Genomic DNA, 46,179 nt, shown 5'->3' with positions numbered 1-46,179 from the left:
AGCAAAGCGGCAGCGACAAATGTTTCCTGCGCGAAAGCAAAGCGGCAGCGACAAATGTTTCCTGCGCGAAAGCAAAGCGGCAGCGACAAATGTTTCCTGCGCGAAAGCAAAGCGGCAGCGACAAATGTTTTCTGCGCGAAAGCGAAGCGGCAGCGATAAAAGCGCACAACCGGAACGGAAATCAACCACTCGCTTGCCGAAGAGCCATACTTTTTTCAAAAACAAAAAATCAGTGAGGACCTATAATCCCCACTGATTTTTAATTTACAATGAATCGCTATTTGTTAATGTTAATGTTAGATCCACTAATTTACCTTGGCGATATACTTTCATCGTTAATTTATCACCAATTTTTTTGTCGTTATATAAATGTTTGCGTAAATCGATTGCTGTTTCGATTTTTTTGCCATCCATTTCAACAATAACATCGTATTGTTGAGCGCCTGCTTTTGAAGCTGGAGAGTTAGCCACAACATCTGTAATAACAACACCTGTTGTTAAGTCTTTTGGTAATTTTAACGTTTGCTGTTGGTAGAATGATGGAACATCCGTTAAATCTACTAATTGAATACCCATTGTTGGACGTTTCATTTCACCATTTTTCTCTAATTCCTCGATAATTGGAATTGCTGAGTTAATCGGAATTGAGAAGCCTAGCCCCTCAACAGAGGATTCCGCAATTTTCATAGAGTTAATACCAACTAGCTCACCAGCAAGATTAACAAGTGCACCACCACTATTACCTGGGTTGATGGCTGCGTCTGTTTGTAACACTTCTTGTTGCCAATCTATTGTGCCATCATTGTTGATGTCAACTGGTACAGAACGATCCTTACCAGAAACAACGCCTGTAGTAACAGAGCCATAGAATTCTAAGCCAAGTGGGTTACCGATCGCGATTACTGTTTCGCCTTGTTTTAATACATCTGAGTTACCAAATGTCGCTACTGTCTTAACATCTTTAGAGCTGATTGAAATAACAGCTAAGTCTGTCCAAACATCGTGACCAACTAATTGTGCTACTTCTTTCGTACCATCTGGCATTGTTACCTCTAACTGTTTTGCACCTTCAATAACATGGTTATTTGTCACGATAAAGGCTTTATTACCTTGAACTTTGTAAATAACACCTGAGCCGCTTCCAGCAGGCTTGTCTGATGTGGATTGTGGACTCCAGAATCCGCCGCTTGTCACTTCTTGAATATTCGTTATCCCTACAACAGCACCTGAAGCCTTATCTACTGCTTTCGTAACATCCGTTGTCACTTCTGTCGCAACTTGATTAATGGTTGTTTTACCTGTGTTACTTGTCGTTGTACCTGGCATTTGATTGACAAGTCCAGGCATCATGAGCCAAACGAGTAAAGCGCCTATGATGACACCGATAAGACCAGTGAAAAAATAACCACCCTTACCTCCGCCACCGCCTTTCTTTTTATGACGCTTATCTTGCATTTCTCTCTCCTCTCGTTCGAGTCGCTCCTGAAGAGGTGATTTCTGTATTTCATCATTTTTTAGTAAATCATTGCTTTTATCATCATCTTGAAAATAGCTCATTCTCCTCATCCTTTCCCTTATTAGTATTGGTTAGTTGTTACCCTAATATTACGATTCAAACATTAAAATTAGATGAAAAATAAATAAAATGGACATAAAAATGGCTGTTCAACACATTTTCTTTAAAATGTGATTGAACAGCCTCATTTTTTTATTGTATAAAGTCGATATTATTAACGAACGTTATTTGTAACTGACGCTTTGCTTTCGCTACAAATAACATCTGCTGAAAGAAGTTAAACCGTTACTAATTTCGTCGGCTCTTCTGCATCTGTATCAAATAAATTTAAATACTCTCCGACAATAATGCCGCAGGATTGCAAAGTTTGTGTGACACTCATGCGCGCAAGCTCTTTCATGTTATTATCCATACTTAAATGTGATAAATAAATATTCGTTGGTTTTTCAAATACTACCTCACTCATTGCTATTGCTGCATCCTCATTTGAAACGTGCCCTACATCACTTAAAATACGACGTTTTATAGACCATGGGTAGCGCCCCATTTGCAGCATATTCACATCGTGGTTACTTTCAAATACAAAGGAATCAGCACCTCGAATAATACCCTTCATACGGTCGCTGACATAGCCTGTATCCGTAATAACAACAAGCTTGCGCCCATTTTCATGGAAGCTATAGAACATTGGATCTGCTGCATCATGGGATACGGCAAAGGATTCAACAGCTAATGAACCAAAATGCTTTACAGTATCCATTTCAAATTCAAAACGTTGCTCTAAAGGTATTTCACCGACTAGCCCGTCCATCGCCTGCCACGTTTTGGCGTTGGCATAAATAGGTACATTATATTTTCGTGCTAATACACCTATTCCTTTAATATGATCACTATGCTCATGTGTAACAAAAATGCCACTTAGCTGTTTCATATTGCGGTCGATTTTTGTAAATAGTTGCTCCATCTTTTTGCCACTGAGACCAGCATCGACAATAAATGCATGATCATCATTCTCTACATAAATCGAATTCCCTGTACTACCACTTGCTAAAACACTAAATTGCATCATTCAACTCCCCAGTCTTCCTCTTCGCCTTTTTTCTTGTCTCCTTGGATTTCAACAATTTTTCCATCAATAGCATCAACGAAGTACTCTTCTATTTCGCCGCCCGATAATTTCACTTGTACTTCCCAAGTTGGTATTAACACTTGCGTTTGCGTTAAATTACTAAATGTCGAGTAACCTAACTTCACTTGCGTAATACGAGATTCTGACTTTAATAGCCCTTTATTATAAAGAGTCTGGAAAATTTGAAGTGGTGGAATAACAGTTTCCTGTTGCTCCATCTCTTCGATATTGTCAATCATTGATTGCTCATACGTTACTACTTCATTATCTGTATTCCACCGTACTTTTAATAAGGCACTCTCATTGTAATAGAACATTCGATTATTTTTTTTCTGGAAGAAAATTGCGACTCGTTCCTCACGATCTACCTTCCATAATGCATAAGAATCTCCATCTTTAACGTTTGTATGGACAAATTCGGTAAAGCTTGAATCATCAATATTTCGTAATTTCACAGGATTGATAAAAGTAGCACGTACATGTGCATGTGTCTCATCTGTGAAACTTATTCGCTGATTGTCATCAGTAAAATCATCCGCATTTTTAAAAATGTGCACTTTGCCTGTAATATAAGTAGCAGATTCATTACTATTTGGCAGCGCTCCATACGTAATATTATCATCTTTTAAACGGGCTTCTATTGTTTTTTCACCTAGTATTTCCACGCTCTGCGCTTCATTATAGCGATTTAAATACATCGAATACAAGAAGATATCTAAAATTAAAAAAACGAATATGAAAATAGACTTTGTTCTATTCCAATCCATTTTTGACACCTCCTAATAGTTCAGGCGTCAGTTTCGTTGATATACCGTTACGAATAACAAACCAGCATGGCTCTAATGTCACTATTGTACTTTGATTATGAGTTAAATTGAAACCTACAACAACGTCATCTATATCTGATAAATCAACGTTATTAAGCTTTTGAATCTTTTCAATGATTTCCGACCCTGACGGAAGTTCTTTCCTCTCTTTTTCAGCTGAAATGTCTTTCTCAAAAGAAAAGTAAGGACGTTTGTAGCGGAAAATACGATTATCTCCCCAAACAGTTGTAATTCGGTTTATTGCCTGATCACTATAAACCGGTAATCCATGTAAATATAGCTGATAATCTAATTGGTTATTGGTTGTACTTGTTGATACATATCGATAATCAGATGTAAAACCTCCGTGTTCATTGATAAATTCAAAACTATCCGTCAAGAGCTTGGATGGCTCTATTCTTACACTACTTTCTGCAGCTGGATATACATAGGTCAATGATTTCAATTTCGAATCAATCATCATCCGTGACATTCCATCTTGATATTTTTCAGTAGTTGCACTTTCATCAGTGCGCAAGACATTGTTTAGATTTGTAAATAACACATTTTTAAATAATTCAGGTTTTTCTTCGACAAAATACGTATATTTTGCTGATTCAATTTTATCGTTAGCAATATATAGTGAGGTAAAGCCATCTCGCTCCACTTCTTTAAAAGTGCCGTATGTTTTCGCTGGCTCAATAATATTTCGTACAAATTGATTAGCATTTTCTAGACTTACATGTGAACGCATCAATAATTCATTATTGCTACTAATGAAAAACACCTGTAAATCTTTGTTATTATAATTACTCCAATCTATAATCATACGATTAAAGGTTGTTTCAGGTAGCTCCTTATCGGAAAACTGAAAAATTGAGTTAAAGGCAGAATAAGGAATCTCACCGGTAAAAAAGACAGTCATACAATTATTAGTACGAATCATCTCGTTTACAGAGTCGGCCGTAATGTTAGTGTTAACGGGCATTAAATCTAGGACATTCCATCCCTGAAATGCTTCCATAATATCTTCCATTACGCCATTAGAAACTGTACCCGTAAATTCCTTATCAAAACGGTAAATAGCTTTATATGGACGAATTACATCCTCCATTTTTTTTTGAGGTCCAACTAGGATTTCTTTTCCTTCAGTCTGCTCAATAAATTTATAATCTGGTGTGTATGTCCAAATTATAAAGGTTAAAACCACACTCAGCATAACGAGTAAGAATAAAACAACAGATTTAACTGGTTCTATATATTTCATTCCCACTCACCTGCCTCGTCAAAATCATCTAAATTAAGTGGTAATGTGAAGAAAACCGTTGTTCCATGTCCTTCCTCACTTTCAGCCCATATTTTACCGCCATGAGCTTCAATCATTTCCCTGGCAATAGCTAGCCCCAGACCTGTGCCTCCCATAGAACGAGCTCGAGCTCGATCTACTCGATAGAAACGATCAAAAATACGTCCTACATTTTCCTTTGGAATTCCCATTCCATCATCAGAAATCATAACTTTCAGCATATCTCCTTGTGCTGTAAAGCCAAAGCGAATATTACCTCCATCTGGTGAATACTTAATAGCATTGGAAATGATATTATCAATAACCTGTGTCACCTTATCCGTATCAATTTCTACATAATAGGATGCTTCGGGGAATAAACGTTCAAACATCACTTTGTCTGACTTAGACATTTCAAAGCGATCGATAATACGGTTAAAGAATGAATTGAATAGAACAATGTCTTTATTCAACTCATAATCTGAACTATCCATTCGTGATAACTGCAATAAGTCATTCACTAAGCGAATCATACGCTCTGTCTCTGTTTGTGTGACATTCAAAAATGTTGGAGCAATATTTTCATCTTTCCATGCACCATCTGCTAACGCTTCTAGATAACTACGCATCGTCGTTAATGGTGTCCGTAATTCATGTGACACATTTGATACAAACTCCCTACGATCCATCTCTATTTTTTCCTGCTCCGTAATATCGTGCAGTACGGTAATTAGACCATTAATAAAGCCCGTTTCTTTTTGAATAACAGAGAAATTCGCACGTAAAATATACGGTGCGTCAGCTGTACTGAAATTTAAATTCACCGCATCATTCATGTGAATTAAATCCTCAAAACTATATTCTTGGTCAATACCTAAGACAGATGCAATCGGACGACCTAATGTAATATCTCTTGAAATATGCAGCAGCTCTAGTGCGGGATCATTAATAAGAATAATGCGCCCTTTTCGATCTGTCGCAACAACACCATCCGTCATATTACTGAGGACTGAATCGAGCTTTCGCCGTTCTGCCTCTGTAGTAGATTGCGCCTCCTGCAAGCGATTGGTTAAATGATTAAAAGTAATAGCAAGCTGCCCTATCTCATCTGTACCATAAACCCGCACTTTTCGGGAATAGTTACCTTTTGCCATCGCTTGCGCCTGCTTACGCATATCTGCAATTGGCTGTGTAATTGTTCGTGCCACTAAGATTCCTAAAAAGATTGTAATCACCAAGGACACTGCTGTACCACCAAGGAAAATACGGTTAATGTCATTCACTTGTTCAAAAACAGATTCAATATTAGCTTCAATGTAGAGTACCCCAATAATTTCATCATCAGGACCTACGCCATCTCGAATTGGCGAAGCTAACACCCACACTCGATTCCTTGTTTTATTATCAAGTTTGATGTTTTCAAATAATGTTTCTGCAGAGATTGCACGGCGTACGAGGTCATTGTTCGAGCGCTGTCCAATCAAATTTTGATTGTCTACCTCAGATGTGGCTCGAATACGCTGTCTATTATCGATGATACGGATTTCTAAAATATCTCCATTAGAAACTTCCTTCAACCCCGTGGAAAACTCCATTACAATTTTTTTTAAGCTCTCTTCAAGAGTTGGCATACTTTCATCGCGTTCTTTTAACATTTCTTCACGAATGCTATATTGCATCAAATCAACACGTTGAAAAATGGATTCTCGGAAATTGGTTTTTAAATTTTGTTCTAATTCACGTGCAAAATAGATACCTATTATTTGCAAAGCAAGCAGGATTAATAAAATATAAATTAGTACTAACTTGACATGAATTGATTTAAAGAAGCTTACTTTCTGCATTCCTTTTTACTCCTGTTCAGGATTTCGTAAATAATAACCTACACCACGGCGTGTTACAATCCAAGCTGGATGACTAGGATTGTCCTCTATTTTTTCACGTAAACGACGAATAGTTACATCTACTGTTCGTACATCGCCGAAATAGTCATAGCCCCAAACAGTTTGTAGTAAATGTTCACGCGTCATGACTTGACCGATATGCTTACCTAAGTAATGTAATAGTTCAAACTCCCTATGCGTTAGTTCAATTGCTTCGTCACGCTTCAATACTAAGTAAGCATCTGGCTGAATAACAAGAGAGCCTACTACAATTTCATTGGATTCTTCTTCAGCCTCTTCGGCGGTAGGGGCTACTACCTGTAAGCGACGCATATTTGCTTTTACACGCGCAATAAGCTCACGTGTACTAAATGGCTTTGTTACATAATCATCTGCGCCCATTTCTAGTCCTAATACTTTATCAATCTCAGAGCCTTTTGCAGTTAGCATAATAATAGGGAAATCATATTTTTTTCGCACTTCTCTACAAACTTCCATTCCATCACGCTTAGGTAACATTATATCTAAAAGCATTAAATCTGGTTGCTCTTCCTCAACCTTTTCTAGTGCTTCATCTCCATCATAGGCACAAATAACTTTGTAGCCTTCTTTTATTAAATTGAACTGTAAAATATCTGCGATTGGTTTTTCATCGTCAACAACTAAAATTGTTTTGTCCATATTCTCTTCTCCCTTTCGCTATTTATCTATTATTAAACGTTGCGTATTTTTAAAGTTACTACTCTTAACTCTACCATGCTTTTAGCTTCTATGCATTATTCTAAATCATAAGACATTATACGATATTGTATCGAACTATATTTCGACAAATATTTCTCGGGAAATAAAATAGATTTATATACGAAGTATACAAAAAGACAGCCCTATTTTGGACTGTCTTCTATTCGAATTGATTAACGCCCTACATATGATAATGGATTTTCTAAAGAGCCATTTTTCTCAACTTCAAAGTGTAGATGTGTACCTGTTGAATTTCCAGTAGAGCCCATAATACCTATAACAGAACCTTTTTCTACCACTTGTCCTACTTCCACTTTAATTGAAGATAGGTGTCCGTAAAGCGTTGTATAGCCATTATTATGATTAATCACGATACGATTACCGTAGCTACCAGAAACACCAGCTGCGACAACAACACCATTATCTGAAGCTATAATATTATAATTACTAGGACGGGCAATATCAATACCACGATGGAATTCGCCCCAACGTTGACCCATCCCACTTGAAATATAGCCACCAACTGTTGGCCAAGTAAATTCACCTGTACCCCGCGAAGAAATCACCTTCGTACCAACTACTTCAATTTCCTCAACTGGTTGTTGTATGATTTCTTCTTTTAACGCTACTTTGGATGTACGAGTTCCATTTTCAGATGTTAATAAATAAGATGTTTCTTTTTTTCCATTAACACCTTGTTGTTTTATCACTTTTTCACCTTTATACATTGTCGGATCTTCTTCAATTATTTTCTTAAACGGAATTTTATCAGTAACTTTCTTCTCCTGCTTTACTTCAAGCGTTACAAATGGTTTAGCGACTGTAACGTTTAATGCTTGTCCTATTTGTAAAACTGTATCAACAGTGATACTAGGATTTAACGCTAATAGCTCAGCTGTAGTTAATCCATGTTTTTGGGCAACTGAGCCCAAAACATCACCTGTTTGGATTTTATAAGTTTCTCGCTCAAGAGAGCCTGTCATTACATATTTCACAGCTTCCTCAGGCGTTACAATAGTATTGGGTGCTACTTTTTGTGTCGCACCAGATACTTCCTGTTTAAAAGAAACATCTAAAAGTCGCGCTTCACCAGCCTGTAAAGGTGGAATACTCGTAGATTGCTTGTTAACATATAAACTATTTAGCTCTTGCTGCGAAACATATTGTAGCTTTAGCATACGAATAGTATCTTCATAGGCTTTTGCATCTTTCAAAGAAACTACAGGCTTATTATCTACAAATAATGTGAAAGCTGGAGATTGAATCACTAAAGATTGCTCAAATTTCTTCAAAATTTCCACGTCTTTAGTTTGATTACTAAATACTTTTTCTGGGATTATTTTAACAGAAGAACTAGCATCGATAGATAGCTCTTTGTATTGTTGACTTGCTTCTTTTTCCTTTGAAGAAATGATTTCTTCGATAGCTTTCTCATTAGAGACCGCACCTATATATTTATTTCCCACATAAACGTGATAAATTTTATTTAAATCTTCTTTATGATTTTCTTTTGCAAAACCTACATTTAACGTTAAACTTGTCATTAAAACTGTAATAATGGATACCTTTTTAATTGAAGAAAAATTGTCATTGAATCTATTGTTTTTCTCTTTTCTAAACCAAGACGAACTCATCAATAAAGCTCCTTCCAACTTTAACCTATTGTAGGATTAATTACCCACAAAGATTTTTTGCACCACTATAATGTACCATAAAGAAAATACGGTTAGACTTTTTTCATCTTTTTGTAATGTAAATGTATTATTTCTCTACTAATTGTTACATAATTCCTATTTTTGTAGTGTTTAAATAAACCCGTGTATTCTATTTATTTATTTTTACTATGATTTTAGACTTATTACTTTTTACTTTTGTAATATTCCGATAAAATAGAATAAGGATATACTAGTTGATTGGAGCGATTAATTTGAATGATTCACAAACCTCTGGAATAACCCCTAAAGAAAGAAAGCCTCACCGTAAGAATACTGTTCGTAAACTTATAACTAGGACCATTATGGTAGCTTTAGGTGCAGTCATTATGGCACTAGGGCTGGAGCTATTTTTAGTACCAAATCACATTATGGATGGTGGAATCGTAGGTGTTTCCATTATCACTTCTCATTTATTAAATTTACCACTTGGTATTTTCATCTTCATTTTAAACTTACCTTTTATCTTTTTAGGCTATAAACAAATCGGTAAAACTTTTGCACTTTCCACAGGACTCGGAATTACAGTACTCTCATTAACAACACTTTTCTTACATAACATACACCCGTTTACTCAAGATTTGCTATTGGCCACAGTTTTTGGAGGCATGATTTTAGGTATTGGTGTCGGCATCGTCATTCGTTATGGTGGTTCGTTAGATGGGACAGAAATTTTAGCTATTTTATTTAATAGAAAAACACCGTTCTCTGTTGGTGAAATTATTATGTTCTTCAATTTAATTATCTTTACGGTAGCAGGATTCGTATTCACATGGGAACAAGCAATGTACTCTATCCTGGCATACTATATTGCTTATAAAATGATTGACATCGTTATTCAAGGAATGGAGGAATCAAAATCTGTTTATATCATCAGTGACGAAATTGATGAAATCGGACAGACCATTATGGACCGACTTGGTCGAGGTGTAACATTCCTTCATGGTGAGGGGGCTTATACCGGTAACGATAAAAAAGTTATTTTTACTGTCATTACTCGATTAGAGGAATCGAAGCTTAAATCGATCGTCGCTGAAATTGATGATCATGCATTCCTAGCAATTGGTAATATTGCAGAGGTTAAAGGCGGTCGCTTCAAGAAGAGAGATATTCACTAATGACAAAAGGGTCGTACCGTATATGGCACGACCTTTTAATGTTGTAACATCTATCAAATAAAGTATGGCTCTTCGGCAAAACGAGTGGTTGATCTCCGTTCCGACTGAGCGCTTTTATCGCTGTCGTACAGAGCAAAGCTTCCTGGCGCGTCCGATGAGCCGCTTGGGCCGACACGATGTTGGTCACGAAGGCGTTATCACAGGACCTGATGCTCTTAGCCTTCGTTCCTTTATTGCTGATCCCCAAGGAGTCGCTCAGTCTCCACTCCAATCAACCACTTCACTTAGCATTGTATCTCCTAGCATAGTTTCACTCTAATTTATAGTGATAATATAGGAAAACATAGCGTTCATAACAGATGTCCTTTGCAAAGCGTAGCTACACAAATGTAAAAATCGCTACAACTTATAGACAATATTCCCCTGAACATTTTGTTTTCAATACTATAAAAAAGGACGTACCGTTTATGGCACGTCCTTTTTAATTACAATTATTATGCTTCCCAAACGTCCACTAAAACGTTCGTTTGTTCACGTGCAGGACCAACAGAGAAAGTAGCGATTTCAATACCAGTTAATTCACTTACGCGTTCTACATAGCGTCGTGCATTCTCAGGTAGCTCTTCTAATGTTTTGCAGCCTGTAACATCTTCTGACCAGCCTGGAAGCTCTTCATAAATTGGTTCACATTGTTCAATAATATGAAGATTTGCTGGATACTCAGTAATAGTTTGATCTTTATATTTATACGCTGTACAAATTTTAACTGTTTCTAAACCAGATAAAACATCGATTGAGTTAAGCGCAAGATGCGTAATACCACTTACTCGGCGTGAGTGGCGCACAACTACCGTATCAAACCAACCTACACGACGTGGGCGGCCAGTTGTTGTACCGTATTCACGACCAACTTCACGAATTTGTTGACCTATTTCATCAAATAATTCAGTTGGGAACGGTCCATCGCCAACACGAGAAGTATAGGCTTTAGATACACCAATAACATTTGAAACTCGTGAAGGACCAATACCAGCACCAATCGCTACACCGCCGGCAACAGGATTTGATGATGTTACAAATGGATACGTACCTTGATCGACATCAAGTAAAATACCTTGTGCTCCTTCAAATAACACTTTGCCGCCTTCATCTAATACATCATTTAAGATTTTCGACGTGTCTGTTACATATTTTGCGATTTCTTGTCCATAGCTGTAATATTCCTCGAAAATTTCTTCGAATGTTACGCCTTCAACTTCGTAAAATTTCTCAAATAATTTATTCTTAATTACTAAATTTTGACGTAGTTTTTCTTCAAATACATCCTTGTCTAGTAAATCAGCCATACGGATACCGATACGTGCTACTTTATCCTGATAACATGGTCCAATCCCTTTACAAGTTGTACCAATTTTATTATCGCCACGGCTTTCCTCATCAGCGATATCTTGCTTTATATGATATGGTAAAATAACATGCGCACGATTAGAAATTCGTAAATTATCTGTATCAACGCCACGCTCTTGTAAGCCTCTAAGCTCAGTAACTAATGACTTTGGATTAACAACCAAACCATTTCCGATTACTGAAGTTTTTTCTTTATAGAAAATACCTGATGGAATTAAATGTAACTTATAAGTTTCACCATCAAATTTAATAGTATGTCCTGCATTATCACCGCCTGCAAAACGAGCGATTGCATCGGCTTTTTGTGAAAGGAAATCCGTAATTTTACCTTTTCCTTCGTCTCCCCACTGTGTTCCTACAACTACAACTGATGTCATAGTCAGCACCTCCGTTAGATACTATTTGTATCTCAATTTTTAAGCCGTTAATTATTGTAACAATGATAGAAACGCCTAGTCAACAAAAATACTTAAAAACACGAACATAAAATCAAAAAATATGATTCAACGTTCGTGTTTAATAACAGAATGATATGAATATTATCTAACATTCAGATTAATTCCGTCTCGGCATAATCGCAAACATTGAATTCCTCTTTTTCAATCAGTGTTTGGCCAAACATTAAAAGAACTATATTTGCATTTATCTCATTACCATAACGAGGTTGATTTCCGTTCCGCTGGGCGCTATCCTGGAGTCGCCCAGCCGGAACGGAAATCAACTTATATACATGACAGACGTTTTAACAAATGTCATCTCCAACTATTGGTGATGAGCCAAATAAATAATTAATCACGTGGCGGTGGTGGCGGCATTTGCGACCAATCCACATTAATGAATTTATTGAATTCTTTTTTAAACGCAAGTGTAACTGTACCCGTTGGACCGTTACGCTGTTTAGCAATAATAATTTCAATCATATTTTTACTCTCAGATTCTTTATCGTAATAATCATCACGATATAAGAAGGCAACAATATCAGCATCTTGCTCAATACTTCCCGATTCACGTAAGTCACTCATCATTGGTCGTTTATCTTGACGTTGCTCAACGCCACGAGATAGCTGTGATAATGCAATAACTGGAACCTTTAACTCACGTGCTAAGCCTTTTAATGAACGTGAAATCTCAGATACCTCTTGCTGACGGTTCTCACCTGGCTTACCACTACCTTGAATGAGCTGTAAATAATCAATCAAAATCATACCGAGGCCATGCTCCTGTGCTAAACGTCGACATTTTGCTCGAATTTCATTGATACGTACACCTGGTGTATCATCAATAAAAATTCCGGAATTCGATAAACTCCCCATTGCCATAGTTAGTTTACCCCAATCTTCCGTTGTTAAAGCACCTGTACGTAAAACTTGTGCATCTATATTTCCCTCTGCACAAAGCATACGCATAACTAGTTGCTCAGCACCCATCTCTAATGAGAAGATCGCAACATTTTCACGTGCTTGAACGGCAACACTTTGTGCGACATTCAATGCAAAGGCTGTTTTCCCTACAGAAGGACGTGCTGCTACAATAATTAAATCGTTGCGCTGGAAGCCAGCTGTTATATTGTCTAAGTCACGGAAGCCTGTCGGAATACCTGTAACATCACCTTTTTGTGATTGAAGCTTTTCGATGTTATCAAAGGTTTCCACCAATACGTCTTTAACATGCTTAAAATCACCCGCATTTTTACGATTGGCTACCTCCATCATTTTCTTCTCTGCTTCACCTAGTAATGCCTCTACCTCATCCTCACGTGTATAGCCATCTTCTACTATTTTAGTAGCTACACGAATTAAACGACGTAATAGAGCCTTTTCTTCGACAATTTTCGCATAGTGTGCGACGTTAGCAGCCGTAGGGACAGCATTGGCGAGCTCTAGTAAATACGATAGCCCGCCAACATCCTCAATTTCTTTTTTAGCTGATAATTCTTCAGTAACTGTTACAACATCTATCGCTTTTCCTTGATCACTTAAACGTAGCATCGTTTCGAAAATTGTCTTATGTGCATTATGATAAAAATCATCTGCTAGCAAAATTTCAGATGCAGTGATTAACGATTGAGGATCGAGGAAAATTGCACCGATAACCGATTGCTCCGCTTCCCGGTTATGCGGTGGAACGCGATCCATCATCGGTTCGTTCATGGATCGTCGCCCCTTATTCTTCCGTTACATGAACTTTTAATGTTGCAGATACTTCATGGTGTAGTTTTACAGGTACATTTGTAAAGCCTAGTGCACGAATTCCATCACTTAAAGTCATTTTACGTTTATCAATTTTTATGCCATGCGTTTTTTGAAGTGCATCGGCAACTTGCTTTGAAGATACTGAACCAAATAGGCGACCACCTTCACCTGATTTTGCTTTTAACTCTACTGTTAAAGCTTCTAATTTTTCTTTTAATGCTTTCGCTTCAGCCAATTCTGCTGCTGCATTTTTAGCTTCTAATTTCTTTTGACCATCTAATTGACTTAATGCTTGTGCATTTGCTTCAGCAGCATAACCATTTTTAATCAAGAAGTTTTGTGCATAGCCATCAGCTACATTTTTTATTTCTCCTTTTTTCCCTTTTCCTTTAACATCTTTTAAAAATACTACTTTCATGATTCAGAACTCCCTTCGAGTACCTCATTTATGGCCTCTTCTAAATATTTTTTTACTCCAGCAATGGAATTTGATTCGACTTGGCAAGCTGCATTAGTTAAATGCCCGCCGCCGCCTAGCTTCTCCATAACAAGCTGCACGTTTACTTCGCCAAGTGATCTTGCACTTATGCCGATTTTGCCATCTGAACGATGCGCAATGACAAAGGAAGCACCAACATCCTTCATTGTTAGTAAAATGTCTGCTGTTTGCGCAATTAGCACAGAATCATACACTTTCGCTTCCTCACCTACAGCAATAGCAATACCTGGTTTCACGAACTTAACAGTTTGCACTATTTTAGAACGTTCAATATACGTATCTACATCTTCTTTTAATAATCTCTGTACTAGCACTGTATCGGCACCATTTGTCCGTAAATAAGAAGCCGCTTCAAACGTACGGGCTCCTGTACGTAATGTAAAACTCTTCGTATCGACAATAATTCCTGCCAGCAATGCAGTAGCCTCTAGCATATTAATCTTCGCACGTTTTGGTTGATACTCGAGTAACTCTGTCACAAGCTCAGCAGTGGACGATGCATATGGCTCCATATAAACAAGCGTTGGATTTTCTATAAAATCCTCACTTCGACGATGGTGATCGATTACCACAACTTTTTCTGCCAACCTCAATAGGTGTGAATCGATGACTAAATCCGGTTTATGCGTATCGACAATTACGAGCAATGATTTTTCTGTCATTTTTGCCGCAGCTTCCTCTGGTGTTAGGAAATGTTCATAGAAATCCGATTTACTCTCAATTTCATTCATTAAACGTGTTACACTTCCGTTTAATTCTTCAAAATTTACGATCACATAGCCCTTCACATCATTCATTTGTGCCATTTTACGTACACCAACAGAGGCACCAATAGAGTCCATATCAGGGTTTTTATGTCCCATAACAAATACTTGGTCACTATCCTGAATTAAATCACGTAGTGCATGGGAAATAACACGTGCTCTAACGCGTGTACGTTTCTCAACAGGATTAGTTTTCCCGCCATAGAATTTTAACTTCCCTGAAGGTTGCTTGATAGCAACCTGATCACCACCACGGCCTAAAACAAGATCTAAACTTGATTGTGCTAGTTCACCAAGCTCTACTAATGAAGATGAACCTGCGCCAACCCCAATACTTAATGTTAATGACATATTTTTTTGCGCTGTTTTTTCTCGAATTGTATCTAAAATAGCGAATTTTTTCTTTTCAAGTTCCATTAAAATAGATTCGTTTAATACAGCTAAAAAACGATCGGATGATATTCGCTTCACAAATATCCCTTGCTCTGCCGCCCAATCATTAACAATTGATGTCACCATCGTATTCGTTAAACTACGTGGCTGATCATCCATTGCTTGCGTAATTTCGTCATAGTTATCAACAAATAAAATTGCAATAACTGTACGATCTGCAAAGTATTGTTTTTCAATAGCTATCTGCTCAGTGATATCAAAGAAATATAATAAATTCTCTTCTTTTTTATAATAAACTCGATACTTACGATCACGGAGAGTTATCGTTTCTTCGTTTGTCTCCTCGGTCTTCATCAGCACGTAAATGTCGTCAGATATATTAACGATCCCTTCACCCACTAAATTCTCCATATTTAAAACGCCTTGCATATATGGATTCGACCATTCTATTTCATATTGATCGTTGACAAGTAATATCCCAATTGGCATTTCAAGTAATGCCTCTTCCCCTACTTTTTTCATGCGGAAAGAGATGGATTCAATATGCCTTTCTGTTTCATCAAAGGTAATCTTTTCTACCTTCCACGTATAGGCCATTAATATAACAAAACCTACTCCATAACCAATACCTATCCCGACATTCCAAATACATAGAAGCACGAACGTCACAATGCCAAAAATGGAAAGAACAAAAAGCGGATAGCGGATTGGTCGTTTTCTAAAAGTCCCCATTACATCAGCCCCTTATTCTTTAGTTTTCCCTTTCACAAGTGAACGTACGTCGAAACCTAAATCTACAATGCCTATCAATATCATAAAGGATAATAGTGGTAAGGCTAACAAAGTAGCAATCCATTTGACACCATTGGGCATTCCCTTTGTAGAAATAAAGTAATGTAAAAAGGAAATCCCTTGCAGAATTAATAACATCCATAAAATATAAGAAACATTTAAAACAATAATACCTAATGTAGATCCAGATTCTGGACGCATAAATAAATTAACGCATATAACAATCATGTAATACCATAAAATAGATCGTGGTAGACGCATGTTTTGGAACGGTGCAAATTTTGGTACGTCTAAACCAAGACGTTTTAATACAGGTAAATTTAACGTTATGATAATAAATGCTGTCATAAATGCAGAGATTGTTACTGTTGCAGGTATTGTCAGCTCAATTGTTTTTAACATAGCCTCAATTATCTCTGGCTGAAACATTACTTGACCTGTCACAGTTTTTGCAAGTTCATTTGATTGCTCATAATTTTCGCGTAAAAGCTCTGTGCTCATGCTAATTATATTGATACCAGCAAATTGAACATAGGCTACATAGACACTTGCCATTGACAGAAGAACAGCAACTCCAGATGACATGAATAGGTAAAGTTTGCTCTTCTTTAGATTAATTGCACTTCCTATTACGACACCAAGTAATGCCAAAATAAAGGCAAATGGTAACATAGTTATCCCACTCGTTAAAGTGGTTAAGATACAGCCTACTACTGCTACGAGTATTGATGAGGAACGCTTGTAATTTGCGCTATACCAAGCAATCGGTAGTGGAGCAAACATTAGACCTACTATAAAAATGAATGGTACATATGCAGAAATCAGCATTAGAATCGTAAAGATTGCGACCATCATTGAGCCTTGTACAAGCGCCTTTGTTTGATTATTCGGCATTGAAAACCTTCCTTTTTTCAGTCAAACTTACTGACCTTTATTGTACCATTTTTTCGGGTTAGTGAACAAAAAACGCTAAGAACAACTGTATGCTTTGTCATTAATTTTGTAGAACCAATGACTAAAGCGTAAAACACATAGCTATATAGGAGATTTTTTACCGAAAAAGCATAACAAATTCATTCATTGATATAGATTCTTATATATATTGAACTACAAAAAACGAGCAGCTTACGACAGTTATTCATACATAAAAAAAAGCTTTTAATCGAAATGATTATAAGCCGTTTTGTTTTTAAAAATGTTACTTAGTCGATTGTTCTTCTCATTCATACGTTTCAGAAATACGATAGCATTTTGTTTCTCAATCTCTAACATTTTATTTTTTCTTTATTCATGTCACTTAAAAGTGTAATAAATTCTTATACTAATGGCAAATGGTAATATATAGAGCGGGATTATTATTCTGCTAATGTATGCCCATTTTTAACTGATTGTAGCGTAGGGCTACTCGACTCCCGCGGAAAGCCAGACAGACGAGACCCTGCACGGAGCAAATGTTTTCTGTGCGAAAGCGTAGCGGCAGCAACAAATGTTTTCTGTGCGAAAGCGTAGCGGCAGCAACAAATGTTTTCTGTGCGAAAGCGTAGCGGCAGCAACAAATGCTTTCTGTGCGAAAGCGTAGCGGCAGCAACAAATGTTTTCTGTGCGAAAGTGTAGCGGCAGCAACAAATGTTTTCTGTGCGAAAGTGTAGCGGCAGCAACAAATGTTTTCTGTGCGAAAGCGTAGCGGCAGCAACAAAAGCTTTCTGTGCGAAAGCGTAGCGGCAGCAACAAAAGCTTTCTGTGCGAAAGCGTAGCGGCAGCAACAAAGCGAGTAGCCCGTAGCGGAAATCCGAGCCTTCTAAATTAATTAGTATGGATAAAAATGATTAATCAACGTACCTGATTTTTCAAATAAAAAAAGCACAAACAAAGCGATTAAACCTTGTTGTGCTTCTTTTATTTATATCTTATTTGTCTTCTGCTACGAATGGAAGTAATCCCATGATACGAGAAACTTTGATAGCTGAAGTTAATTTACGTTGGTACTTAGCGCTAGTGCCAGTTACGCGACGTGGTAAGATTTTACCGCGCTCAGAGATGAATTTTTTTAATAAATCTACATCTTTATAGTCGATATTCGTAATGTTATTAGCAGTGAAGTAGCAAACTTTACGGCGTTTGCGGCCTCCGCGACGTGGTGCCATAGTGTGTCTCCTCCTTATCATTTTTTATTTTAGAAGTATTAGAACGGTAAATCATCCTCAGATACTTCTATCGGTCCTTTGCTATTAGCAAATGGATCCTCATCTACACGTGTATAATTCGGCTGATTCACAGGTGGTTGATTTTGCTGATAAGCATCGCCGCCAAATGAACCCTGTCCTGGCATAGCACCACCAAACTGTTGTTGTGGTTGACCACCGCCATATGACGGTTGGTTATTACCGTAAGTCTGTCCACCGTATTGAGGAGATGCAGGAGCACCGCCACCATTACGAGGTTCTAAAAACTGTACGCTATCTGCCACTACATCTGTTGTGTATACTCGTTTACCATCTTGTCCTTCATAACTGCCTGTTTGAATGCGGCCTTCCACTCCAATTAAACTTCCTTTTCGCATGAAGTTCGCAAGGTTTTCAGCCTGTTTGCGCCAAGCAACACAGCTAATGAAATCAGCTTCGCGATCACCTTGTTGGTTTGAGAATGTTCGATTCACAGCAACTGTAAATCTTGTAGACGCAATACCATTAGGCGTATAGCGTAGCTCAGGATCTTTTGTTAGTCTTCCAACTAATACGACACGGTTTATCATCAGAAATGCAACCTCCTTTTCAGCATTTTGTTAAAAATAAATAATTACGCTTCTTGGCGAACCGCAATGTGACGAATGATATCTTCGCTGATGTTAGCAAGACGTGTGTATTCGTTAATTGCTTCTGAAGTAGCGTTTACTTTCACGATTTGGTAGAAACCTTCGCGGAAGTCTTGAATTTCATAAGCTAAGCGGCGTTTGCCCCACTCTTTTGATTCGATGACTTCTGCACCGTTAGAAGTTAAGATTTCGTTGAAACGTTCAACTAAAGCTTTCTTCGCTTCGTCTTCAATGTTCGGACGTACGATGTACATTAATTCGTATTTTCTCATCTGTTTACACCTCCTTATGGACTTAGGCTCTCCTGTACACAGGGAGCAAGGAGTAAGTAATAATATTACTCACATCAATGAATTGTAACATATAGACGCATGTCTTTCAAGTCGCAAACAAACAATTCTTTCTATATAATGAACTTAATTCATGAATGAAAGGAGGATCTTTCATGCTACCAGATAAAGAACCAATCGTAATAGAGTTGGATATAAAAAAACTAATGATGGACAATATTGTTATCACAAGTGGTCTTGTCATATTATTTGTAGCTATACAATATATTTGCTTAAAAGACTTTGATTTTTCATTTTGGAATATGATAATTGGATCCATTCTTTTTGTCATTCTGTATATTGTTTTCATCGTCTTACATGAAGCCTTTCATCTAATTGGTTTTATGGTCTTCGGAGGCGTGCCCTTTAAATCGTTAAAATATGGCCTGAATTTAGAACTTGGCATAGCGTACGCAACAACCGATCAACCGTTACCGAATCATGCAATGAAAAAAGCTTTATTACTTCCATTCTGGACAACCGGTGTCCTCCCGACAATTGCTGGTTTCTACTTTAACAGTACTGTTTTAGTATTAGTGGGGGCTTTTTTAATAGCTGGTGCTGTAGGTGATTTTTCCATGTATAAAGAATTGCGCAAATATCCCAAAAATGCGTTAATAAAGGATGATCCTCATTTACCTAAGCTTTATGTATATATGCCTGATGAAAAAAGATAACTTTGAGGAAAGTTATCTTACAAATAGAATCTGCTTGGATCCAAGCAGATTCTATTTTTGACACAAATTTATGGCGTTAAAAAACCATGCTGAGCAGCTGTATATAAATTTCTCCAAATGCGATTAATCGAAGATGTCTCTGTAATTGCATCCATACCAAGTCTACGTATTAAACTATTGGCAATATCTACACAAGCCGCTGCAATGTCTTTACTCATCCGAGAAAATTGTTGTAGTTCTTCATCAGCCAACTCATGACCTTCTTTATGTTTTTGCCAGTATTTATTCAACATTAAATAAAATTGCTCTTCAAGCTGTCTAAAGTTCTTCTGTTGCTGCATCAATAAAAATTGTATGGCACCCATACGTTCAGTACGGCTTGGGTCATGGTTTCTATCCTTTACTAAAATAGCTGTCTCTTCTAAGAAATTTTCTGTTATCCCAAGACAAACACTTAAAAAAGAAGCTTCCGCAAATGCGCCAAACGGAAAACTATGTACTGCACTTTCATACTTGTTTTTAATTGTGCCCAATTGGAACGTTTCCTCTTGTGGCACCCAAACATTTTGCACACGAATCGTATGACTAGCTGTCGCTTTTAAGCCCATTGCTCGCCAATCGTTAAGAACCTCTACTTGATCAACATTCACTGAGCAACTAATGATTTCATCTGTTCTAATACCCTCATTCTCAACAAAACAATTCATCGTAAAAGTTGTAGCATAGTCTGCTCCACTACAATACTTCCATTGACCTGTTACACGATAGCCCCCATCTATTTTTACTGCTGTGCCTGTAGGATAGCCACTGCCTGCGATAACTGCATTTCTTTGTGAAAATATTTTTTCACAAACTTCTTTGTTTAATGTTGGAATAAACGCATTACCCCCTGTCCCTATTGTGACAAGCCAGCCAAAGTTACCATCAAGTACAGACATCTGTTGGAATACTTTAATACCTTCTAGTAAATCTAAATCTTTACCGCCTAATTCCTTGGCTGTGAATAGCTTAAACAATTGATGCTCATAAATAAGCTCTAATATATCTTCTGGTAATCTACCTAGCTGCTCAATTTCTAAACCACGATCTTTTATTTGTAATATGTTCATACTAACCTCCGGATTGAAAATTCAGATAAGTACATATACAAAAAAGGCAATCCATAAAAAGATTGCCTTTTTTCGTATTTTACACATTAAAACGGAATAACATAATATCGCCGTCTTGCACAACATACTCTTTACCTTCAAGACGTACTTTACCAGCTTCTTTAGCAGCAGGTTGAGATCCAGCTTCAACTAAATCATCGAAAGCAACTGTTTCTGCACGAATAAATCCACGTTCAAAGTCTGTATGAATGACTCCAGCACATTGTGGTGCCTTCATGCCTTTACGGAACGTCCATGCACGTACTTCTTGTACCCCAGCAGTGAAATAAGTTGCTAGCCCTAGTAAATCATATGAAGTACGGATTAATTGGTCTAAACCAGATTCTTTAATGCCTAGTTCTTCTAAGAACATTGCTTTTTCTTCATCATCAAGCTCAGAAATTTCTTCCTCAATTTTTGCACAAATTGTGATAACTTGAGCTCCTTCAGTAGCTGCATACTCACGTACCTTTTGCACATATTCGTTATTATCTGCGTCAGCAACTTCATCTTCTGAAACGTTCGCCACATAAAGCATAGGTTTAATTGTTAAAAGATGAAGTCCTTTAATAACCTTTAGCTCGTCTTCTGAAAGCTCTGCAGCACGTGCTGGTCGTCCGTTTTCTAATTGTTCTTTAACTTTTACAAGAATTGGTTCTTCAATCATTGCTTCTTTGTCTTTTTGCTTTGCCATTTTGCCAACACGTTGTAATCGCTTATCAACAGATTCTAAATCAGCAAGTGCAAGCTCTAAATTAATGACCTCAATATCGTCAATTGGATCTACTCCACCTGATACGTGAGTAATATTTTCATCAACAAAACAACGTACAACTTGGCAAATTGCATCTACTTCACGAATATGAGCAAGGAATTTGTTCCCTAACCCTTCACCCTTTGAAGCGCCTTTTACGATCCCAGCAATATCTGTGAACTCAAATGCTGTTGGTACTGTTTTTTTAGGTGTTACTAATTCTGTTAATTTATCTAAACGTGCATCTGGTACTTCAACAATACCGACGTTTGGATCGATTGTTGCGAATGGATAGTTTGCAGCCAATGCGCCCGCTTTTGTAATTGCGTTAAATAATGTTGATTTTCCAACGTTAGGTAAACCAACGATTCCAGCTGTTAATGCCATGAATGGACACAACCTTTCTATGATCTGTTCAAATTTGCTCCCGTACTAACGGATACTGTGAGGTTACAGAATGCCTCACAGATTAATCACTGTATAACCCTATCTATTATATTGATTCACTCATAAAAAGTCTAATACACATCGAAGCTAGTCTTCACTAGCCGAAATTAAAACCTTTTTCATTTTTTTCTCGAATTCGCGGCGTGGAATCATGACACTATGCTGACAGCCTTCGCATTTAATACGTACATCTGCCCCCATACGAATAATTTTCCACTTATTTGTGCCACATGGATGCTGCTTTTTCATTTCAACAATATCATTTAGACCAAATTTTTTCGCTTCCATATCATTCACTCCCCCCCTCATTCTTTCCATTAATACCATACAACATCATTTTCGGATGAGCCATTGGTATATTATTTTCCTCAAAGAGTCTTGTAACATCACGACGAATTGCACGCGCCACTCCATATTGTTGTTGTGCCAATGTTTCTGCGACTATACGAATAGTTACCTCTGTACCCTTAACACTTTGTACACCTAAAAAGACTGGTACTGCTACAAGCTCTTTATGAATATCTGGTAGAGTTTTTAAATATTTTTTAATAATAGCTTCTGCCCTTTCAAAATCTGCATCAGTCATCATTTGTAAATCTATAAAAATTTTAGAGTTATTTATAGAGTAATTTACAACCTCACCAATTGAACCATTTGGAATAATAAACTGCTCTCCTGTAGAACCATTAATCTTTGTCGTACGTAAACCGATTTCTACAACAGTTCCTTCTGCTGCATTTATTTTTATATAATCTCCAACGCCAAATTGATCTTCAAAAATAATAAAGAATCCAGTAATGACATCCTTCACTAAGCTCTGTGCACCGAAACCAACGGCTAAACCGACAATCCCTGCTCCCGCCAATAACCCTGCTATCTTAATGTGTAAGATAGAAAGAATAGCAATGATTGCTGAAAAATAAACGACATAGGAGATGACACTTTGTAATAATCTTGAAATTGTTTTTTGTCGGCGTTCTGAGTGGTTTAAAGGTGAACTCATTCGCATTAAAAACACTTTTTTAATAAATTTTTTACCAAATCGTACAGCTAGCCACGATGCTATCAAAATAATCGTAATCTTAATTGAAGCATTTATTACTTCTTGCCACAACTCCTCTGACGTCATCTTGTCCCAATAGTACTTTAATACCTTTTCGTTAAAGTAATCCATTAATACCACCTCTTGAATAACTTGCTAAATATTTGCGTATACTGCATAAAAATCGAGCACTTCTTACAAATAAAAAGGAAAGTGAGTTTTTTTATGAATACTATACCAAAATTGTTACTCCCTTATTCTCTTCATCATGAAAGTAAAAATACCGTTTGGCAGTTAAGTACATTATTTTTAGAACATATACCCTTTCATCATGAACGCCTTATTTTCTGTTGTATTGGAAGTGACCGTTGTACAGGTGATACACTCGGGCCGTTAACAGGTAGCTTCCTAAAAAAGTCTGTTAGTTTTCCATATGAAATTGTAGGCTCTTTAGATAATCCTTTGCATGCCCTTAATTTAGACACTACTATGCAACAGCTACACAATCATACTATAAAACCTTTCATTATTGCGATTGATGCATGTCTTGGAAGTGAACAAAATGTTGGACATATTTCTGTACAGAGTGGACCTATTTTTCCGGGAAAAGCTGTAAAAAAACAATTACCTCCAATCGGTGACATTTCCATTAAAGGAATAGTCAATGTTGGAGGCTTTATGGAAATGCTTGTTTTACAAAATACAAGACTTCATATTTCCTATGCGATGGCTGAAAAACTTTCAAGAGCTCTATTGCTCGCTGCACATCGTTACTCACTGAAAAATAGAGAAAATAGCAACCACAATACCGACAACGATGATACCTGGCAACAAGTTAGCAGCCTTGATCTTAGTTAAGCCTGCTATATTTAAACCAATGGCAAAAATCATAACACCGCCTACAGCAGTCATTTCATGAATAAACATTTGTAGTGCAGCATCTGGTATAAAAGAGCTGATAACACCTGCAAAAAGTGCAATTAATCCTTGATAGACGAATACAGGTAATGCAGATAATAGCACTCCCATACCTAATGTAGATGTTAATATGATCGATATAAATCCATCGATTAATCCTTTCGTAATCAGTACATTATGATCATTACGCAGACCACTATCAAGTGCACCAATTACGCCCATAGAACCAACTACAAATATTAAAGAGGCCGTTACAAAACCTTCCGCTATGCTAATTTGATTATTATCAGTACGATTTTTACTGAATAAAGCTTCTACCCATTGACCAATTCTATTCATTTGCTTATCTAAATCTAACCACTCACCAATTACTGCACCTACTACTAAACTTATCATTAAAATAATAAAATTATCACTCTCAAAGCCCATTTTAATCCCTAAAAGTGCTACTGCTAAACCAATGATCGATAAAACAGTAGACTTCATCGATTCAGGAATATTTTTGAAAATGCGCCCTACTAATGCACCTGCCATAATAAGCAGGGCGTTAATTAATGCCCCTAGTAATACCACGTCCCTACCTTCCTTCTCTCTAGAAAAATAGAGAGCGCCTTGTAGTTCGGCGCTCTGATTACGTTATTAATATTGCTCTTACTCTTCCTGTAAATTTAGTATTTCTAAAATGCGTTCTAAATCATCTTCAGAGTAAAATTCAATTTCAATTTTTCCTTTATTATTAGTTTTCCTAATTTGTACATTTGTACCAAAATGATCACGCAATTGTGATTCCTTAGCTGCAACAAAAATATCCTTTTTCTTTGGCTGAGTTGTTTCACGTGAAACTTCTTCATTTAAGTTGTGTACTAACATTTCAACTTGCCGCACATTTAAACCTTGTTTAATGACCTTATTTGCCACTTCAGATATTCTTCTTTTATTTTTCAAGCCAAGTAATGCTCGTCCTTGTCCCATCGATAGTGTTCCATCGTTCATAAACTCACGAACATCCTCTGGTAATGCGAGTAAACGAACATGGTTGGCAATATGTGGTCTACTCTTTCCTAATCGCCTGGATAGCTCCTCCTGTGTTAAATGTAAGTTTTCCATTAGGCTTTGATATGCCTCAGCCTCTTCAATAACTGTCAAATCTTCACGCTGCAGATTTTCTAAAATAGCTAGTTCCATCATTTGTGCATCTGATAACTCTTTTATAATAGCTGGAATAACCTCTAACCCTGCTAATTGAGTTGCTCTATAACGGCGTTCCCCAGCAACAATTTCATACTTACGTCCTTTTTTTCGTACAGCAATTGGTTGTAAAATACCATGTTCCTGTATAGAGTCAGCTAATTCTTGTAAAGCTTCTTCATCGAAGATTTTACGAGGCTGAAATGGGTTTGCGACGATAAGTTCTAATTGTATTTCTTCCACCTGCCCACTTTGTTCTAAAGACTCTCCAGGAAATAATGCACCAATGCCTCTTCCTAAACCTTTAGCCATTTTTAATCACTTCCCTCGCCATCTCTAAATACACTTCTGCACCTCTTGATTTTGCGTCATAAATGATAATTGGCTGCCCATGACTTGGAGCCTCACTTAATCGCACATTACGAGGAATTATAGTTTTGTATACTTTATCTTGGAAATATTTTTTTACTTCATCAATAACTTGTAAGCCTAGGTTTGTTCGTGCATCAAGCATCGTCAATAATACACCGTCAATGTATAATTGCTGATTTAAATGTTTTTGCACTAAACGGACAGTTGATAATAACTGACTTAACCCCTCTAATGCGTAATATTCGCATTGTACAGGAATAATAAGCGCATCCGAAGCAGTTAAAGCATTAATTGTTAGTAGCCCTAACGAAGGCGGACAATCAATAATAATATAATCATAGTCTTCTTTTACATCTTGAAGCGCATGCTTTAAACGTACTTCTCTGGAAATTGTCGAAACTAACTCAATTTCTGCTCCTGCTAGTGAAATGGTTGCTGGAACGATTGCTAAGTTTTCTACATTTGTTTGTTGAATGACATTTTCAACGTTTTCATCATCAATTAATACATCATAGATGCAGCCTTGAAGTTCTCCTTTATTAACGCCAAGTCCACTTGTTGTATTTCCTTGTGGATCAGTATCGATTAAGAGCACTTTCTTCCCTAAGTATGCTAGACAAGCGCTCAAATTGACCGATGTCGTTGTTTTTCCTACGCCACCCTTTTGATTGGCGATTGCTATAATTCTACCCATTTAAAAGCACCTGCTTTCATCTATCAAAGTTCACTTTGACAAATCATTTGTAAAATCACTGTTCAATACATCTATCTTACTTTCATTCTATCAAAAAAACAGAAAATAGTTGTATAAAATATTAAGAATATATGCAAAAAAGGAGACATCTCAGAAATATTACTGAGATGTCTCCTTTTTATAAAGATATAAAAGTGGCTTATGACCATCATGTGGGGGTTGATTTCCGTTCCGACCGAGCGCTTTCTTGGAGGCACCCAGTTTCCACTCCAATCAACTTATTTAAACAGCATGCGTTTGACCAAATGTCATCTTCAACATTTGGTAATGAGATATAAAAATTAATTAATTATTTTTTTAAAAATAACTTTACACCACGTACTAAGACTTTTTCTTTTTAGGTATCTTCACTGTAATTTGATAATATTCCTCTGTATCTTCTTCTTCAGTCTTAACTGTTATACCACTTTTTGTTACCATAGATAACGATTGTTTAATCGTATTTAAAGCAATACGTACGTCTTTACTAATAGCCTTACGTTTCGGCTTAACTTTTTTCGGCTCCGCTTCTTCTTGAACTTCTGCCTCTGGATGTAATAAAGAATAAATCCGCTCTTCTAACTGACGAACATTCCAATCATTTTCAATTGTTTGTTGTAAAACTTCTAGCTGTAGTGGCTGATCTTTAATTGCAATTAATGCACGTGCATGTCGTTCAGAGATTTCACGCTTCAAAATAGCTTGCTGCACTTCTTCAGGCAGCTTTAATAAACGTAATTTATTGGCTACCGTGGATTGTCCTTTTCCAAGTCGTTGGGCCAGTGCTTCTTGTGTCAGCTCATGAAGCTCTAATAATTTTTGATAGGCAACAGCTTCTTCAATAGCAGTTAACTCCTCACGCTGTAGGTTCTCAATTAATGCGATAGAGGCTGTTTCCTTATCAGTTAAATTTCTTATAATTGCCGGAACTTCTGTCCATTGTAGCTTTTTCATTGCTCGATAACGACGCTCACCAGCAATGATTTCATATTGATTTTCTGCTGTTCTACGTACAACAATTGGTTGAATTACACCATGCGTATGAATGGTTCTTGATAATTCTTCAATTTTTTCATCATCAAAAATAGTACGTGGCTGAAAACGGTTAGGCACAATTTGATCAATAGGCAGCTTTATAACCTCTTCTGCTGCATGAACCGTCTCTGCTTGTTCTACTTCATTTTTCACAATAGGCTCAGTTTTATTCCCGCCTCCAAAAAAACGTGAAAAAGGACTTTTCATCCAAGTGGCACCACCTTTAAGTAACTATCTTGCTCTGTGTCATTCTATTATTATTTATTATATTTCTTAAAATGTATATAGTTCATAGATGTCATTTGCGTGAACCATCCATAACTAGTATGTATGCTCAAAATAGAAAAAATATATTCTACTTTGAGAAGTTTCACATGAAACACTAATTATTGAATCGGTGATTTATTTGGTACACCTGGTTTACGCGGATATTTTTTTGGTGTTCCTTTTATTTTATCAAAGATATATAAAGTGCGGTCACTTTCTTCAACAGGTAGCAGGAAAGAAAATTCTTCTTTTAGCGCAGCTCCTAATGTAGCCAATGCTTTTTTTGCTTCTTTTAACTCTTCTGCACCAGCTGCTGCTTTTAAAGCAACAAAATAGCCACCTTGTTTTGCTAGTGGTACACATAATTCTGATAAGACCGATAATCGGGCTACTGCACGAGCCGTTACAACATCAAACTGCTCACGATATTTCGCATTTTGAGCAAATTCCTCTGCACGGGCATGTACAAAATGCATATTCTCTAATTGTAACTCATCACTTAAATGATTTAAAAATGTAATTCTTTTATTTAAAGAATCGACAATTGTTACATGTAAATGTGGGAAACAGATTTTAATTGGAATACTTGGGAAACCGGCACCTGCTCCAACATCACACACTGTCGTCACTTTTGAAAAATCAAAATAGAAAGAGGCACTAATGGAATCATAAAAGTGTTTTAAATAAACACCTTCTAAGTCGGTAATAGCCGTTAAGTTCATCTTTTCATTCCACTCAACAAGTAACTCAAAGTATTTTTTGAATTGAGCAATCTGTTTTTCAGAAAGTTCGATGCCCTTCTCCTTTAAAGCCTCTATAAATTGTTGTTCGTTCATGTAAAGTCTCCTTTTTCTATATGGCTTTACTATCCCTATATTGACTTGTAAGCATGTATTCGCTCGCTCCTAAAATCAACTATGTAAAAATAGCATAGCCATCAATTATGCCTCGGCATAATTGCGTCCGGAATCGGCTTTGTGCTTAGGCCTGCAGATGTTTTTTGTGCGAAAGCTTAGTGTTAACGTTGCGACAGCAAAAGGTTTTGTCTGTGCGAAAGCAAAGCGACATCAACAACATGAAGTTGGTCACTCAGTCATTGCCACAGGACGTGGCGTTCCTAGACTGACTTCTTCTATTTCAGTAGATGTTTGGACACCTGCTGAAAAGCGACTAAAAATAGGAAGCGGGCACATAGGTATGCCCGCCTCTTATTCACTTTACTGTCCTTAATTATTCGCCGCTGACGCGTGCAATTTTACCTTGCTCAATATAAACAAGTAATATTGAAATATCTGCTGGGTTTACACCAGAGATTCGCGATGCTTGTGCAATGGAAAGTGGTGTAACTTGTTTTAATTTTTGTCGAGCTTCTGTTGCTAGACCTGAAATAGCGTCATAATCAATATTTTCTGGGATTTTTTTATTCTCCATTTTATGAAGCTTTTCAACTTGTTGCAATGCTTTTTCAATATAACCTTCATATTTAAGTTGAATTTCAATTTGTTCCTTCACTTCATCCGAAAGCTCTATGTCTGCTGGAATTAACGAAGAAATTAAATCATAATGCATTTCTGTACGCTTTAATAAATCTGCTCCACGAATACCATCTTTTAGCTCACTGCCACCTACAGAGCGAATAGTAGCTTGTGTTGCTTCATTTGGTTTAATAATAACTTCACGAAGACGTGCAATTTCGTTATCAATCAGCTCTTTTTTCTCATTGAATTTTGCATATCTTTCCTCAGAAATCATTCCCATATTATAACCTAACTCTACTAAACGTAAATCAGCGTTATCATGACGAAGTAGTAAACGATATTCTGCACGAGATGTTAGTAAGCGATACGGTTCATTTGTTCCTTTTGTTACTAGATCATCAATTAATACGCCAATATAAGCATCTGAACGATTTAAGATTAATTCTTCTTTATCAAGCACGTTAGCAGCAGCGTTCATCCCAGCCATTAATCCTTGAGCAGCCGCTTCCTCGTAACCTGATGTTCCGTTGATTTGACCGGCAGTATACAAGCCTTTAATACGTTTTGTTTCTAAAGTTGGCCACAATTGTGTTGGCACGATTGCATCATACTCAATAGCATAGCCAGCACGCATCATTTCTGCCTTTTCTAAGCCTGGAATTGATTTTAGTAAACGTGTTTGTACATGCTCTGGTAAGCTAGTTGATAAGCCTTGTACATACACTTCACGTGTGTTGCGACCTTCTGGCTCTAAGAAAATTTGGTGGCGCGGTTTATCGTTAAATCGCACAACTTTGTCTTCAATAGAAGGGCAATAACGTGGACCAGTACCTTTAATCATCCCTGAGTACATCGGTGAAAGATGTAGGTTTGCCTCGATAATTTCATGTGTTTCTGGGCTTGTATAAGTCAGCCAGCAAGGCAGCTGATCCACGATGAATTCAGTTGTTTCAAAGCTGAATGCACGTGGAACATCATCCCCTGGTTGAATCTCTGTTTTATCATAATCAATTGTACGATTATTCACTCGTGGTGGAGTACCTGTTTTAAAACGCACAAGGTCAAAACCAAGCTCTTTTAAGTTATCAGCTAAACGAATTGACGGTTGTTGGTTATTAGGTCCACTTGAATACTTTACGTCACCAATAATGATTTCACCACGAAGGAATGTACCTGTTGTGATAACAACTGTTTTAGCGCGATATATAGCACCAATTTGTGTAATAACACCTTTTACTTCCCCGTCTTCAATTATTAGCTCTTCAACCATTCCTTGCTGAATTGTCAAGTTTTCAGTTTCCTCCAAGATGCGTTTCATTTCTTGTTGGTATAAAACTTTGTCCGCTTGTGCACGTAATGCACGCACAGCAGGACCTTTCCCTGTATTTAACATACGCATTTGAATATGCGTTTTATCAATAACTTTCCCCATGACGCCACCTAATGCGTCAATTTCTCGTACTACAATTCCTTTGGCAGGACCACCAATGGAAGGATTGCATGGCATAAATGCAATCATATCTAAATTGATTGTTAACATCAGTGTGTTAGCACCCATTTTGGCTGCAGCGTGTGCAGCTTCAGAACCTGCATGCCCCGCGCCAATTACGATAACATCAAACGTGCTTGCCTCATATTTTGTTGGCATAGCTCGTATCTTCCTTTCTTTAGTAAAATTATTTTCCTAAGCAGAACTGTGAAAATAACTGATTGATTAGGCTTTCTTGTACTGTGTCGCCGATAATTTCACCAAGTATTTCCCATGTTCTTGTTACATCTATTTGTACCATATCAACAGGTACACCAGCTTGTGCTGCATCTAAAGCATCCTCGACCGTTGCTTGTGCTTGATGAAGTAATGCAATATGTCTTGCATTTGAAACATATGTTAAATCGCCCGCTTCAATTTGCCCTTCAAAGAATAACGCAGCAATCGCTTCCTCTAACTCTGTGATGCCCTCTTCCTGTAAAAGAGAAGTTGTCACAATTCGATGATTGCCTGCTAGTTCTTGGACACGTGCTAAATCAATTTTTTGCGGTAGATCTGTTTTATTGACAATAACGATGTAATCCATCGCTTTAATTGTTTCGAAAAGACGCTCATCCTCGGCAGTCAATTCTTCTGCGTAGTTTAAAACAAATAAAATTAAATCCGCGCCACGCAACGCCTCACGTGAACGTTCAACACCAATCCGTTCAACGATATCCTCTGTCTCTCGAATACCAGCTGTATCGACTAAACGAAGCGGAACACCACGTACATTCACGTACTCTTCTATAATATCACGAGTTGTACCTGCTATATCTGTCACAATGGCCTTATTCTCCTGTACTAAACTATTTAAAAGAGAAGATTTCCCAACGTTTGGGCGGCCTAAAATAACAGTTGATAGACCCTCACGTAATATTTTCCCCTGAGAAGATGTTTGCAAAAGTTTAATAATTTCATTTCGTACCCATGTACATTTTTCTACTAATACTGGCACTGTCATCTCTTCTACATCATCATACTCTGGATAATCTATATTAACCTCTACTTGCGCTAATGTCTCTAGTAATGCTTGGCGTAGGTCACCAATTAAACGCGATAATTTGCCATCCATTTGCCCCAACGCTACATTCATCGCTCTATCAGTTTTCGCTCTTATTAAATCCATGACTGCTTCAGCTTGTGATAAATCGATACGTCCATTTAAGAATGCGCGTTTTGTAAATTCACCTGGCTCTGCGAGTCTTGCTCCATTAGTTAATACTAGCTTTAATACACGGTTCACCGAAACTAGTCCCCCGTGACAGTTTATTTCTATTACATCCTCACGGGTGAATGTTTTAGGTCCACGCATTAATGACAGCATTACTTCCTCTACAACCTCATTTGTTTTTGGATCAACTAAATGTCCATAATGAATTGTATGTGAAGCCTTCGTTGTTAAACTTTTTCCACCAGGCGATCTGAATATTTTATCTGCAATTGCGACTGCTTCGTCCCCACTTAAACGAACAATAGCAATAGCTCCTTCACCCATCGGTGTGGATATCGCAGCAATTGTATCGAACTCCATTTAATGACCTCCTTAACGTTATCCACATGTGGATAAATAAAACCGACCAATACTTACTAACACCTTAGACTAACATATTTTCTGCAAAATCTAAAGTAAGGATAATTTCCAATTGTGGATAATAAGAAAGTTCAACATTTTAGCACGTATTTCGACAAAAATTGCGAATGCTAGAGCGTTCATTCTAGATAAAAAAACTATCGTGCCAATGATAAAGTATGTTCTTCGGCAAAACGATGGATTGATTTCCGTTCCGACAAAGCGAGTAGCCTGAAACGGAAATCACCCTCTTCTGAAGCACCACAACATTCACAAAGATTCCCTTGACCATCTTGTTTTCAACAACATAAAAAAGTCATTTTATCATGACGATAAAATGACTTTAGTTTTGTCTGTATGTTTTTTTACGAAGTTTAATCGTTCTTTACAGGTTCAATGACTAAATAACGATTGGGCTCCGTTCCTTCTGAGTATGTTTCAATATCAAGGCGATTTGCCAATTGATTATGAATAATTTTTCTCTCGTACGACTGCATTGGTTCAAATGTCACACGCTCATTTAAGCGAAGTGCTTTATCCGCCATGCGATCTGCCAGTAACTCCAAAGCTTCTTGACGACGTTCACGATAGTTTTCTACGTCTAATTTCACCATTAAGAACTGCTTGGCACTTTTATTTAACACAAGTTGTGTTAATTGCTGCAAGGAATTTAATGTTTGACCACGTTTCCCTATTAGTAGTGCAGCTTTCTCGCTTTTCAGTTGAAATAATACATACTTTCCTTCTCGTGTCGTTTCAATTTCAAGATCATGAATATCCAATTGTTCAGCAATATTTACTAAATAAGACTTTGCATCTTCAATTGGGTTTACCGAGGTTTCTTCTTCCTCTTTTTGTTCCTCTACGACTTGTTGAACAGCTTCGATATCACTTGATTGTCCAGAAACTTGTGAACTTATTGTTTCAACATCATCTATTACTGTTGGTTCGACAAATTGAGTCGTTTTTTGCTGTTCAGCCTTTTCTGCTTCAATTGTTGGTCGAACCTGTACTTCCTTTACTGTTACACGAACTTCTGCAGATCGTGCCCCAAAACCTAAAAATCCTTTTTTACCTTCTTGTAAAACTTCAACATCTACTTGTTCACGGGTTTTGCCAAGTTTCTGTAACGCCAATGAGATCGCTTCTTGTGTTGTTGCGCCTATTTGCGTAAGTTGTTTCACTTTTTAGCCCCTCCATTTTGAGCAGGTTGTGTTTTATTTTTTTCCCAAGGTTTGTAAATAAACAGGTTTTGAGCAATCGAAATAATGTTACCGATTACCCAGTATAGTGATAATGCTGCTGGTAATGCCATACCGAAAGAAATAATCATAAATGGCATAATATACATCATTATTTTCATTTGAGGGTTATCCATCGCTGGGCCCGTACGTAAAACGATAAATTGCATTACACCAGCAGTAATCGCTAATGCCGGTGCAGGATCTGCTAACGGGAAAATAAAGAAATTCCCTAAATCAAAAGCAGGTGTAGCATTCATACGACTAATCGCATGATAGAAACCAATTAAAATTGGCATTTGAATGATTACAGGTAAACATCCAGCAAGTGGGTTAACACCTGACTCACTCATTAACTTCATCATTTCTTTCTGATACTGTTGCTGTGTCTGTGCATCCTTAGAAGCGTACTTCTTCTGCAATTCCTTCAATTTCGGCTGAACTTCTTGCATTTTTTTAGCGTTCTTTGTTTGTTTAATCATCAATGGAAGAATTGCTAAACGAATGATGATTGTTACAGCAATGATTCCCCATGCATATGAACCGAGAAAATCAGCAAAGTATTTAATCACTGACACTAAAGGCCAAACAATGAATTCATTCCAGAAGCCCGTGCTTTCTTTGGAGATTGGTTCTTTGAATTCTGTACAACCAGATAGTAGCAATGCTACTGAAGCTAGCGACAAAATTACCCAAAGTTGTTTCTTCAACCTTCTTCCCCCTACAAATACTATTCACTTTTCCTAAAACTATATGCGTTCTTCTTTATACATTTACAGTTTCCTGCTACTGAATAAAGTTATCAGTTATTTTATCATGCATATAACGTTTCACTCTACTAAATATTCTAACAATGTGCACAAATTTACTAAGTAATGTTACTAATTTTTCATATATTGCAGTGAAACTTCATTTTCAAATACCCCTATGTGTATTTTCTATGACTTCACTTTTGCGCATAAACGCTTCTTAGATAAAGGCGTTATTTCACCACTTTGGTTGCCATCTATATTACGCTTTCTTCAATACTTTTGCGATTCGTAGTACATGCTGCAAACTTTGTTTTATTTCATGAAAATCCATAGTGGCCGCCGGTTGTCTGGCGATAATAACATAGTCCATATTCGGCTTTAGTTCATCCTTTAATTCATGAATACTTTGTCGAATATAGCGTTTGATCTGATTGCGTGTTACCGCATTCCCAAGCTTTTTGCTAACCGATAATCCTACACGAAATTCTGTTTGTCCCTCTTTTTCAAAAAAATATACGACAAACTGCCGATTAGCGAAAGATTTACCCTTTTTAAACACCTTTTGAAAATCATCGTTTTTTTTCACTCGTTGGCGTTTTTTCATTACTTTCACCTGCTACTAGATAATTATCTTTTGATCCTCATTTCTAGGTTTACCAAAAATAAAGAAAAAAAAGACCACTGATGTGTCTCAGTGGACTTATTTTATGCTGATAATACTTTTCTTCCTTTACGACGGCGAGCAGCAAGAACTTTACGACCGTTTTTCGTGCTCATACGTGCGCGGAAACCGTGAACTTTGCTGTGCTTACGTTTTTTTGGTTGGTAAGTACGTTTCATTTATATAGACACCTCCTGAATGAGTTGAATTTTTCAACATACAGACCTGAATATTATATAAAGTAACTAGTTATTTTGTCAATGAATTTTATAAATTTCTTTCCCTAAGCAAATCTATGTCTATCATTTACTATTATCATCTTCTACTGAACAAAAATAAATTATCCACAGAATACTTGTTTTTTTTACACAGAGTTGTGTATAGTATTTTTTGCATTATTTTTTATCCACAACGTTTATCTACACCTTTTTCACATAAGCAGACCTTGTGGACAACTAGGAAGTGCATAAATGAAATGTGTGTGGATAAGTTTCATAAACTATTGAAATAGCTTTGTTTTTCTGATACGATATCTGTGCTTCACTTTGTTGAAAACTGAAATGAACTTTTAATTTATCCACAACTGTTGATATGCTGTGGATAATTTTTATCACAGCCTTTGGTTAACTTTTATCCACAACTTGTGAGTTTGTGGATTAGTTGTAAAATGAACGTATTTACCGTTTCTATAAATGCGCTATTTTTATTGCTGTAATAGTATTGAAAACTGTAAAGGAGATTAGCAGCTTGGAACATTTAGAAGAACTATGGAATAATGTCCTGGCTCAAGTTGAACAAAAAATTTCTAAACCAAGCTTCGAAACGTGGCTAAAGTCTACTAAACTACTTTCCTACAATGGTAGTGGTTCTACTGTGACAATTGCTGCGCCAAATTCGTTTGCTCGAGACTGGCTTGAAAATCATTATATTCATTTGATTACAGGTATATTAACGGAGCTTACAGGCGAAGACTTGCTTATTAAGTTTGTTGTTCAAAAAAACCAGGATTCGGACGATTTCGATTTACCAGCGCCAATTATCCAAGCAAAAAATAACGATCATCATGATATTTCGCCAGGTATGTTAAACCCGAAGTATACTTTTGATACGTTTGTTATTGGCTCTGGTAACCGCTTTGCTCATGCTGCCTCGCTAGCTGTCGCAGAAGCACCAGCGAAGGCTTATAACCCATTTTTTATCTATGGGGGAGTAGGTCTTGGCAAAACACACTTAATGCATGCGATTGGTCATTATGTATTGGAACACAATCCAAATGCAAAGGTGGTATATTTATCATCTGAAAAATTTACAAATGAATTTATTAACTCAATTCGAGATAACAAGGCACTTGATTTCCGCAATAAATATCGCAATGTAGATGTACTGCTAATTGATGATATTCAATTTCTAGCTGGAAAAGAATCAACTCAGGAAGAATTTTTCCACACTTTTAATACATTGCATGAAGAATCGAAACAAATTGTTATTTCCAGTGACCGTCCTCCTAAGGAAATTCCGACATTGGAAGATCGTTTACGTTCTAGATTCGAATGGGGACTAATTACAGATATTGCACCGCCTGATTTGGAAACTCGTATCGCCATTCTCCGAAAAAAAGCGAAGGCTGATGGTCTAGAAGTGCCAAATGAAGTCATGCTCTATATTGCGAACCAGATTGACTCCAATATTCGGGAGCTTGAAGGTGCGCTTATTCGCGTCGTTGCCTATTCATCACTTGTTAACAAGGATATTAATGCAACTTTGGCTGCTGAAGCATTAAAGGATATTATTCCTAATTCAAAGCCGAGAACTGTCACTATATTAGACATTCAAAATGCAGTAGGAGAGCATTTTAACATTCGTTTAGAGGATTTTGCCGCGAAAAAACGTACAAAGTTAATTGCCTTTCCGCGTCAAGTCGCCATGTTTTTATCCCGCGAATTAACAGATTTTTCGCTGCCGAAAATTGGCGAAGAATTTGGTGGACGTGATCATACTACTGTTATCCATGCTCATGAAAAAATATCTTCTATGTTGAAAAATGACGTTCAACTACAGCAAGATATTAAACAAATTCGAAGCATGTTAGGAAAATAATACTGTGGACAACACAAACGTTTAAACACAAACTTATACACAGTCTATCTACATGTGGATAGACTGATTTTATTCATTTCAAAAGACTTATCCACAAATCCACAGGGCCTATTACTATATCTTTTTTATTTTATATAAATAAATAATATAAATATGTGAGGGAATACGAATGAAATTTGATATTTTACGTGACCGTTTATTAGAGGGTTTAAATGATGTCATGAAAGCAGTAAGTTCTAAAACAACTATTCCAATTCTAACGGGGATTAAAATTGATGTAACAACTGAAGGTATTCGTTTAACAGGTAGTGACGCGGATATCACAATTCAAACATTTATTCCAGTAGAAGAAGATGGCCAACAAATAATTCATATTACAGAAACAGGATCAATTGTTGTACAAGCTCGTATGTTTAATGAAATTGTACGTAAGTTACCAACAAATGAGGTTGAAATCCAAGTAACAACTGGTTTCCAAACTCATATCCGTTCAGGTAAATCTGAATTCCATTTAATTGGCTCAGATGCTGCTGAATATCCTTTATTACCCGAATTAACAGAGGATCAAAAATTTACTATTCCTGCCGATCTATTAAAGTCAATTATCCGTGAAACAGTATTTGCTGTTGCCACTTCAGAAAGTAGACCCGTGTTGACAGGTGTAAACTGGCAGTTAAAAAATGAAGCATTAATCTGTGTTGCAACAGATAGCCACCGTTTGGCAAGACGTAAAGTTCAATTGGAAAATTTACCTGAAGTTGAACATAGTGTTGTAATTCCTGGTAAAAGTTTAAATGAGTTAAATAAAGTATTAGAGGATTCTACAAATCTTGTGCAAATTGTTATTACAAGCCAGCAAGTGTTATTTAAAACTGGGGAAGTATTATTCTTCTCTCGTTTACTTGAAGGTAACTACCCAGATACAACTCGTTTAATTCCAGAAGAGTATCAAACAAATTTAACGATTAATGGTAAATCATTATTACAAGCAATCGATCGTGCGTCTCTTGTTGCTCGTGGCGATCGTAATAATGTTGTGCGTTTTGAGATTTTAGATAATCAAGCTGTCGAAGTTTCTTCTAATTCTCCAGAAATCGGCAAGGTCCAAGAGGAAATTCCTGTTGAGTCATTAGAGGGGGAGAACTTAAAAATTTCTTTCAGTGCGAAATACATGATGGAAGCATTAAAAGCAATAGATGGTCAAGATGTAATCATTCAATTTACAGGAGCAATGAGACCTTTTATTTTACGTTCTGTTCATGACGATGCTATTTTACAATTGATTTTACCTGTACGTACTTACTAAAATTTAAACAATTTTTGTTGGAGAGAATAAACTCCATAATTTTTAGCTCTAGCTCTATATGCTTTAAAAACGTTCTGATAGTCGCAGATTGCGGCTATCTTTTTTTACTTATGGCGAATTTTTAGGTATGATAGAGAGATAGACAGTCTGTATTTGGAGGGGAACTCAGCTATGAAGGACATTGAAATCGATGTAGAGTTTGTTACATTAGGGCAACTCTTAAAAATGACTGATGCCATTAGCTCTGGTGGCATGGCCAAGTGGTTTTTACACGAAAATGATGTATATGTAAATGGAGAAGTAGATGATCGCCGCGGTCGTAAATTACGTGACGGTGACATTGTAAATATTCCTGGATGTGGTCGATTTCGTATCGTTGGTACCACTGGACAGTAGATTATGCATATAGAGCAATTAAAACTTACAAATTACCGTAATTATGATGCCTTAGCTTTAAACTTCTCTCCAAAAATTAATGTTTTCATTGGTGAAAATGCTCAAGGGAAAACAAATGTTATGGAATCTATTTACGTATTGGCGATGGCTAAATCCCATCGCACGACGAACGATAAAGAATTAATACGTTGGGATTCAGACTATGGTAAAATAGAAGGGGCCGTTCAAAAAAGGCATGGTATTTTACCGATTGAGCTTACGATTACGAAAAAAGGCAAAAAGGGTAAGATAAATCATATAGAGCAGAGTCGCCTCAGTCATTATATTGGTCAAATGAATGTCGTTATGTTTGCCCCCGAAGATTTAAATGTTGTAAAGGGGAGTCCTCAAATACGACGACGTTTTATTGATATGGAGATTGGGCAAATTTCTCCTGTCTATTTACACGATTTATTAACCTTTCAAAAAATTTTAAAGCAACGTAACCACTTTTTAAAAATGAATCAAGGTAAAAAAATGCCAGATGACGTGATGTACGACGTTTATAATGAACAATATATTCACGCAGCTACCCAAATTATTCGAAAAAGATTTCAATTTATGGATTTATTGCAGGAGTGGGCGGAACCAATTCACGCAGGTATTTCACAAGGGAAGGAAACGTTAGTTATAAAATACCGCACAGTAGCTGGTATTGAAAAAGAACATACTTCTACTGAAATCGAAGGCTTCTTGCATAAAAAGCTAATAGAAGCTAAGGAGCGTGAATTTGATCGAGGTGTAACACTAGTTGGTCCACATCGAGATGATTTGCAGTTTTTAGTAAATGACTATGATGTTCAGACATACGGTTCACAAGGACAGCAACGTACAACTGCTCTTTCATTAAAACTTGCTGAAATCGAGTTAATTAAACAAGAAACAAATGAAACACCCATACTACTTTTAGATGATGTATTGTCGGAACTCGACGATTATCGCCAATCGCATTTATTAAATACCATTCAAGGTGAAGTTCAAACCTTTGTTACGACTACAAGTGTTGATGGAATTCATCATGAAACGATGGAACATGCACAGCTGTTTCACGTGAAACAAGGAGCGATTGAAGAAAGTTAGCCCGGGGAGTTTTTTAGATTACAAAAGAATGGTAATAGTCAGCTCGGTTGACTGTTCATTCATTTACACACAATGATGTTATGAAGGAGTAGATGAAAGCCGTGGCTATAGAGAACGAAGGTTTACAAAATCAAGCTTATGAAGCCGATCAGATACAGGTATTAGAAGGTTTAGAAGCGGTACGTAAAAGACCTGGGATGTATATTGGTTCAACAAGCTCTAAAGGTCTTCACCATTTAGTATGGGAAATTGTTGATAATAGTATTGATGAAGCACTAGCAGGATTTTGTACAGATATAAATGTAACGATAGAAAAAGACAATTGGATTCGTGTAGAGGACAATGGTCGTGGTATTCCCGTAAGCATTCAAGAAAAAATGGGTAAGCCGGCTGTTGAAGTTATTATGACAGTGCTCCATGCTGGCGGTAAGTTCGGCGGTGGAGGATACAAAGTTTCTGGTGGTCTTCATGGTGTAGGGGCATCTGTTGTGAATGCTCTATCAGTTGAGACGATCGTTCAAGTTCATCGTGAGGGTCATATTCATGAAATTAAATTTGAACGCGGGAAAACTATTCAAGAGCTAACAATTATCGGTGATTCAGATCGCAATGGAACAACTACACGTTTTAAAGCAGACCCTGAAATATTTAAAGAAACGACTGTTTATGAATATGATATTTTAGCACATCGTATTCGTGAATTAGCTTATTTGAATCGTGGTATCAAGATTACAATTGCTGATGAACGTGAAGGTGAGGAACGTTCTACTACGTATCATTATGAAGGTGGTATTCGTTCTTACGTAGAGCATTTAAATCAATCTAAAGAGCCAATCCATGATCCAATAGATGTTCTTGGGGAAAAAGATGGTATTTCAGTTGAAATTGCTATGCAATATAATGCTGGATTCTCTTCAAATATTTTTTCATTTGCTAATAACATTAATACGTATGAAGGCGGTACACACGAGTCTGGTTTTAAAACAGCTCTGACACGTGTTATCAATGATTATGCGCGAAAAAATGGGCTTTTAAAAGAATCAGATGCAAACCTTACTGGTGAGGATGTTCGTGAAGGGTTAACAGCTATTGTTTCAGTTAAGCATCCTGATCCACAATTTGAAGGACAAACAAAAACAAAGCTTGGTAACTCTGAAGTTAGCCAAATTACTAACTCTTTATTCTCAGATGGTTTTGAACGATTTATGTTAGAAAATCCAACTGTCGCTCGTAAGGTAGTTGAAAAAGGTTTAATGGCTGCCCGTGCACGTGTCGCTGCTAAAAAAGCACGTGAATTTACACGTCGTAAAAATGCACTTGAAGTATCAAGCTTGCCAGGTAAATTAGCTGACTGTTCATCAACAAATCCATCTGAATGTGAAATTTATATCGTTGAGGGTGACTCTGCCGGTGGATCAGCAAAATCTGGACGTGACCGACACTTCCAAGCAATTTTACCGTTACGTGGTAAAATCCTTAACGTTGAAAAAGCACGTTTAGATAAAATTTTATCGAATGCAGAAATTCGTGCAATGATTACAGCATTTGGCACAGGTATTGGTGAAGAGTTTACTTTAGAAAAGGCTCGTTATCATAAAATCGTTATTATGACAGATGCCGATGTTGATGGTGCCCACATCCGCACATTACTATTAACATTCTTCTTCCGTTTCCTTCGACCTCTAGTAGAGGCAGGTTATATTTATATTGCACAGCCACCTCTATATCAAGTAAAGCAAGGTAAGCATGTTGAATATTGCTATGATGAAGAAACATTAAAAGAAATTTTAGAGCGACTACCAAAAATGCCAAAACCAAATGTACAACGATACAAAGGTCTTGGGGAAATGAATGCAGAGCAGCTTTGGGAAACTACAATGGATCCTGAGCACCGCACATTGTTACAAGTAGAATTAGATGATGCAATTAAAGCAAACCAAGCATTTGAACGTTTAATGGGCGATGAAGTTGAACCTCGTCGTCAATTTATCGAAGAAAATGCAGTATACGCTAATTTAGATATTTAATTTTTCTTGAGAGGAGGTCTACACTTTGTCAGAACAAGAACGCTCCGGTGTTAAAGGAGTTAATATAACAAAAGAAATTGAAACATCCTTCCTCGATTATGCGATGAGTGTAATCGTTTCTCGTGCATTACCAGACGTACGAGATGGGCTAAAGCCTGTACATCGCCGTATTTTATATGGCATGCAAGAGCTAGGGAATACAGCAGATAAAGCGTACAAAAAATCAGCACGTATTGTTGGGGACGTAATGGGTAAATACCACCCACATGGTGACTCATCCATCTATGATGCAATGGTACGTATGGCGCAAGATTTCAGCTATCGTTACATGCTAGTCGATGGTCATGGTAACTTTGGATCTGTCGATGGCGACGGAGCGGCAGCGATGCGTTATACAGAATCACGTATGTCTCGTATTGCAATGGAAATGCTTCGTGATATTAATAAAGACACAATCGACTATACAGATAACTATGATGGTTCAGAAAAGGAGCCTATTGTCCTTCCGAGTCGCTATCCAAACTTATTAGTAAATGGAGCGGCAGGGATTGCGGTTGGTATGGCGACAAATATTCCTCCACATCAACTTGGTGAAACGATAGATGCAGTGATAGCACTTTCTGAGAATCCGGCTATTACAACGGAAGAATTGATGGAAATCATCCCAGGGCCTGATTTCCCAACTGGTGGATTAATTTTAGGTCGTAGCGGTATTCGCCGTGCTTACGAAACAGGTCGTGGCTCCATCATTATTCGCGCAAAGGTAGAGATTGAACAAAAAACAAATGGTAAAGAAACAATTCTTATTCATGAATTACCATACCAAGTGAATAAAGCTAAGCTTATTGAAAAAATAGCTGAGCTTGTACGCGATAAAAAAATTGATGGTATTACAAACCTACGTGATGAATCTGACCGACGTGGTATGCGAGTAGTCATTGAAGTTCGTAAAGATGCAAATGCCAATGTAGTTTTAAATAATTTATATAAACAAACAGCAATGCAATCGAGTTTCGGTATTAATATGCTGTCATTAGTAAATGGTCAACCTAAAGTAATGGGCTTAAAAGAAATGTTGCATCATTATTTAGAGCACCAAAAGGTTATTATTCGTCGTCGTACGGAATTTGACTTAAGGAAAGCAGAAGATCGTGCACATATTTTAGAGGGCTTACGTATTGCCCTTGATCATATTGATGAAATTATTGCTATTATTCGTGGTTCACGTAGTGGTGAAGAAGCGAAACCTCAATTAATGGAACGATTCAATTTATCTGAACGTCAAGCGCAAGCGATTTTAGATATGCGTTTAGTTCGTTTAAGTGGATTAGAGCGTGAGAAAATTGAAGCAGAGTATCAAGAGCTTCAAATATTAATTGCTGAATTAAAAGCAATTTTAGCGGATGAGGCTAAAATTGTTGATATTATTCGTACTGAAATATTAGAGCTAAAAGAACGCTTTAATGATACACGTCGTACTGAAATTACTTCTGGCGGTTTAGAAATGATTGAGGATGAGGATTTAATCCCAGTCGAAAATTCGGTCGTAACTTTAACACACAATGGTTATATCAAACGTTTAGCTGCTAATACATATCGCAGTCAAAAACGTGGCGGTCGTGGTGTACAAGGTATGGGCACAAATGAAGATGATTTTGTAGAGCATCTTATGAATACATCTACACACGATACAATTTTATTCTTCACTTCAAAAGGAAAAGTATTTAGAGCAAAAGGTTATGAGATTCCGGAATATGGTCGTACAGCGAAAGGATTACCGATTGTTAACTTACTCAATATTGAAAAAGGTGAGAAAGTAACAGCAATGATCCGTGTTGCTTCATTTGATGAAGATGCATACTTTATCTTTACTACTAAAACAGGTATTTCAAAGCGTACACCAGTTTCACAATTTGCTAATATCCGAACAAACGGCTTAATTGCTATAAGCTTACGAGAAGATGATGATCTCATTTCTGTTCGTTTAACAGATGGCGATAAACAAGTGATTATCGGTACTCGTGATGGAATGCTTGTACGTTTCCAAGAGGATGATATTCGTTCAATGGGTCGTACTGCAGGTGGTGTACGAGGTATTAAACTACGTGATGGTGACGAAGTTGTTGGTATGGAAATCGTTGAACCAGGACAGGAAATTTTAGTTGTTACAGAAAAAGGTTACGGTAAACGTACTTCTGAAGAGGAATATCGTTTACAGAGTCGTGGTGGTGTAGGATTAAAAACAATTCAAATCACTGATAAAAACGGTCCAATGGTAGCTGTAAAAACTGTTGATGGTTCTGAAGATTTAATGCTTATTACAATTAACGGTATGCTAATCCGTATGGATGTGAACGATATCTCATTAATTGGTCGTAGTACACAGGGAGTTCGATTAATTCGTTTAGGCGATGACGAGCTTGTTGCAACCGTAGCGAAGGTTGAAAAAGAAGAAGAAGAATCTAGCGAAGAAAATGAAGAAGTAGAGGAATAATAAAAAGACCGATGACGACAGCTAATGTTGCCGTTCATCGGTTTTTTAGCATAAATCATGAAAAATAAGTAATTATTTTGAATTCCATGATAAAATGAAATTAACCTATGTTTAAGCAAGCGAAATAGTGAAGAGGTGTTAATTGCGTGGAAACTATACAAGTCCCAATTTCAGAGTTACGCGTTGGTAAAGTAATTTCTGAAGATATTTTTGCTAATACACAATATCCAATAATTTTTAAAAACACGATAATTTCCCATGAGCATTTACAAGTTTTTTTTGCTTTTAATATTTCAAGGGTCCCTGTATATAAAGATAGTATAGAGACTCAATCAGAGATAAAAGAAACAGATTTATTCGTCCCAACAGAGGCTATTCCAACTTTTAAAAAGGTTTATGACAATTCTGTTGAACAATTCAAAAAGGAATTTAAAAATTGGGAAGCTGGTGCAAAGGTAGATATTACGAAAGCACGTAAAATTATTTTGCCGTTATTAGAAATGGTTTTAGAAGATCGTACAATAATTTTTGAGTTAAATGAATATTCAAATCCAAAAGACTATTTGTACCATCATTGTGTAGCAACAGCATTGATTTCTTCAGTGATTGCACAAAAACTAGGCTATGACAAAGGAATTACAATTCAAGTTGCAATTGGTGGGTTATTAGCTGATTGTGGGATGGCAAAAGTTCATCCACGTATCCGCGATAAAAAAACAACCTTAACAGAGCAAGAGTTTGATGAAATTTATAAGCATCCGATTTATAGCTATAATATGGTCAAAGATTTAACAATCTTAAAGGATACAATGAAAGAGGCTATTTTCCAACATCATGAGCGTTTAAACGGTAGTGGCTATCCGAAAGGGGAAAAAATCGCTAATATTTCTACTTTCGCTCAAATTATCGCTGTTGCAGATGTATTCCATGCAATGACATGTGAGCGAGTGTATAGAGCAAAGCAATCTTCCTTTAAGGTCATAGAGATGATTAATGAATCTGAATTTGGGAAGTTTGATATTAAAGTAGTTCGTGCACTGATAGATATTGTTGCCGACCTTCCTATAGGAACTATAGTTGAACTATCTAATCTAGAACATGGCGAAGTGATGTTTATAAATAAATTTGCACCAACTCGACCTCTTATCAAATTAAGCCAATCAGGGGAGATATTTGATTTAGGCAAAAATCGTACCTTTTATATTTCACGTATTATACCAGATTAATAATAGTTGAAAGGCAACCCATGAACATTGGCGTTTGCCTTTTTTATTTTTAGTTATGCCGAGGCTTAACTGATTTAAGGTTAACTAAATCCTCTAAATATAGTGATGTAGAAGGAGAATAATAAATTCATATAAACTATTTGAATTTATTTTAATAAAGTGTTGACATAGTTTTAGATTCTTGATATTATTAATGAGTCGCCAAGAGGTGACACTTAAAATAAAGTAATGAACCTTGAAAACTGAACAAGCAAAACGTAATCAATAAAGTTTTTAGTAGCTAACCTTGAGTTAGTGAACGAAACAAAATTTTGGACATCAA

Annotated in this window: 42 protein-coding genes; 12 read left to right on the top strand and 30 right to left on the bottom strand. The window is 36.9% G+C overall.

The features are described from left to right. Positions 1-236: hypothetical protein (locus ACQKMV_RS22190; RefSeq protein WP_427506527.1), on the top strand; the 236-nt coding region annotated here is incomplete at its 5' end. 28 nt (positions 237-264) lie between these two features. On the opposite strand, the gene ACQKMV_RS22185 is transcribed toward ACQKMV_RS22190, so the two are convergent. The 7 genes from ACQKMV_RS22185 to ACQKMV_RS22155 all read right to left on the bottom strand — a co-directional run bounded on the left by ACQKMV_RS22185 (position 265) and on the right by ACQKMV_RS22155 (position 8,994). Then, complete coding sequence (locus ACQKMV_RS22185) at positions 265-1,557, bottom strand: S1C family serine protease (RefSeq protein WP_427506526.1); 1,293 nt, start codon at positions 1,555-1,557, stop codon at positions 265-267. Between the two features lie 236 nt (positions 1,558-1,793). After that, on the bottom strand, positions 1,794-2,582 hold the full coding sequence (locus tag ACQKMV_RS22180) for an MBL fold metallo-hydrolase (RefSeq protein WP_427425752.1): 789 nt from the start codon (positions 2,580-2,582) through the stop codon (positions 1,794-1,796). Further along, positions 2,582-3,412 carry a two-component system regulatory protein YycI gene (locus ACQKMV_RS22175; RefSeq protein ID WP_427506525.1) on the bottom strand — a complete coding sequence of 277 codons (831 nt, stop codon included), beginning with the start codon at positions 3,410-3,412 and terminating at the stop codon, positions 2,582-2,584. Before ACQKMV_RS22175 ends, ACQKMV_RS22180 begins: the two co-directional genes overlap by 1 nt. Beyond that, on the bottom strand, positions 3,399-4,718 hold the full coding sequence (locus ACQKMV_RS22170; RefSeq protein WP_427506523.1) for a YycH family regulatory protein: 1,320 nt from the start codon (positions 4,716-4,718) through the stop codon (positions 3,399-3,401). Before ACQKMV_RS22170 ends, ACQKMV_RS22175 begins: the two co-directional genes overlap by 14 nt. Next, a complete protein-coding gene (gene walK, locus ACQKMV_RS22165) occupies positions 4,715-6,580 on the bottom strand; it encodes a cell wall metabolism sensor histidine kinase WalK (protein ID WP_427506521.1) in 1,866 nt (621 codons plus the stop codon). Before walK ends, ACQKMV_RS22170 begins: the two co-directional genes overlap by 4 nt. A gap of 6 nt (positions 6,581-6,586) precedes the next feature. Next, on the bottom strand, positions 6,587-7,300 hold the full coding sequence (gene yycF / locus ACQKMV_RS22160) for a response regulator YycF (protein ID WP_427506520.1): 714 nt from the start codon (positions 7,298-7,300) through the stop codon (positions 6,587-6,589). A 233-nt stretch (positions 7,301-7,533) separates the two neighbouring features. Then, complete coding sequence (locus ACQKMV_RS22155; RefSeq protein WP_427506519.1) at positions 7,534-8,994, bottom strand: peptidoglycan DD-metalloendopeptidase family protein; 1,461 nt, start codon at positions 8,992-8,994, stop codon at positions 7,534-7,536. A gap of 275 nt (positions 8,995-9,269) precedes the next feature. On the opposite strand from ACQKMV_RS22155, the gene ACQKMV_RS22150 reads away from it, so the two are divergent. Continuing rightward, positions 9,270-10,190, top strand: a complete 921-nt coding sequence (locus ACQKMV_RS22150; RefSeq protein ID WP_427506517.1) for a YitT family protein — start codon at positions 9,270-9,272, stop codon at positions 10,188-10,190. 494 nt (positions 10,191-10,684) lie between these two features. On the opposite strand, the gene ACQKMV_RS22145 is transcribed toward ACQKMV_RS22150, so the two are convergent. From ACQKMV_RS22145 to rpsF, 8 genes are all read right to left on the bottom strand, one after another. Beyond that, entirely contained in the window at positions 10,685-11,974 is a 1,290-nt protein-coding gene (locus ACQKMV_RS22145) for an adenylosuccinate synthase (protein ID WP_427506516.1), read from the bottom strand. Positions 11,975-12,385: 411 nt separating this feature from the next. Continuing rightward, positions 12,386-13,747 carry a replicative DNA helicase gene (gene dnaB / locus ACQKMV_RS22140; protein ID WP_053482927.1) on the bottom strand — a complete coding sequence of 454 codons (1,362 nt, stop codon included), beginning with the start codon at positions 13,745-13,747 and terminating at the stop codon, positions 12,386-12,388. A 13-nt stretch (positions 13,748-13,760) separates the two neighbouring features. Beyond that, positions 13,761-14,207: a 50S ribosomal protein L9 gene (gene rplI / locus ACQKMV_RS22135; protein ID WP_427506514.1), complete on the bottom strand. Its 447-nt coding sequence runs from the start codon at positions 14,205-14,207 to the stop codon at positions 13,761-13,763. Beyond that, a complete protein-coding gene (locus tag ACQKMV_RS22130; RefSeq protein WP_427506513.1) occupies positions 14,204-16,177 on the bottom strand; it encodes a DHH family phosphoesterase in 1,974 nt (657 codons plus the stop codon). The genes rplI and ACQKMV_RS22130 overlap by 4 nt, the downstream gene beginning before the upstream one ends. A 12-nt stretch (positions 16,178-16,189) precedes the next feature. Continuing rightward, a complete protein-coding gene (locus ACQKMV_RS22125; RefSeq protein ID WP_427506512.1) occupies positions 16,190-17,131 on the bottom strand; it encodes a YybS family protein in 942 nt (313 codons plus the stop codon). 1,013 nt (positions 17,132-18,144) lie between these two features. Further along, the gene (rpsR, locus tag ACQKMV_RS22120) at positions 18,145-18,381 is read right to left on the bottom strand and encodes a 30S ribosomal protein S18 (RefSeq protein ID WP_049662616.1); all 237 of its coding nucleotides are present in this window, start codon (positions 18,379-18,381) and stop codon (positions 18,145-18,147) included. Positions 18,382-18,419: 38 nt separating this feature from the next. Further along, positions 18,420-18,989, bottom strand: a complete 570-nt coding sequence (gene ssb, locus ACQKMV_RS22115) for a single-stranded DNA-binding protein (protein WP_427506510.1) — start codon at positions 18,987-18,989, stop codon at positions 18,420-18,422. Between the two features lie 44 nt (positions 18,990-19,033). Further along, positions 19,034-19,321 carry a 30S ribosomal protein S6 gene (gene rpsF / locus ACQKMV_RS22110; protein WP_053482932.1) on the bottom strand — a complete coding sequence of 96 codons (288 nt, stop codon included), beginning with the start codon at positions 19,319-19,321 and terminating at the stop codon, positions 19,034-19,036. Positions 19,322-19,494: 173 nt separating this feature from the next. Here rpsF and ACQKMV_RS22105 point away from each other — a divergent pair, with 173 nt between their 5' ends. Further along, positions 19,495-20,055 (top strand): DUF3267 domain-containing protein, encoded by a 561-nt coding sequence (locus tag ACQKMV_RS22105; protein ID WP_427506508.1) that lies wholly within the window; start codon positions 19,495-19,497, stop codon positions 20,053-20,055. A 68-nt stretch (positions 20,056-20,123) separates the two neighbouring features. Here ACQKMV_RS22105 and ACQKMV_RS22100 read toward each other — a convergent pair whose 3' ends face one another. The 4 genes from ACQKMV_RS22100 to ACQKMV_RS22085 all read right to left on the bottom strand — a co-directional run bounded on the left by ACQKMV_RS22100 (position 20,124) and on the right by ACQKMV_RS22085 (position 23,578). Then, positions 20,124-21,164 carry an acyl-CoA dehydrogenase gene (locus tag ACQKMV_RS22100; RefSeq protein WP_427506506.1) on the bottom strand — a complete coding sequence of 347 codons (1,041 nt, stop codon included), beginning with the start codon at positions 21,162-21,164 and terminating at the stop codon, positions 20,124-20,126. A 79-nt stretch (positions 21,165-21,243) separates the two neighbouring features. After that, complete coding sequence (ychF, locus tag ACQKMV_RS22095) at positions 21,244-22,344, bottom strand: redox-regulated ATPase YchF (protein ID WP_049662606.1); 1,101 nt, start codon at positions 22,342-22,344, stop codon at positions 21,244-21,246. A 147-nt stretch (positions 22,345-22,491) separates the two neighbouring features. Further along, the gene (locus tag ACQKMV_RS22090; RefSeq protein ID WP_370044020.1) at positions 22,492-22,692 is read right to left on the bottom strand and encodes a DUF951 domain-containing protein; all 201 of its coding nucleotides are present in this window, start codon (positions 22,690-22,692) and stop codon (positions 22,492-22,494) included. A 1-nt stretch (position 22,693) separates the two neighbouring features. After that, entirely contained in the window at positions 22,694-23,578 is an 885-nt protein-coding gene (locus tag ACQKMV_RS22085) for a mechanosensitive ion channel family protein (RefSeq protein WP_427506504.1), read from the bottom strand. A gap of 93 nt (positions 23,579-23,671) precedes the next feature. Here ACQKMV_RS22085 and yyaC point away from each other — a divergent pair, with 93 nt between their 5' ends. Next, positions 23,672-24,304, top strand: a complete 633-nt coding sequence (gene yyaC / locus ACQKMV_RS22080) for a spore protease YyaC (protein WP_427506503.1) — start codon at positions 23,672-23,674, stop codon at positions 24,302-24,304. Here the strand turns inward: yyaC and ACQKMV_RS22075 are convergent. The 5 genes from ACQKMV_RS22075 to rsmG form a co-directional block, all read right to left on the bottom strand. Continuing rightward, a complete protein-coding gene (locus ACQKMV_RS22075) occupies positions 24,221-24,937 on the bottom strand; it encodes a DUF554 domain-containing protein (protein ID WP_427506502.1) in 717 nt (238 codons plus the stop codon). The genes yyaC and ACQKMV_RS22075 overlap by 84 nt on opposite strands. A 78-nt stretch (positions 24,938-25,015) precedes the next feature. After that, positions 25,016-25,864: a ParB/RepB/Spo0J family partition protein gene (locus ACQKMV_RS22070; RefSeq protein ID WP_427506500.1), complete on the bottom strand. Its 849-nt coding sequence runs from the start codon at positions 25,862-25,864 to the stop codon at positions 25,016-25,018. Further along, positions 25,857-26,618 carry a ParA family protein gene (locus ACQKMV_RS22065; RefSeq protein ID WP_049662596.1) on the bottom strand — a complete coding sequence of 254 codons (762 nt, stop codon included), beginning with the start codon at positions 26,616-26,618 and terminating at the stop codon, positions 25,857-25,859. Before ACQKMV_RS22065 ends, ACQKMV_RS22070 begins: the two co-directional genes overlap by 8 nt. Positions 26,619-26,999: 381 nt before the next feature. Beyond that, the gene (noc, locus tag ACQKMV_RS22060; protein ID WP_427506498.1) at positions 27,000-27,899 is read right to left on the bottom strand and encodes a nucleoid occlusion protein; all 900 of its coding nucleotides are present in this window, start codon (positions 27,897-27,899) and stop codon (positions 27,000-27,002) included. Between the two features lie 179 nt (positions 27,900-28,078). Continuing rightward, positions 28,079-28,795, bottom strand: coding sequence for a 16S rRNA (guanine(527)-N(7))-methyltransferase RsmG (gene rsmG / locus ACQKMV_RS22055; protein ID WP_427506497.1), 717 nt, complete (start codon positions 28,793-28,795; stop codon positions 28,079-28,081). A gap of 166 nt (positions 28,796-28,961) precedes the next feature. Between rsmG and ACQKMV_RS22050 the strand changes: the two genes are divergently transcribed. Next, positions 28,962-29,189, top strand: a complete 228-nt coding sequence (locus ACQKMV_RS22050) for a hypothetical protein (protein ID WP_427506495.1) — start codon at positions 28,962-28,964, stop codon at positions 29,187-29,189. Here the strand turns inward: ACQKMV_RS22050 and mnmG are convergent, their stop codons facing one another. The 6 genes from mnmG to rpmH form a co-directional block, all read right to left on the bottom strand. Then, entirely contained in the window at positions 29,190-31,085 is a 1,896-nt protein-coding gene (gene mnmG, locus ACQKMV_RS22045) for a tRNA uridine-5-carboxymethylaminomethyl(34) synthesis enzyme MnmG (protein ID WP_427506494.1), read from the bottom strand. A 28-nt stretch (positions 31,086-31,113) separates the two neighbouring features. After that, a complete protein-coding gene (gene mnmE, locus ACQKMV_RS22040) occupies positions 31,114-32,499 on the bottom strand; it encodes a tRNA uridine-5-carboxymethylaminomethyl(34) synthesis GTPase MnmE (RefSeq protein WP_427506492.1) in 1,386 nt (461 codons plus the stop codon). A gap of 413 nt (positions 32,500-32,912) precedes the next feature. After that, the gene (jag, locus tag ACQKMV_RS22035) at positions 32,913-33,722 is read right to left on the bottom strand and encodes an RNA-binding cell elongation regulator Jag/EloR (protein ID WP_427506491.1); all 810 of its coding nucleotides are present in this window, start codon (positions 33,720-33,722) and stop codon (positions 32,913-32,915) included. Further along, a complete protein-coding gene (gene yidC, locus ACQKMV_RS22030; RefSeq protein WP_427506490.1) occupies positions 33,719-34,489 on the bottom strand; it encodes a membrane protein insertase YidC in 771 nt (256 codons plus the stop codon). Before yidC ends, jag begins: the two co-directional genes overlap by 4 nt. Positions 34,490-34,790: 301 nt before the next feature. After that, positions 34,791-35,135: a ribonuclease P protein component gene (rnpA, locus tag ACQKMV_RS22025; protein WP_427425741.1), complete on the bottom strand. Its 345-nt coding sequence runs from the start codon at positions 35,133-35,135 to the stop codon at positions 34,791-34,793. A gap of 101 nt (positions 35,136-35,236) precedes the next feature. Next, positions 35,237-35,371, bottom strand: coding sequence for a 50S ribosomal protein L34 (rpmH, locus tag ACQKMV_RS22020; RefSeq protein WP_004233310.1), 135 nt, complete (start codon positions 35,369-35,371; stop codon positions 35,237-35,239). 568 nt (positions 35,372-35,939) lie between these two features. Between rpmH and dnaA the strand changes: the two genes are divergently transcribed. The 7 genes from dnaA (at position 35,940) to ACQKMV_RS21985 (ending at position 45,857) form a co-directional block, all read left to right on the top strand. Further along, positions 35,940-37,289: a chromosomal replication initiator protein DnaA gene (dnaA, locus tag ACQKMV_RS22015; protein ID WP_368637196.1), complete on the top strand. Its 1,350-nt coding sequence runs from the start codon at positions 35,940-35,942 to the stop codon at positions 37,287-37,289. Positions 37,290-37,458: 169 nt separating this feature from the next. Beyond that, the gene (gene dnaN / locus ACQKMV_RS22010) at positions 37,459-38,595 is read left to right on the top strand and encodes a DNA polymerase III subunit beta (protein ID WP_427425742.1); all 1,137 of its coding nucleotides are present in this window, start codon (positions 37,459-37,461) and stop codon (positions 38,593-38,595) included. 171 nt (positions 38,596-38,766) lie between these two features. Further along, entirely contained in the window at positions 38,767-38,991 is a 225-nt protein-coding gene (gene yaaA / locus ACQKMV_RS22005; protein ID WP_053482950.1) for a S4 domain-containing protein YaaA, read from the top strand. 3 nt (positions 38,992-38,994) lie between these two features. Beyond that, positions 38,995-40,110 carry a DNA replication/repair protein RecF gene (gene recF, locus ACQKMV_RS22000; RefSeq protein ID WP_427506488.1) on the top strand — a complete coding sequence of 372 codons (1,116 nt, stop codon included), beginning with the start codon at positions 38,995-38,997 and terminating at the stop codon, positions 40,108-40,110. Between the two features lie 92 nt (positions 40,111-40,202). Then, on the top strand, positions 40,203-42,137 hold the full coding sequence (gene gyrB / locus ACQKMV_RS21995) for a DNA topoisomerase (ATP-hydrolyzing) subunit B (RefSeq protein WP_427506486.1): 1,935 nt from the start codon (positions 40,203-40,205) through the stop codon (positions 42,135-42,137). Positions 42,138-42,162: 25 nt separating this feature from the next. Next, a complete protein-coding gene (gyrA, locus tag ACQKMV_RS21990; protein ID WP_427506484.1) occupies positions 42,163-44,631 on the top strand; it encodes a DNA gyrase subunit A in 2,469 nt (822 codons plus the stop codon). Between the two features lie 146 nt (positions 44,632-44,777). Then, positions 44,778-45,857, top strand: coding sequence for an HD-GYP domain-containing protein (locus ACQKMV_RS21985; RefSeq protein WP_427506483.1), 1,080 nt, complete (start codon positions 44,778-44,780; stop codon positions 45,855-45,857). Positions 45,858-46,179 lie beyond the last annotated feature (322 nt).

Source organism: Lysinibacillus sp. NPDC094403 (genome assembly GCF_050278745.1).
Classification (GTDB): domain Bacteria; phylum Bacillota; class Bacilli; order Bacillales_A; family Planococcaceae; genus Lysinibacillus.
The sequence above is the reverse complement of the archived record's forward strand: the minus strand, read 5'-3'. Positions and strand labels throughout refer to the sequence as shown.

What these genes read in the sequence shown, in the direction of transcription:
- rsmG (WP_427506497.1), bottom strand. Translation starts at nt 28,795, where the DNA reads ATGAACGAACAACAATTTATAGAGGCTTTAAAGGAGAAGGGCATCGAA.
- dnaN (WP_427425742.1), top strand. Translation starts at nt 37,459, where the DNA reads ATGAAATTTGATATTTTACGTGACCGTTTATTAGAGGGTTTAAATGAT.
- dnaB (WP_053482927.1), bottom strand. Translation starts at nt 13,747, where the DNA reads ATGAACGAACCGATGATGGATCGCGTTCCACCGCATAACCGGGAAGCG.
- yycF (WP_427506520.1), bottom strand. Translation starts at nt 7,300, where the DNA reads ATGGACAAAACAATTTTAGTTGTTGACGATGAAAAACCAATCGCAGAT.
- noc (WP_427506498.1), bottom strand. Translation starts at nt 27,899, where the DNA reads ATGAAAAGTCCTTTTTCACGTTTTTTTGGAGGCGGGAATAAAACTGAG.
- ychF (WP_049662606.1), bottom strand. Translation starts at nt 22,344, where the DNA reads ATGGCATTAACAGCTGGAATCGTTGGTTTACCTAACGTTGGAAAATCA.
- yyaC (WP_427506503.1), top strand. Translation starts at nt 23,672, where the DNA reads ATGAATACTATACCAAAATTGTTACTCCCTTATTCTCTTCATCATGAA.
- ACQKMV_RS22065 (WP_049662596.1), bottom strand. Translation starts at nt 26,618, where the DNA reads ATGGGTAGAATTATAGCAATCGCCAATCAAAAGGGTGGCGTAGGAAAA.
- ACQKMV_RS22175 (WP_427506525.1), bottom strand. Translation starts at nt 3,412, where the DNA reads ATGGATTGGAATAGAACAAAGTCTATTTTCATATTCGTTTTTTTAATT.
- ACQKMV_RS22130 (WP_427506513.1), bottom strand. Translation starts at nt 16,177, where the DNA reads ATGGGGACTTTTAGAAAACGACCAATCCGCTATCCGCTTTTTGTTCTT.
- recF (WP_427506488.1), top strand. Translation starts at nt 38,995, where the DNA reads ATGCATATAGAGCAATTAAAACTTACAAATTACCGTAATTATGATGCC.
- mnmE (WP_427506492.1), bottom strand. Translation starts at nt 32,499, where the DNA reads ATGGAGTTCGATACAATTGCTGCGATATCCACACCGATGGGTGAAGGA.
- ACQKMV_RS22155 (WP_427506519.1), bottom strand. Translation starts at nt 8,994, where the DNA reads ATGAGTTCGTCTTGGTTTAGAAAAGAGAAAAACAATAGATTCAATGAC.
- rnpA (WP_427425741.1), bottom strand. Translation starts at nt 35,135, where the DNA reads ATGAAAAAACGCCAACGAGTGAAAAAAAACGATGATTTTCAAAAGGTG.
- ssb (WP_427506510.1), bottom strand. Translation starts at nt 18,989, where the DNA reads ATGATAAACCGTGTCGTATTAGTTGGAAGACTAACAAAAGATCCTGAG.
- rpmH (WP_004233310.1), bottom strand. Translation starts at nt 35,371, where the DNA reads ATGAAACGTACTTACCAACCAAAAAAACGTAAGCACAGCAAAGTTCAC.
- walK (WP_427506521.1), bottom strand. Translation starts at nt 6,580, where the DNA reads ATGCAGAAAGTAAGCTTCTTTAAATCAATTCATGTCAAGTTAGTACTA.
- ACQKMV_RS22090 (WP_370044020.1), bottom strand. Translation starts at nt 22,692, where the DNA reads ATGGAAGCGAAAAAATTTGGTCTAAATGATATTGTTGAAATGAAAAAG.
- ACQKMV_RS22125 (WP_427506512.1), bottom strand. Translation starts at nt 17,131, where the DNA reads ATGCCGAATAATCAAACAAAGGCGCTTGTACAAGGCTCAATGATGGTC.
- ACQKMV_RS22105 (WP_427506508.1), top strand. Translation starts at nt 19,495, where the DNA reads ATGCTACCAGATAAAGAACCAATCGTAATAGAGTTGGATATAAAAAAA.
- rpsR (WP_049662616.1), bottom strand. Translation starts at nt 18,381, where the DNA reads ATGGCACCACGTCGCGGAGGCCGCAAACGCCGTAAAGTTTGCTACTTC.
- yaaA (WP_053482950.1), top strand. Translation starts at nt 38,767, where the DNA reads ATGAAGGACATTGAAATCGATGTAGAGTTTGTTACATTAGGGCAACTC.
- ACQKMV_RS22180 (WP_427425752.1), bottom strand. Translation starts at nt 2,582, where the DNA reads ATGCAATTTAGTGTTTTAGCAAGTGGTAGTACAGGGAATTCGATTTAT.
- ACQKMV_RS22170 (WP_427506523.1), bottom strand. Translation starts at nt 4,718, where the DNA reads ATGAAATATATAGAACCAGTTAAATCTGTTGTTTTATTCTTACTCGTT.
- ACQKMV_RS22145 (WP_427506516.1), bottom strand. Translation starts at nt 11,974, where the DNA reads ATGACATCAGTTGTAGTTGTAGGAACACAGTGGGGAGACGAAGGAAAA.
- rplI (WP_427506514.1), bottom strand. Translation starts at nt 14,207, where the DNA reads ATGAAAGTAGTATTTTTAAAAGATGTTAAAGGAAAAGGGAAAAAAGGA.
- ACQKMV_RS22185 (WP_427506526.1), bottom strand. Translation starts at nt 1,557, where the DNA reads ATGAGCTATTTTCAAGATGATGATAAAAGCAATGATTTACTAAAAAAT.
- ACQKMV_RS22070 (WP_427506500.1), bottom strand. Translation starts at nt 25,864, where the DNA reads ATGGCTAAAGGTTTAGGAAGAGGCATTGGTGCATTATTTCCTGGAGAG.
- gyrB (WP_427506486.1), top strand. Translation starts at nt 40,203, where the DNA reads ATGAAAGCCGTGGCTATAGAGAACGAAGGTTTACAAAATCAAGCTTAT.
- rpsF (WP_053482932.1), bottom strand. Translation starts at nt 19,321, where the DNA reads ATGAGAAAATACGAATTAATGTACATCGTACGTCCGAACATTGAAGAC.
- ACQKMV_RS22100 (WP_427506506.1), bottom strand. Translation starts at nt 21,164, where the DNA reads ATGAACATATTACAAATAAAAGATCGTGGTTTAGAAATTGAGCAGCTA.
- ACQKMV_RS22085 (WP_427506504.1), bottom strand. Translation starts at nt 23,578, where the DNA reads ATGGATTACTTTAACGAAAAGGTATTAAAGTACTATTGGGACAAGATG.
- mnmG (WP_427506494.1), bottom strand. Translation starts at nt 31,085, where the DNA reads ATGCCAACAAAATATGAGGCAAGCACGTTTGATGTTATCGTAATTGGC.